Source organism: Nonomuraea sp. WAC 01424, assembly GCF_003947315.1.
GTDB classification, from domain to species: Bacteria; Actinomycetota; Actinomycetes; order Streptosporangiales; family Streptosporangiaceae; genus Nonomuraea; species Nonomuraea spiralis.
Genome location: NZ_QHHZ01000013.1, coordinates 226,388 through 280,574, shown reverse-complemented (window position 1 = coordinate 280,574; position 54,187 = coordinate 226,388). Strand labels below are relative to the sequence as shown.

Genomic DNA, 54,187 nt, shown 5'->3' with positions numbered 1-54,187 from the left:
ACGTCCACGACGTCGCGGGGGCGCACGTCGCAGTCGGCGCCCAGGACGCGCAGGTATTGGACGATCGTGTGGACGAAGCTGTCGTGGTTGTCCACGACCAGCACGCGGGTCATCTTCTTACGGTCACCTCGTCAAGCGTCACCGCGGGCTCCAGGAGCGGGAACACGGCATACCAGAGTACGACCCCCGCGACCACGACCAGCAGGGCGGCCGCCAGCAGCTTGGCGCGGGTGTCGCCGGGCAGCTTGCGCCAGATCCAGCCGTACATGTCATTCCTTACGCAGCTCGGTCTTCTTGAGCACGCCGTACACGATGAGGCGTTGGGCGGCGGAGTATTCGGGGTGGCAGGTGGAGAGCGTGATGTAGGCGCGGATGGGACGGATGTCGGGTTTGCCGGGCACAGGGGCCAGTACGTCCACCTCGGTGGGTTCCACGACGTCCTGTGAGGTCACACGGTAGGTGTAGCGGGCCTCGCGGGCGTCGACGACGATCTCGTCGCCGCGTTCGAGCTCGTCGAGCTCCTTGAAGGGGGCCGCGTACGTGGTCCGGTGGCCGGAGACCACGAAGTTGCCGATCTGGCCGGGCATGGCGCTGTCGGGGTAGTGTCCCGGGCCCTTCTTCAGGTGCTCGGCGTCCACGCCCTCGACGATGGCGTAGTGGTAGTCGCGGCCGAGTCTGGGGATGCTCAGCAGGGCGACGGCCTTGCCCAGCTCGATCCTGTCGACACGGCCGCGGTCGCGCTCCGCCTTGTCGGCGGCCAGCTCGCGCTGGAGCAGCAGTTGCTGGCTCTTGGTGTAGGCGCCGGTGCCCCAGAGCAGGTACGCGCAGAACAACATGAGGACCAGGCCTGCGGTGATGCTCAGCTCCCCCACAGCCCGGAGAGTGGACCGCATGTCGTCAGCGTATTCATGACATCTCCCGACGTGGGGGATCGCCATGTCGTGCGCGTGGCGACTATCCTGGGGCACGCTTCAACTACGCTTAACGAAGAGCCTGTGGACGATCCGGAAGCCCAGGCCCTCAGCAGGAGTTACCCAGTGCCCAAGTCCAAGGCTCGCAAGAAGGCGGTTTACACGCCGCCGCAGAAGTCCCAGCAGGTCAAGGTCAGCCCGCGCTGGCTGGCGCCCACCATGGTGGTGTCCTGGATCATCGGCATCCTGTGGATCGCGATTTACTACGTCGCTCCGCAGGCGCCCTTCTTCAGCGACCTCCAGAACTGGAACCTGCTGATCGGGTTTGTTTTCATCATCTTCGGTGTGGTTCTTTCCACCCGCTGGCGTTAGTTTTTTCCACAGTCTTTTCCACAGCCTGGGGAAGTCAGATGGCGCTCAGGATCGCCGAGGTCCGAGCCATCACGAGCACGGCTAGCACGGCCAGCGCTCCCGCGACCGCCAGCACCTGCCACAGGGTCCTGTTGTTCTTGGGGGCGTAGGCCAGCGCTCCCGCCAGCAGCGAGCCGGTGATCAGGCCGCCGATGTGCCCGGTCCAGCTGATGCCGGGGAACACGAAGGTGATCACCAGGTTGATCACGATGAGCATGGCGATGCCGCGTACGTCCATGTTGAGCTTGCGGCCCACCACGAAGACGGCGCCGAACAGGCCGAAGATGGCTCCGGACGCGCCCACCGTCGGCTGGCCGAGCGGGTCGAGCCACAGGCTGAGCGTGCTGCCGCCGACCGCGCTGACGAGGTAGATGGCCGCGAAGCGCACGTGGCCGAAGGCGCGTTCGAGGTAGGGGCCGATGACGTAGAGGGCCCAGCAGTTGAACAGGATGTGGAAGACGCCGGCGTGCACGAACGCCGAGCTGACCAGCCGGTAGTAGTCGCCGAAGACCGCCACTCCGGCCGGCCACATCTGCAGGGCGCCGGTGACGGAGGGCGCGAGGTATTGGGCGCCGAAGACCAGGACGTTGAGGGCCAGGATCGCCCACGTCACGTAGGGCGTGCTGACGACGGCGCCGCCGAAGGTGGAGCGGGCCTGACGGAAGCCCTGGTTGCCCTGTGCGACGCATTCGGGGCACTGGAAGCCCACGGCGGCGTCGCGCATGCAGTCGGGGCAGATGGGACGGTCACAACGCTGGCAGCGGACCCAGGTCTCCCTGCCGGGATGCCGGTAGCACGTGGGGACCGCCTCGGCGGGCTGCTCGGGCTGCGAGGGCGGGCTGGGCGGCTGGCTGGTCATGCCCAGAGCCTATGACGTACCGGACACCGCCGCGTGCCGTCGATCAGGGGCTTGAGGGCCCCAGGGGGCGGGACCCGAGGGTGGCCCGCCCCGACCGGGATCCGCTCAGCCCTGTACGCGGTCGATGGTGACCGACTCCAGGACGACGTCCTCGACCGGCCTGTCACGCCGGTCCGTCTGGGTCTTGGCGATGGCGTCGATGATCTCCTGGCCCTCGACGACCTCACCGAAGATCGTGTGCTTGCCGTTGAGGTGCGGCGTGGGCACGACCGTGATGAAGAACTGCGAGCCGTTGGTGCCCTTGCCGAACCGGACGCCCGCGTTGGCCATGGCCAGCAGGTAGGGCCGGTTGAAGTAGAGGTCCGGGTGGATCTCGTCGTCGAACTCGTAGCCGGGGCCGCCGATGCCCTGACCGAGCGGGTCGCCGCCCTGGATCATGAAGCCGGAGATGACCCGGTGGAAGATGGTGCCGTCGTAGTAACGGTCGGTGCTCTTCGCACCCGTTTCCGGATGCGTCCACTCACGGGTGCCTTCGGCGAGCTCGACGAAGTTCCGTACGGTTTTCGGCGCCTGGTTCGGGAAGAGTTCCACCTTGATAGCGCCGCGATTGGTCTTCAGATTAGCGATCAGCTTCTCAGCCACGAGACAGCTGCCCCCCTCTATGTACAGGGTTGTTTTGTGATGTTTTGAGGACAATGGCCGTTCGGCCTCCGGAGCCATCCTCCCACGGACCGCCATGATTGAGCCGCCTTGTCCAGGGAAGGTCAGGCTCGGGGCCCCAACGACAGGGGAGGTTGTCGTGTCCCTGACACTGAGAAGACGCCGCGTGACAATAGAGGTACCTGTCACGTGGATGGGCCGAATGAAGGCCCAGGCCGTCAAGACCGGCCATCGTATGGCGCCAATGGCGGACCAGGCCAAGGTGGCCACCGCCCAGCGCATCGAAGACGCCCGCTATTGGGCGGCGCCGCGGCTCGACGCCGCTGCGCACGGGTTCGAGGATCAGGTCGCCCCCAAGGTCAGCAGGATGCTGTCCTCGGCGGCCAGGAGAATCGACCCGAAACCGTCACGGTCACGGCAGTGGCCGATGATGCTGTTGCTGACCGGTCTTGCGGTCGGCGCGATCGGCTACATGGCCTATCGCCGCAACGCCCAGCAGTGGACCGAGCACATGAAGGACTCTGCCTCCGATGCATCACGCTGGGTCAGCGAGAAGGCGGACAGGACCGCACAGTCGGCGGACCGCATGGCGGGCAACGTACAGAACAAGTCGGACCAGTCATCCCGCAACATGCCCTGATCCGGCCGGGAAGCGCGCCCTCGCGGAAGCGGGGGCGCGCTTCGCGTTCCCGGCCGGACATTGACGGCTTACCAAGCGCTTGCTACAAACCCGAGCATGGCGCTGTCACCGCTCGACGATCACCCCGTGCACCAGGCCGCCCAGGTCATGCGGCACGTCGCCACCTCCGACCGCAACTTCTACGACCGCTACTACTTCAACTGCCACCCCGGCACCGACGAGCTCATGCTGATCGTCGGCCTCGGCCAGTACCCCAACCTCGGCGTCACCGACGCCTTCGCCTGCGTACGCCACGGCGACCTGCACCGCGTCGTACGGGCCTCCCGCGAGCTGGGCGCCGACCGGATGAACACCGAGATCGGCCCGTTCCGCGTCGAGGTGGTCGAAGGGCTCAAGCGGCTCCGCGTGATCCTGGAGCCGAACGAGCATGGCCTGTCCTTCGAGCTCGACTGGGAGGGCACGATCCCGGCGACCCTCGAACCCCGTCACTTCCTGCGCTCGCAGGAGCGCGTCCTGTTCGACTCGGTACGGCTGGCCCAGACCGGCCGCTGGTCGGGCAGCATCACGGTCGGCGACCAGGTGTTCCCGGTCACCCCCGACCGCTGGCTCGGCACCAGAGATCGTTCGTGGGGCATCCGCCCGGTCGGCGAGCCCGAGCCGCCCGGCATCCAGGCCAACAACCCCGGGACGTTCTACTGGCTGTACGCGCCGATGAGGTTCGACGACCACGCCATCCTGTGCATCGTCCAGGAGGACGACCGGGGGCGGCGCCTGCTGGAGGAGGCCGTCCGCGTCTGGTCGGACGGGCGGGCGGAGGAATGGCTCGGCCGGCCCGACTATCGCCCGGTCTACGCCCCGGGCACCCGTGACGTCGTGGAGGCCGTGATCGGGTTCTCGCCGCCGGGCGGCAAGCCGTTCGAGGTGCGCTGCACGCCGCTGCTGCCGGTCCATCTGATGGTCGGCACCGGGTACGGGCTGGAGCCGGACTGGAAGCACGGCATGTACCAGGGCCCGGGGCCGGTCGTGCAGGGGGTGACGTACCGGCTGCCCGACGACGCCGCCAGGATGTGGGGCCTGGTGGACGCCGTCGGCCGCTTCGAGTACGACGGGCTCGTCGGCCACGGCCTGTACGAGTACTGGGCGCTCGGCCCCCACCCGTCGTTCCCCGCGTAGTCCTACTCTGCGGACTACTCCGCGGGCTTCTCCGCCACGCAGACGATGTTGACGACCTTGCCGAGGTCCTCGATCTTCGTGGCGTTCGGCGGCAGCTCGGTCGCGGGCTGCGCGGGAACCACCTGAAGGGCCTCGCCCTGCTGGAGGGCCGCGTCCGGGGTCGTGGGCGCGGGCTCGCCGTCGGGGACGGTCGTGGCCGGCGTCGTGAGCGCGGCCTCGGTGGAGGGGGCGATCTCGACCGTCCGGCTCGGCTCGCCCTTGAGGGCCGGCACCCCGCCGTCCAGGTCCACCCGCTCGCCCGGAGCGAGGAACACCCGCACGCTCACGCTCTCGGCGAGCTTGACCTCCTTGCCGTCCGGCGTCTTGCAGGTCGCCGCGGTCGTGACGGCGACGGCGTCGGTGGCGCCATCGGGAGCAGGGGTTCCGTCGGCCATGGCGGAGCCGCCGAGGCCCGCGAGTGCGAGCACCGCCACCGTGCCGAGGACCGCGAGACGTCGTTTGAACATGCATTCTCCTCAGTGGAATCTCTTCGACGCCCCGATCGTGCGCGCCCGTACCTGAAGCGACCCTGAACGCGCCCTAAATGATCTTCAGGTTGGCTTTAGGTTCGCTCAGGCACTCTGGACGTCGTGCGAGTGTTGCTGGTGGAGGACGAGGAGCGGCTGGCCGACCTGATCAAGGGCGGCCTGGCGGGCGAGGGCTTCGCCGTGGACGTGGCCCATGACGGGCGCGACGGCCTGTGGATGGCGACCGAGAACAGCTACGACGTGATCGTCCTGGACGTGATGTTGCCCAGAATGAACGGCTACACGGTCTGCTCCCGGCTGCGCGAGGCCGGCGACTGGACGCCGATCATGATGCTCACCGCCAAGGACGGCGTCTACGACGAGGCCGAGTCGCTCGACAACGGCGCCGACGACTACCTGGCCAAGCCGTTCTCGTACGTGGTGCTGCTGGCCAGGCTGCGTGCCCTGGTCCGGCGCGGCGGGACCGAGCGGCCGGTGTCGATCACGGTCGGCGACCTGGTGATCGACCCGGCGGGGCTGCGCTGCCGCAGGGGCGAGGTCGGGATCGGGCTGACGCCGAAGGAGTTCGCGGTGCTGCACGCGCTCGCCCGCCGGGCCGGGGAGGTGGTCTCCAAGGGCGAGCTGCTGGCCCAGGCATGGGACTTCTCCTACGACGGCGACCCGAACATCGTCGAGGTCTACATCAGCGCCCTGCGCCGGAAGATCGACCTGCCGTTCGGCAGGACGACGCTGGTGACCGTCCGGGGGGCGGGCTACCGGTTGGAGGGGGCATGAGGGCGCTGCCGGCCGGGTTGTCGTCGGTGCGGCTGCGGGCCACGCTCGCGGCGACGCTGGTGGTGGCCCTGGCGCTCGGCGTCGCCGTCCTGGTGCTGGTCGTGGCGTTGCGCGGCACGCTGGAGGGCAACGCGGGCGCGGAGGCGGCCAGGCGCGCCGAGGCCGCGGCGCCGTACGCGGAGACGGTGCGGGTCGTGGAGGCGGCGCCCAAGGGGACCGTGCCGAGCGAGAAGTCCACGAGCGCGGCCCGCCTCACCGAGGCGGCCACGGTCAAGCTGGACGACCTGTCCGTGGTCCGGCTCGGCGACCCCGACCTCGTGCTGGCCACCCGTGCCACCGATTCGACCGCCCTGTGGGCGCGGCCGGCGGACTACGCCGTCGCCGGCCTTCAGGTGACCACGCCGACCGGCCCGGCCACGCTCTGGTCGCGGGTCTCGCTGGACGGTGTGGAGCAGGCCGTACGGGCCCTGTACGGTCTCCTGCTGCCCGGTGTGCCCGCCTTGCTCCTTGTGGTGGCTGGAATGACCTGGTTCTCCGTGGGCCGCGCGCTGGCCCCCGTGGCCGCGATCAGGGCCAAGGTGGCCGACATCACGGCCCGCGACCTGCACCAGCGGGTCCCCGTACCGGGCTCGAAGGACGAGATCGCGGCGCTGGCCGTCACCGTGAACGGCACCCTCGACCGTCTGGAGACGGCCGTGGGCCGGCACAAGCGGTTCGTCGCCGACGCCGCGCACGAGCTGCGCAGCCCCATCGCCACCCTGCGCGCCCGGCTGGAGCTGGCCGAGCAGAGCGAGCTCACCCGCGAGGCGCTGGCCGACGTCGAACGCCTGCAGTCGCTGGCCGCCGACCTGCTCATGCTGGCCAAGCTGGACGCCGGCGAGCCGCTGCGCACCGACGAGCTCGACCTCGGCCAGGTGGCGGCCGAGGAGTCCCTGCGCGCCAGGCGGCGGCCCGACGTGCGGGTGGAGCTGGACATCGAGCCCGACGTGGTGATGAACGGCTCGCGCGCCCACCTCGACCGGCTGGTGACCAACCTGGCCGACAACGCGGTACGGCACGCCGCCTCGACCGTGTGCGTACGGGTGCGCGCCGAGGAGGGCGAAGCCGTGCTCGAAGTGCGGGACGACGGCCCCGGGATCCCGCCGGAGCAGCGTGAGGCCGTCTTCGGCCGCTTCACCAGGCTGGACGAGGCCAGGGCGAGGGACGCCGGCGGCGCGGGGCTCGGCCTGCCCATCGCCAGGGACATCGCCCACCTGCACGACGGGACGCTCACGTACACGGAGGCCGGTTTCGTGGCCAGATTTCCCCTGCGGATCACCTGAACCGCGGGCCACCCTCGCACGTGTGGATGGTTGAAGGAGGCAACCATGCTCACACGCCGTGCATTGATCACCCGAGGTGGCGCCGCAGGGGCGGCCGTGCTCTTCCTCTGGCCGAAGGCAGCCGAGGCGGAGACGGAGGCGGCCGGTCCCCTACTGGCCAGTACGAAGAGCATTCCCGTAGGCGGCGGCCGGATCGTCAAGGGCAAGTACGTGATCACCCAGCCGAAGAAGGGCGTCTACCGGTGTTTCAGCGCCAAGTGCACCCACCAGGGCTGCACTGTGGCGAGCGTGAGCCGTGGCACGATCAACTGCCCGTGCCACGGCAGCAGGTTCAGCGCCTCGACCGGCGCCGTGGTGAACGGCCCCGCCAAGCTGCCGCTCGCCCGCAAAAAGATCAAGGTGACGAAGGGGACGATCAGCCTGGCGTGACCGGCAGGACGTAGTTCGTGCTGCGCTGGAGGATCTCGAAGCCGGAGCGGGCGTAGACGCTGACGGCTCCTGTGGGGTTGTCGGCGTCGACACCCAGCCCGGTGGTGTCGAACCCCTGGGCCCGGAAGGCGGCGAGGGCGTGCGCGATCAGCGCGCTCGCCACGCCCTTGCCGCGCCACTCCCTGAGCGTGCCGATGATCTGGATCCAGGCGCGGCGTTCGCCCGACTGCTCGTTGTAGCCCTCGAAGGTGTGGGTGATGAGCACGCCCACCGCCCGGTCCTCGTACAGGGCCAGGTACGACGAGCCGGGCAGGAAGTTGCGGGAGCCGACGATGTAGTCCCGCCAGCTCTCGGGCGTGTGCGGGACGCTGCCCCAGTGGTCGAGGAACGACTCGTTGCGTACGTTGCGGGCGCCTTCGTCCAGGTCGGGCGACCAGGGCACGATGGACACGCCGGGAGGCGGCGTGAAGGCCGGCAGGTCGCCCGACAGCGGGCGGCCCATCTCGGCGAACCAGCGGCCGGCGGTGAACCCCGTCCCCTCGGCCAGCGCCTTGAGGCCCTGGTTGCTGTCGGGGGCGTTCAGATGGATCTCCAGCGGGACGCCGGGGAACACCTTCTCGCTCAGCGGCGGCGCCGTGGCGAGGCTCCAGTCGATGAGCCGGCGGCCGAGCCCGCGCCTGCGGTGGGCCGGGTGCACGCCGCCCCACAACCGCATGACATGGGACTCGGTGGCCGACTGCCGGACCGGCAGGTAGCCGAAGGCGACGATCCGGCCGCCCTCCCTGGCCGCGAGCGTGCCCGCGGCCAGGTCGATCAGGTGGTGGCCGAGCTGCTCCCTGACGTCGTCGAGGTCGTGCACCTCGCCGGTGTGGTCCTCGGCCTCGATCGCGGCCAGGAGGTCGGTGAGCGCCTCCGCGTCGTCAGGGGTCAGCGGTTCCCACGCCAGGCTCATGGCCAGCAGCCTAGGCCAGCCTGGCGAAACACCCCAATTCTTTTCCTATGGCGGCGATCCGCTCGGCGAACGCCTCCCGCGTCCGCCGCCCGAACCCGATGAAGAGCCGGTTGGCCAGGGCCACGCCCCAGCGTCCCCACTCGGCCACGTCGTAGACGCGGTGCTCCACGCGGGAGCCCTCGGGGTGCGGGAGCACGGTCCATTCGCCCCGGTACCACCAGCCGCCCTGGTAGGCGACGGTGTGCCCGCTCTTCTCGACGGTCATCGGATGGCCGGGCGGCGAGCCCACGAGGGCCTGCCACACCTGCTCGACCGGGGCGCCGACCACCCCGGCCACCTCGGTGATCAGCCGCTTCCTCACGGCTTGCTCACCCGGCTGTTCTGGAAGGAGGCGAACCGCCAGCCTTCCGGCGTGCGCAGCGCGGTCAGCGAGATGACGGACGTCCTGCTCGGGTCGGGCACGCCGTCGACCGACGACGTGCCGCCCGCGATCACCAGCGCGACGTCGTCGGTCAGCGGCCTGACGATCGGCTCGGGGCCGCCCTCCGCCAGCTTGACGGAGGTCCTGAACAGCGCGCGGTGGGTCTCCTCGATGGCCTGCCTGCCCTTCAGGTGCAGGCCGAAGAACGTGATGTAGTCGGCGTCTTCGGTGAACAGACCGGCGTAGCCGGCGGAGTCGCCGGCGTTCCAGGTCTGCGTCATCCGCTCCAGCAGACGCGTGATCTCCTCGGACATGGCACAGCTCCCTTCGTCGCGGCGCCTATCCTTGGGAGTTACGGGTCCGGGCAGGGCAGGCGCCGTGTTCGGATGTCCGGCCGCCGGGGTGTTGGCGCATCCCGGCGGCCCTTCTCTCACCTCTCGGCCGTGCTGGTCCAGGTCAGTTCGCCCTGGTCGAGCCGGTCGAGAAGCTTCCTGATCCAGGCGAGCTCGGCGGTGTGCAACGCCTGCTCGCACTCGACCTCCAGCATGAGGATCTCGGGCAGGCCGCTGTCGTTCATGGCCTTGATGTGACCCTCCATCCCGGCGAGCACCCCTTCGAGGGTGGCGGCGCGGGCGCGTAGCGCGCGCTGCGCCTCGGGCAGCGGCAGGCAGCCGATCAGCGAGATGGCGGCCACGAAGACGCGCCGGTCGGGATCGGGCTGCTCCAGCAGCCGCCGGAGCCGGGTGACCAGCTCCTCGCGGCCCTCGTCGGTGATCTCGTAGACCGTGCGCTCGGGCCGGCGGCCCTCGCGGTCGGTCTTGGCGGGGACGATCAGCTCGTCCGCGGCCAGCCGCTCGACCGCGTGGTAGAGGCTGCGCGGCAGGCCGGTGATGTAGTCCTTGTGCGTGTCGATGATGAAGCGGTGGAGCTCGTAGGGGTGGCTCGGGTGCACCGTGAGCAGGGCGAGCACGGTCAGGTCGACCAGCCCCTTGCGTTGCGCCATGTTGCCACCCTCCATATTGCAACTTGCAATATAGCCTACCCGTCGAGCTGAAGGAAGGCGCGCTCGATCGCCTGCCTCGACACCTCCTCCGGGTACGGGAACCGCCTGATCGAGTCGCGCAACCCCTCCACGTGGGCCTTAGCGGCCAGATCGGCAACCAGGGCGAGCTCGGCCTGCTGGTTCCGGACGAAGGCCCGGTCGACCACGGCGCCGTGCCCCGGCACGAACACCTGCTCGGGCAGCGCGGCGAGCATCGCGGCCGTCGTGGCCGGCCAGTCGAGCGGGTAGGAGTCGCTGAACGCCGGTGGCGCGCCCTCCTCGACCAGGTCGCCGGCGAACACCACGCCGGCGTCCGGCACGTGCAGGACGATGTCGTTGCTGCTGTGCCCGAGCCCGAAATGCCGTAAGTGCACGATGCGCCCACCGATGTCCAGGCTGGCGGAGGTGGTGAAGGTGTGGTCGGGCGGGGCGATCGTGACCTCCTCGATCTCCGCGCGGCGGTCGGACAGGCGTTCCATGACGTTCGCGCGGTGCTGACCGCCGTAGAGGTCGATCTCCTCGGCGCACCGGACGTGGCTCCAGATCTCGCCGGGGCGGAAGAGCGCGTTGCCGAAGTAGTGGTCGAAATGCGAATGACTGTTCACGACCGTCCATGGGTGGCCGGTGATCGTACGGATCGCGTCGATCAGGTCGGCCGCCTCCCGGTGGGAGCTGCGGGTGTCGAGCACCAGGCAGTGCCCGTCGCCCACGATCAGGCCCGTGTTCATGTCGAAGGACTCATGGCGACGTACGTAAACCCGGTCGCCGACCTCCTGCCACCGCTCGTTCATGGGAACGAACCCTACTTTTCGGGCTTCCCGCCGGTCATCCCTGCAGGTAGGCCAGCACGGCCAGGACCCTGCGGTGGCCGTCGGCCTCCGGCGGCAGGTCGAGCTTGGTGAAGATGCCGGCGATGTGCTTGGCCACGGCGGCCTCGGTGACGACCAGCTCCCTGGCGATCGAGGCGTTCGAACGTCCTCCGGCGATCAGGCCCAGCACCTCCTGCTCGCGCGGGGTGAGCCTGGCCAGCGGGTCGCGCCGCCGCCGCAGGAGCTGGCGGACCACCTCGGGGTCCACGACCGTGCCGCCCGCGGCCACCCGGTCGAGCGCGTCGACGAACTCGCGTACGTCGCCGATGCGGTCCTTCAGCAGGTAGCCGACGCCCGCGCCGTCGCCGGACTCCAGCAGCTCGGCCGCGTACGTCTGCTCGACGTACTGGCTGAGCACGAGCACGGCCAGCTCCGGGAAACGGCGGCGCAGGTCGAGCGCGGCGCGCAGGCCCTCGTCGGTGAAGTGCGGCGGCATCCGCACGTCGGTCACCACGGCCTCCGGCCGGTGCTCGGCGACCGCGGCGACCAGTGCGTCCGCGTCGCCGACCGAGGCCGCGACGGTGTGGCCGAAACGTTCGAGCAGCCCGGCCAGCCCCTCGCGCAGCAACACGGCATCCTCAGCGATCACGACGCGCACGGGATCTCCACTCGTACCAGGGTCGGCCCGCCCGGCGGGCTGGACAACGACAATCTTCCCCCGACCACGGCCAGCCTGTCGGCCAGGCCGGTCAGCCCGGTCCCCTTGGCCGGGTCGGCGCCGCCCGCGCCGTCGTCGCGCACCTCGACGGCCAGCGTGCCGGCCGCCGTACGGGCGGTGACCGCCGCCCTGGTGGCGCCGCTGTGCCTGGCCACGTTCGCCAGCGCCTCGCTGACCACGTAGTACGCGGTGACCTCGACGGGGCCGGGCAGCCGGCCCAGTTCGTCGGCGTCCACGTCGACGGGCACCGGGGAACGTCCGGCCACGTCGCGGATCGCCGCGCCCAGCCCCCGGTCGGTGAGCACCTGCGAGTGCACACCCCGGATCAGCTCGCGCAGCTCGGCCAGCGCCTGCCTGGCCTCGTCGTGGGCCACGCCGAGCATCCGGGCCAGCGGGGAGTCCTCGGGCACGTCCAGCCTGGCGATGCCGAGCGTCATCGACAGCGCGACCAGCCGCTGCTGAGCGCCGTCGTGCAGGTCCCGCTCGATCCTGCGGCGCTCCATCTCGAACGCGTCCACCAGGCGCGCCCGCGACCGCATGACCTCGCTCAGCTCGGACCCGGCCGGCGCGAGCACCGCCCTGACCATCGCGCCCCGCGCCCCGCCCCACGCCGTGACCGTGTACGCCGCCACCGGCAGCAGCAGCACCCCCGCCACGCCGGCCGCCACCCCGACGACCGGGATGACCTGCGGCTGGACCACGGGCGACAGGATCAGCAACACCGGCCCCGCGACCGTGAACCCCAGCATGACCAGGTCGATCCACCACATCGCGAACACCGTCATGACCGCGACCCCGGCCTCGCGCCTGCGCCGGTCAGGCACCACCGGCAGGGGCGCGCTGTCCACCAGCCGCAGCCGCCGGCGTTCGAGCCAGGCGAGCGGCGGCACGACCAGCACCAGCAGCACCGGTACGAGCAGCAGGCCCACCGGCGGCCCGGCAAGCATGACCACCGTGACCCCCAGGCCGACGGCCGCCCCGGGCACCACGCTGACCAGCAGGTACGCCGCGCACCGCCACGGCCAGGCCGACCGGAGGAAGGCAGGCGGCCGCTGCGTGAGCGCTTCGAGCGCGGTCCTGTTTCCCACCTCGTGACCGTATCGAGGACGGGGAACGGCACGCAGTAGTGCAGGGTCTACCGTCGGCGGCTCAGCCCGCCATCAGCGGCTCGGCGGCCGTACGCAGCTCCGCGCTGAACGGCGTGGGCCGGAAGGTCTGCGGGTCGAGGTTGACGTTCACGCGGTAGCCCTCGGCGTACACGATCGAACGGTCCCGCGACAACACACGGAATCCGTAGACCCCGCTGGTACGGCCCATCCGGTCCATCCAGAAGTCCACCAGCACCTCACCCGCGCCCATGACCGGCGCATTGTACGTGATCTTGAATTCGCGTACGGCCAGGTAGAGATCCTTGAACCGGGAGACCGCCGGGTCGAAGCTCCACCCCTGCTCGGCCCAGTAGGCGGAGATCGCGCGCTCGACGAGCAGGGCGTAACGCGAGTTGTGCAGCAGGCCCATCGCGTCGAGGTCGTCGAAGTGCACCTGGACGGGTCGGGTTTGGGTCACGCGAGCTCCTTCAATCGGTCATGGACGGCACGGCGGGCCCGTTCGTAGGCGGCATCGCCCCGGCCGAGCAGGCGGGTGTGGGTGACCACGGCCTCGCCCAGGGCGTCGATCTCGTAGGCGAGCTGCGCCGGGTCGGTCTCGGGAGGCAGCTCGCCCAGCTCGACCGCCTCGCGAACCAGCCGTTCGATGAACCCGAGCCAGTCGGCCATCGCCCTGACCACCCGTTCCCGCACCGGGCCCGGACGGTCGTCGAACTCGACCTGGACGGTGAAGAAGAAGCAGCCGCCGGGGAGCACGCCGTTCTCGTAGAAACGCAGGCGGGCCTCGTGCAGGGCCAGGATGCGGGCCACGCCCCGCGGGGCCTGGAGGGCGGGTTTGACGATCTCGTCCGACCACTGGCGGACGGCCCGTTCGACGGTGTCGAGCTGAAGTTGCTCCTTGTCGCGCCAGTGGGCGAAGAAGCCTGCCTTGCTGACCCCGGCGGCCTCGGCCAGCCTGCCCAGGGTCAGCCCGTCGAGGCCGTGCACCGAGGCCAGTGACACGGCCTGTTCGAGGATCGCCTCACGGCTGCGCCGGCCGCGCGCCCGGCGACCGTCTTCCTTCACGTCGGCCATGCCGCCAGCATACATTAACGACCGATCGTTCATATTGGTGGCCCGGGCTCTGCCGGTCAGCTTCTGCCGTAACGGACCGCGACCTCGTCGAACATCCTGACCGCCGCCGCCGTGTCCACGTCCGCGAGCGGCCGGCCGAGCTGCGGGTCCTGGCCGCCGAGGCCCGACTCCCGCTCGACGATCCGGGCGACCTGGTACATCAGGTCCACGACCCGGCTCGCCGCGTCGCCGTGCCACCAGTACGGGACGCTGATCCCCCAGGCGCCCTCCCAATGGTTCACGGTGATGCCGGTGCCCTCGTGTTCGAGGTCCCAGTTGGGCGGGTCCTCGAAGATCTTCACGTCACCGAGGAGGTCGCGGGCCTGGGTGACGACGTTGTTCCAGGCCGCCAGGTCCGGCGGGCGCGGCTCGTCGCCATCGGGGCCGAAGTAGAGGTCGTAGCTCATGGTGGACGAAGGTAGTGCCGATCCCCACCGAACCTGCGCGAAATACGCCGAACAACCACAACCAGCGCAAGCACCACTCGATCCTCACCGCCGGCCGCCTCCCGGCGGACGTCGTCGACGAGTCGGGCTCATATTCTCCGGGCACGCTCACGGAACTCCAGTCCCTCGAACGTTCCCGACGTACGCCAGCGGTCGATATAGGAGAAGTACGCCGTCGCGCCCTGTGGATGGCCGATGTTGAGACGGCCCTTCATTCCCGGGTCGCGGCCCTCGTTGTTGTAGTAGCCGGGTGTGCAGTCGGCGGAGGCGCCCAGGATGCCGCCCGGCCCGGACAGCAGCAGCTCGATCCAGGCGTTCTCGGCCTCCTCGGTCACCTCGATCTCGTCGAAGCCGTGGTCGAGGGCGTGCCGGATGGTCATGGCGATCGTCCGGCCGGCCTCCGTCAGGTTGTGCGGGATGTTGGAGATGAGGTTCGCGCCCTGGGCGGGCTGGACGATGAAGGCGTTCGGGAAACCGTGCACGTGGATGCCGTGCAGGGTGCGCATGCCCTCCGCCCAGCGGTCGGTCAGCCGGACGCCGTCGCGGCCGGTCAGCTCGTAGCCGGCGCGGCGGGTGTAGTCGGTGGTGACCTCGAAACCCGAGGCGTAGATGACGCAGTCGACCTCGTACTCGACGCCGGCGACCACCACGCCGCGCTCGGTCACGCGCTCCACGCCCTTGCCGTCGGTGTCGACGAGACGGGTGCCGGGCACGTTGAACGCCTGAAGGTACTCGTCGTGGAAGCAGGGACGCTTGCAGAGCTGGCCGTACCAGGCCTTGAGCTTCGCGGCGGTCTCGGGGTCGTGGACGATCGTGTCCACGCGGGCCCGGATCTCCTCCATCTTCTCGAAGTCGCAGTCCTCGTACGCCCGCGCCATCTTCTCCGGGGTCAGGTCCTCGGGCGGGAGCGCCGCGATGCGGGCGCGGACCCGGCGGGCGATGTCGGTCCAGCCGTCCATCACCAGGTCCTCGCCGGTCAGGCCGCCGGTCTGGTTGCCGGTGAAGTTCTCCAGCCAGCGTTGCTGCCAGCCCGGGGTCGCGATCCCGGCGAACCAGGCGGGGTCGGTGGGCCGGTTGTCGCGTACGTCCACGGACGAGGGGGTGCGCTGGAACACGTACAGCTCGGCGCAGGCGCGGGCCAGGTGCGGCACGCACTGCACGGCCGTCGCGCCGGTGCCGATGACGGCGACGCGCTTGCCGGCCAGCCGGTCCATGGGCGCGCCCGAGGGGTCGCCACCGGTGTAGTCGTAGTCCCATCGGCTGGTGTGGAACGAATGCCCGCGGAAGTCGTCGATGCCCGGGATGCCGGGGAGTTTGGGTACGTGCAGCGGGCCGATCCCCATGACCACGAACTGGGCGGTGAACGCGTCCCCGCGGTTCGTACGGACGGTCCAGCGCGACCGGGAGGCGTCCCATTCCAGGTCCTGGACCTCGGTGTGGAAGAGGGCGTCGTCGTACAGGCCGTAGTGCTTGCCGATGCGGCGGCAGTGTTCGAGGATCTCGGGGGCGTGCGCGTACTTCTCGGTCGGCATGTGGCCGGTCTCCTCCAGGAGCGGCATGTACACGAACGACGCGGTGTCGCACTGGGCTCCCGGGTAGCGGTTCCAGTACCAGGTGCCGCCGAAGTCGCCGCCCTTCTCGACGATGCGCACGTCGTCGATGCCCGCCTCCTTGAGCCGGGCGCCGGTGACGAGCCCGGCGAACCCGCCGCCGACGAAGGCGACCGTCACGTGGTCGGTCTTCGGGGCGCGTTCCGTCCTCGGTGTGTACGGGTCGTCGAGGTAGTGGGCGAAGCGGCCGGTGAGGCGGACGTACTGGTCGTTGCCGTCAGGTCGGAGCCGTTTGTCGCGCTCTTCGAGGTATTTGCGGCGGAGGGCTTCTTTGTCCATGCGTCCTCCGGGGACGACGAGGTACCGAATTCCAGAATGTCATTCGCGAATCTCGTTCGACAAGGGCCGCGGGAGGCGGGCCCGTACCCGGGCGAGGACGGACGGGCCAGGCTCGACCTGTGCCCGCACCTCGTCCGGCGCGACTTCGGCTCAGCGGCTCCCTACGGGCGCAGCGCCCTGAGCGCGCTCTCCCAGACGTAGGTGTCGTTGCCGTCGCCCGTGCTCGGGTCGTGCGGCTCGAACTGCCCGGGGCCGAGCAGGACGTGCACGCCCTCCGCGCGCAGTTCCGCGACACTGCGCAGGAAGGGCGCGCGGGCGGCGAGCGCGCTGTTGACGAAGGGCAGGACGACCACGGGGATGCCGAGCCCCGGAGCCTCGGCCAGCAGGCCCAGCGCGTAGGTGTCGGCGATGCCCCCGGCGAACTTGTTGATCGTGTTGTACGTCGCCGGCGCCACGATGATCGCGTCGGCCCTGGGCGGCCTGGGCTCGTGCGGCTTGCGGTAACGGCTGCGGACCGGGCGTCCCGTCCGGCGTTCCAGCTCGGGCACGTCGATGAAGTCGAGCGCCGACGGCGTGGCGACCACCTGGACGGTCCACCCCTCGTCCTGGGCCGGGCCGACGAGCCGGCCCACGTCGCCGGCCGGACCGGCCGCGCACACGATGACGTAGAGGCTCCTGCCGGGGGTGGTCACGCGGCTCGCCGCCGTGTGGGTGTCTTCACGGTTGAGATCGTAGAGCGCCCGCCGGGGCTTCGACGTCCCGTACGCGGGCGGCGACCTCGTGGGTCAGGTGGCGGGCCAGCACCTCCAGGGCGGCGACGACCTCGCCGACCACGCCGGGGTCCGGGTCCGCGAGTGCCGCGCCGAGCGCGTCGTCGATGGTGGCGGCCCGGACCTCGGCGACCCGGGCGGAGGGCGTCGCGGCTGGACGGATGAGCCGCCGCCGCCGGTCGGCCGGATCGGACGCGCCCTCGACCGACCCGGTCGACTCCAGCCGGGCGACGGCCGTGGACACCTGGCTCTGCGGCAGGCCGGTCCGCGCCGCTACCTCGCTGACCGTCGTGCCGGGATGGGCGACCACGTCGCCGAGGACGACGAGCACCGTACGGACCGAGCCCCGCGCGCCGTCCCCCTTGGGCTGGGGCATCGCCTGCTCGCCGATCTTCATGAGGGTCCGGCCGAGCAGGAAGAGTTCGACTCCGTTCATGGGCCCAGAATACATCTAACTTGATACATCTAATTCGATGGATTATGGTCTGGAGGCGAGATCACGTCCAACCGAGGAGACTCCGCCATGACCGTCCTTTCCGTCCCGGGTGCCAACCTCCACTACCAGGTCGAGGGCAGCGGGCCCGTCCTGCTGCTGTCCCAGAGCGGCGAGGGCGACGCCGACCGCACCGTCGACCTCGTGCCGCTCCTGGCCGACACGTTCACGGTCGTCACCTACGACCGGCGCGGCCTGTCACGCAGCGTCCTCGACCCGGCCGCGCCGCCCGTCACCATGGCCGACCACGCCGACGACGTGGCCCGGCTGCTCGCCGAGGTGGCCGACGGGCCCGCGCTGATGGCCGGGTTCAGCATGGGCGCGGCGATCGGCCTCCAGGTCGCCGCAAGTCATCCCGGCGTGCTCGGCACGCTGATCGCGCACGAGCCCGTCATGCCGAACCTGCTGCCCGACGCCGGCCGCGCCGACCACGTGGCCGAGCTGACGGCCATCCAGCAGGCGTACGCGGCCGGCGGGCTGACGGCGGCCCTCCCCGCGATCACCCGGCACCTCGGCATCGACCCGGCCCACGACGAGACCGAGGACGGGCTCACCCCGCAACCGCTGACGGCCCGGCGGCAGGCCAACTTCGGGTACTTCATCGGGACGGAGTTCACGGCGGTCACGAAGGATGCCCTCGACCCGGCGCGGCTGGTGCACACCGGGACGCGGGTGATCCCGGCGATCGGCCGTACGACCCGACCGTCCGTGCACACCTACCGCTGCGCGCTCGCGCTGGCCGAGCTGCTCGGAGTCGAGCCGGTCACGCTTCCGGGCGGCCACAACGGCAACACCGCCTTCCCCCACGCGACCGCCCGGATCCTCAAGACGCTGCTCACCACCCCCGAAGCCCTCGGCGAACAGGCCTCGGACCTCTGACGGGTAGCCGGGATGGTCAGCGGCAGGTACGGAGCATGTTCGCGAGGGCCACGCGCTCGCTTCGCGTGACGGACAGGCGGTAGTGGTGTTTCACGGTGATCCACGAGGTCGCGTAGCGGCACCAGTAGGCGCGGCGGCGCGGGCGCCAGCTCTGCGGCCCCTGCCCGCCCTTGGCGATGTTGGCGGAATGGCTGACGGTGACCAGCTCAGGACGGGTGAGGTCGTTGGCGAAGGCCCGCCGTCGCGCCTGGCTCCACCTCTTGGCGCCGGAACGCCAGGCGTAGGCCAGCGGTACGACGTGGTCGACGTCCACCAGGCGCTCGCTCTTCAGTCGTTTCCCGTCGTACGGGCTGTACCAGACGCCCTTGACCGGGTGGCAGGCGGCGTTCCTGCGTACCCGCCGGCCGTCGCGGGCCAGGACCGTCTCCCGTACGTCGCACCTTCCCTTGTGGCGTCCCCACTTCGGCTGGAACCGGCGATGGCTGTAGCCGCGCAGCGATAAGGGCCTGGCGACGCGGAGTTGCGCCAGCATGCGGCGGGCCCGTGCCGCGGCGGCGTCGGCCTCGGCCCGCGTACGGACGCGGGCCTGCGCGGACGCCGGCTGCGGGGCGGCGATGACAGCGGCGATCGGGATGACCAGGAACGCGAGGACGGCCAGCAGGACGGCCCGTCTCAGGAAGATCATGCTTTACCCCATACCCACCCGCGGCGGACGTGCTCCAAGTGGATGGCCAGCCCGCCGCAAGCGGGGGTGCGTACCTTCCAGACCATGAGAAAGAGCCTTCCCCTCCTCGCCCTTCTGACGGCCGCCGCCGTGTTGCCCGCGGCCGCGCCCGCCTCGGCCTCCTCCAGCGGACAGGCCAGGACCCTCTCCTTCCGCGGCATGACCCTGACGATCCCCGCCGACTGGCAGGTACGCCGCGAGGGTGACCACGTCGTGGTGGTGACCGGGTTGTTGTGCAAGAAGGCCGAGCCGTTCGCCCCCGACTGCGAGAGCTTCTGGATCTTCGGGCCGAAGGAGTACACGAACGTGCCCGTCGGGGGCGGTTCCGTCACGTACACGGGGAAGCAGCAGTTCCATCCGTTCAGCGGCGTGATCCCCTGCCCGTTCAACTCCAACCAGAGCTGGTATCCCGGTGAGAAGGCGTCCTACCGGGGGCTGCGGCCGGTGGGCGCCGGGCACAAGGCCCAGTACACCACCTGGCCGAACAGGTGCGTGACGAACAACACCGGCCGTACGACGGCGAAGTGGACCCAGCGCGAGTGGTTCCTGCCGCAGTCCAAAATCCTGGTGGTGGACGTCTGGAACACGTACGGGCTGCCGGGGGTGCTCAAGCGGGCCCGCTGGACGTGACGAACCCCCATCAGGCCGACGACGAGGACGGCGTCCAGCCGCGGGAGCTGGGGGCCTACTTCGTGCTCCGCGAGGCCGTCAGCCTCCTCGAACACCAGGTGGAACAGCAACTACGCGCCGACGGCGGCCTCAGCCCCGTGCAGTTCCAGCTCCTGGCCCGCCGCCAGCACGCCCCCGGCCCCCTGACCATGACCCAGCTGGCCGACGGCGTCGTCTACAGCCGCAGCGGCCTGACCTACCAGGCCGCCCAGCTGGAGAAGGCCGGGCTCGTCACGCGCGGCGCCACCCCGCACGACGAACGCGCCACCCTGGTCACCATCACCGACGAGGGCCGGGCCGTGCTGGACCGCGTCCTGCCCGGCCACGTGCGGCTCTCCCGCCGCCTGCTGTTCGATCCCCTGTCCGACGCGGACGTCCACCGACTCGGCGACATCATGACCCGTGTACGCGACCACATGCGCACCCGTCCGCCCCGCTCCGCCGCCCCGCGCGGACACGGGCCCAAGCCCGCCGCCCCGGAATCGTGACGCGCTTGGTCATCGGCGACGGGTACGCGGCGTACGAGGGGCCGTCGACCGACAACTCCCTCCACCGTCACGCCGCCTTCCAGGTGACCGCCGCCGTGGAGGGCGAGGTGGTCGTCCTCGACGAGCACGGGACGGCTCACCGCGGTGCGGCCCTGATCATCCCGCCCATGATGCGGCACCGCATGCCGGGGGCGCCGGTCGTACGCATCTGGTTCGTCGAACCGCAGTGCTCGTTCGCGTCCGGACTGCGCGAGCGCTGCGGCGCCGGGATCACCCCGGCCGCCGACCTGCGCGGCCTGCGCGAGGAGGACGTACGCCCCGCCGGGCCACCGCAGTCGTCGGGCGCGCCCAGCCCGCGCCTGAGGGCGGCGATGGAGGCGCTGGCGGCCGGCGGGAACCTCCCGATCAGCCGCGCGGCCGAGGCCGCCGGTCTGTCCCCCCAGCGCCTGCGTGCCCTGGCCAGGCTGCACCTCGGCATGCCGCTCGCCCGGTGGCGCATCTGGCGGCGGCTCACGCACGCGGCCCACGCGCTGGCCGAGGGCCGGTCGATCGCCGAGGCGGCGCTCGACGACGGCTTCGCCGACCAGGCCCACTTCCACCGGCAGTTGCGCGACATGCTGGGACTCACGCCCGGCACCGTCCTGCCGCTGCTGCGCGCGTCAGCCGCAAGTGGCGTCGAAGACGCGTAAGCCGCGGGCGGCGACGTAGAGCGTCAGCTGCGGGTGGCGACGTAGATGGAGATCGAGCCGGTCACCGTCCCCACGACCTCCGCCTCGCGTACGTCGCCGAACCCCGCCTCGGTGATCAGCTCGGGCAGGACGCCGTCGGCGTTGGGCTGGGTGTCCCGCACCCCGTCGGCCAGTTGCACGGTACGGAACGCCAGCCGCATCGCCGCGGTCCGCTGGAGGCCGTAGTCGGCGATCACCAGCCTGCCGCCGGGCCGCAGCACGTCGTGCGTCGAGGCGAGGATCGCGCGTTTCACCGGGAGCGGACACTGGTGGAGCACCAGGCTCGACACCACCGTGTCGGCCGAGCCCGCCCCCAGCAGTCCGGCCAGCTCGTCCCCCATGCCACGCCGCCATTGGGGTGCCGTTCCCCCTGTCCCGCCCGTTCCGCCCGTTCCGCTCTTGCGTCGGGCCAGGGCCAGTGTCTCCGGGTCGGGGTCGACGCCGATGATCCGCGCCCGTGGTTCGAGCCGGTGGAGCAACATCGCCTGCGAGCCGGTGCCGCAGCCGACGTCCACGATCGTGTCGTCGGGCCGCGGCGCGACGTGCATGGCCACCAGGCTGCGCCACAGCCGCTCGCGCGTCAGGGCGACCACGGAGTCGTACAGGCGGGTGAGACCGAGGCGGCCGAGGGCTGGGGTGAAGGTCTGCTGAGACATGAGCGCAGTCTCGGCCGCGCGCCACTTCCCGGTCTTGAACAAAACGCTCGAACGGCGACCGCCGCGGCTATTCACACCCCTTGGTCGCGGTCTCGATTCCTCGGAGCCCGTATTCCGTCAGGAGCCTCAGGCCTTTCTGCCTGCATCCGTAGTCGAACACCTGACTGACCCCCGGCATACCCGCCAGCCGGGTACGCGAAGAACCCCACCGTACGCCGGGCCGCATCCGCAGCCGATAGGACTCCGGCATGTCCGACTCTCTGACGGCCTCGACCAGCGCCGGATTTGCCGCGTACATCTCGGCGAAGTTCCGGTAGGCCGTCTTCTGGTCCTCGAACTCGTACGATTCGAGCCCCGGAATGCGCTCGACGAAGGCCACGATCGCCTTCTTCTCCTTTGCGGTGGCGGCCGCCTTGTTCGCCTTGCCCCGCCCATGCCGGCATCCAGGATCGGCCGCATCCCGCATGCAGAGAAGCACCGAGACCTCCACCAGCTGGAACGGAGACGCCGCCTCGACGTGCTGCTTCGCCTGGTCGACGACCAGCGCCACCCCCGGCCGCGAACGCGCCGACGTCGCGATGCGCCGACGATCGGCCGCCTCCGTCACCCGTACCCGGAACGACTCCGGCAGGTCCTTGGCCCGCACCTTCTCCTTGCCGGCGAACTCCCGCCGCAATGCCTGGTACGACGCTTCCCGGCTCACGAACCGCACCTCGGTGACCCCGGGCATCGCCCTGAGAAACGTCTCGACGTCCCGCCGCTGTTTCGCGGTCGCGTACCGCTTGCCACAATCGGCGGCGGACGGCGTACACAGGAAGACCGCGATTTCCCGGTCGTTCCCGGGAACAGGTTCCGCCCCGGCCGGCACGACCTGCGCCGCCATTCCGGAGAATGCCACGACGGCCGCGACCGCCACCCGCCATAACCAGCGCTTCACCGAACTCCTCATTCTGCGATCAGGCTTCCGGGAACGCGACACCGCTTCCCGGAATTGCATGATCGCATCAACCCCGAGGACGTGAGCTCTCCGAAGCTGGTGGTACCGTAAGCGTTATGCGGATGATCCACTCATTTCTCGGCTGGTGGCGCCCCTGACAGGGCGGCACTGCTCATCCGCGCAGACCTGAACCAAGCGGCCGCCCAGTCCCGGGCGGCCCGTCGGTGTCACGGTGCCTCGGCCGACCCAGGACGTGAGGCGGCTCCCGACCTGAGGGAGCTCCACCGATGCCACGACGACTCACGGGCTTCACCCCGTCCGGCGACCTGCACCTCGGCAACTACTTCGGCGCCATAGCCCCGATCATCGCCCAGCAGTCCACCACGGACACCGTCGTCTTCATCTCCGACCTGCACGCGCTCACCCTGGACCACGACCCGGCCCTCGTCCGGCAGCGGACCCTGGAGTTCGCCACCCTGCTGCTCGCGGCCGGTACGGACCCCGAGTCCTGTCTGTTCCTCGTCCAGTCGCACGTGCCCGAGCACACCGAACTGCACTACCTGCTGGAATGCACCACCGGCTACGGCGAGGCCCAGCGGATGATCCAGTTCAAGGAGAAGTCCAGCCGCCAGCAGCAGGTACGCATGTCCCTGCTGACCTACCCGATCCTCATGGCCGCCGACATCCTCCTGTACGACACCGACGAGGTCCCGGTCGGCGAGGACCAGCGCCAGCACGTGGAGCTCGCCAGAACCGTCGCCCAGCGGTTCAACACCCGATATGCACCCGTTTTCACCGTGCCCACGACGGTCAACCCGCCGGTGGCCGCCCGGCTCATGGACCTGACCTCCCCCACCGACAAGATGAGCAAGTCGGCCGCCTCACCCGGCGGCGCCCTGCGCCTGCTCGACGCCCCGGACGTACTCCGCCGCAAGGTCATGCGCGCGGTCACCGACGCGGACAACACGGTGGCGTACGAACCGGACCGCAAACCCGGCGTCTCCAACCTTCTGGCCATCCTGGCCGCCTGCACCCACGGCGACCCGAAGGAACTGGCCACCCGGTTCAACCGCTACGGCGAGCTCAAGGAGGCCGTGGCCGACGCGGTCGTGACCACCCTGACGCCCGTCCGCGACCGCTACCTGCGCCTGTCGGAAGACCCCGGCCACGTCCAGAAGGCCCTGCGCGCCGGCGCCGAACGAGCCCGCGACCTGGCCACCGCCAAGATCCGCCGGGCCAAGGAGGCCATCGGCCTGCTACCCGTCTGACTGCGACACCCCGAACCGCCCGACCGCCTCTGAACCCGCCCAGAGGCGGTCCCCACCCGCGGATCCCGTGACGCCTTCCACCCGGGACCTCCTCGCCCTGCCGCGCACCCTTCGACGTACGGGGGCGGCCCGCGGGTCGTAGCCGGACCATCGAACCAGGGCGATGGCGAGACCGACGACGACCGTGACCACACCAGAGGCGAAGGCCAGGAGCGCCACGAGGCTCTCGCCGTCCGGATCCCCGATACCGGGAGGATCTCCGTCGATCCAGCCCATCGTGGCCCATGCCAGCGCGGCGACGATCACACCGAACACGCTCGTGACCGCCCCCAGCACGAAGCCGGGAGGACGGGACCACAAGCCCAGGGCGGCGAGCACCAGGCCGGCCACCAGCCCGACAGGGACGGCGATGAACTGGCCCACCTCCAGCAGGATCAGGGCACTGAGCCGCGCCTGCTCGAGATCCTCGCCGCGTCGCAGCCACATGAGCGGCATCACCACGCCGCTGAGAAGGCCGATCGCCAGTAACCGGAGCATCGCCACGTACAGCATGATCCTGGATCGCCGTCCGGCACGCACCTGCGATCGCGGGGGTGGTTCCGTTCGTCTGGGCTGTTCGTCCGGGCTGTTCGTCCGGGCTGTTCGTCTGGGCTGTTCGTCCGGGCTGTTCGTCCGGGCTGTTCGTCTGGGCTATTCGTCGAGCGTGAGGTCGGCCAGCTGGCCGCGGGCGGTGACGCCGAGCTTGGGGAACGCCTTGTACAGGTGCTGGCCCACGGTGCGCGGGCTCAGGAACAGGTGCGCGGCGATGTCCCGGTTCGACAACCCCGTGGCGGCGAGCTGCACGATCTGCCGTTCCTGCGGGGTGAGCCGCACGAATCGGTCGGCGCCGGTGCGGCGCGGCGCGCTCCAGCCCGTGGCGCCCAGTTCAGTACGCGCCCGCTCGGCCCACGGCTCGGCGCCGAGGCGTTCGAAGACCTCCAGCGCGGCCCGCAACTGCTCCTGGGCCTCGCCGGTGTGGCGGGCCCTGCGCAGCCACTCCCCGTACAGGAGTTCGGTACGCGCGCGGTCGAAGGGACGTTCGTGGGCGGCCAGCGCGGCGCGGAAGTGCGCGCCGGGGTCGTCGGAGCCCTCCAGCAGGGCGCGGCATCGGGCGACCAGGGCGTCGGCCCAGCGCTGATCCAGCATCGCCGCCCAAGCCTCCAGCCGGGCGAACGGCTCCGCCGCACGGGCGATCCTGCCGCTGCGCAGCGCGGCCTCGACCAGGTCGGGGACGTGATGCATGGCCTCGATCCGGTTGCGGGACCGGCCGTAGACGAGCGCCTCCAGGCTGAGCAGGGCCTGCTCGGAGCGTCCTTGGCCGAGGTCCAGCAGGGCGAGCGCGCCCGGGTGCGCCGTGGCCGGGTCGAGCGCCTCGCCCCGGACCGCCGCGTACTGGTCCAGCAGCCCGGCGGCCTGGCGCGCCCACGCGGGCTGGCTGGTGTCACCGGCGATGGCCACGGCCTCGCTGGCCAGGCCGCGTGCCTCGGCGTGGCGGCCGCGCGCGTACTCGACCCGGGAGAGGAACGTCAGCGCCTGCGGCAACAGGCCGACCATGCCCTCGGCCCGGATCGTGGCGGTCGCCGCGGAGGCCAGCATGTGGGTACGGGCGTCGTACTCGGCCAGGCCCAGCCCGCCGGTCAGCAGCAGCCCGCGACGGTCGGCCTTCGCCAGCGCACGGGCCGACTCCACCACCTCGGCCAGGGGCGGAAGCCCGTCAGCCGGCCGCCCGAGCGCCATGGCGATGAACCAGCGCGACAGCTGGTGAACCGGGACGACCTCGTCGCCGGGCGGCACCTGGAGCGCGTCGAGCTGTTCGGCGGTGCGCCAGGCCATGTCGCGATCCCCGTCGAACCAGATCATGGACGCGGCGTCGAGCAGAAGCCAGGCGGCCGAGCGCGGGTCGACGGCCCGCAGATGGTCGACGCCCGCCGACAACATCGCGTGCGCTCCGGTGAGAAGTCCCTCGCCGTAGTCGGAGCAGGCGCGTACCCAGATCAATCGGGAGGTCAGCTCCGTGTCGGGATTGCCGGCGCCCTCGGCCAGGTCCCTGGCCCGGTCGAAGCAGCCGCTGAACTCGGTGGCCTCGGCGGCCAGCGTGAGCCTGCGCGCCCGGTCCGCGACCTCTGGACTCAGCGCGGCGGCGCGCTCGTAGGCCGCCGCGGCGGCGGCGTACCCGCTGCGGGAGTGGGCGCGGGCGGCGGCCCATCGGCCCGCCCCCGCGAGGAGCCGATGTAGCCGGACGCCGGCGAATTCCTCTTCTTCAGCGTCGCGACGCCGACGGCCGCCAGCCACATCGCGGCGATGCCGTTGAACATCGCGACCGCGCCCCAGCCGTTGGAGGCGTAGAACTCCGACGAGTTGAAGCCGAAGAACATCGACGGCACTCCGGCCAGGTGCAGTGCGGCGATGGCGAACGACGACCCGCCGACCCACCGGGGAAGCGCGCGGGTGCGCAGCACCGCGTACCCGAAGGCGACACCGAAGACCACCAGCATCAGGTGGCTGATGGAACCGTAGAGCAGGTAGGTGGGTACGGTGCGGGTCGGGTCGATCAACTCGGTGGCCTTGATGGCACTGCTGCCTTCGAACCCCTTGGCGACCATGTCGACGATCGTCCATGCCACGCCGGCGGTACCGGCGACCGCGCCGAACCACTCGTACCGGGCGTCGGCCCGCGTGATCAGAGACCGGACCCCGGCCATGAAGACCAGGAACAGCGTGAGCGCGAAGAAGTTGAAGAGCGTACGGGTGAGGATCAGCCAGTCCGGCATGAGGGCGCCGGTCTCGACACCGCAGGCCGGGGGGTCACACGCAGGGACCACGAAGTAGAGGGGAAGTTCGGCCATCGCGAAGACGGCGCCGAGGATCGCGGCCCAGCCGATCCAGCGGCGGGCCACGGCCGGGAGGTGAATCTGTGTCGGTAATGAAGTGTTCATGGCATGCACAGTATCAACAACTGTGCAAGGCGTCTACTATTTAAGGGAGATCTTCGAGAGGATGCCGGCCATGACCCCACGCAAGAGCTCCGGACGCGACCTCACGCGAGATCGCGAGATCGCGTCCGATCGCGCGCACATCGATGACGCCGACCTCGAAGCGCTGCCGCCGGGCCTGGCCGCGGCCTGGGGCGTCGTCGACACCGGGGGGCGGCGCGGTCCGAAGCCGGCGCACAGCGTCGAGAAGATCATCGCGGTCGCGACGGAACTGGCCGACGAGGAAGGCATCGCCGCCGCCTCGCTGCCGAAGGTGGCGGCCCGAATCGGCGTGACCACCAACGCGCTGTACCGCTACGTCAGCTCCAAGGACGAACTCATCGTGCTCCTGGCCGACCGCGCCTGGGGCGACCCGCCCGCGCTGCCCGACGACGATTGGCGAGAGGCGGCCGCGCTGTGGTCACGCCAGCTGTTCGAACGTTTCCTCTCCCGTCCATGGCTGCTGGACGTACCGACGACCGTCTCCCTGACTCCGCACAACGCGGCCTGGCTGGATGCTCTGATCACCGCACTCGGGTCGACCGGCATGGAGGCGCAGCAGATGCTGAACTGCGCGTACCTCCTGGACAGCCACGCCCGCTACGGCGCCAACCTGCGGCGCAACACTCCGACACCCGCCGCGTTGCGCCGCGCGAACCCTGATCAGCAACGAGCGGTACGCGCGGTCCGCGTGTTCCTGGACAGCCAACTCCGTTCCCGCAACCTGAACGCCGTCGCGGACGCCATGGAGGACCCGATGTTCCTTTCCGACGAAACCCCGCTCGACGGCTTCGAATTCGGCCTCGCAAGAATCCTCGACGGCATCGAGGCGCACGTTCAGCAGTGAGGACGTCCCAACAGCCGGCCCATCACACGGAAGGTCGCCGACGCGGAAAGCCCCATCACCCCGCGTCGGCCCAGCCGCCTGTCTCGGCTTCCTTCCGTTCTTGATCACTTCCGATACGCTCCGGCCGTGGAAATCCGTTCAGGGTTCGTAAAGGTCATCGTCGGCCTGGCGGTGACAGCTCTCCTGCTGGGCGGGCTCGGGTACATGACCCTGAGAACATTCTCCGGCCCAGAAGGCACTTCCGAAGAAGAGGACCTGATCCCGCTGCTGGCAGCGCAGAGGATTCTCACCGCCTATCCGCAAAAGGCCGTGGCCCGCGACGGCTACAGCGGGTGCTTCCAAGACGACCCGTTCCCCTACGCAGGCAGGTTCTACGAGTTCCCCGGCCCCAAGGAGGAGTACACCACCTTCTACGAGACCGCGGCCAAGACGGACGGATGGCGGCCGGTCATCACCGAAGAGCCCTCGACGAACACCTGCTACACCAAAAGATCGAGGAGGCCACAGCCTTCCTCCTGGTCGAAGCGCACCGCGTCGACGGCGTCGAGGGATACGGCATCAACATCTCCGCCTCCTACAGTGGTGTCCCCGAGGACGGCGGGATCCTGTGCTGAAACCGCCTCACAAGAAGTGAATTGCCAATCCTCAGCCCCGCCCCAAGATGTGAGGGCGTGGAGTGGTCAGCGGTGACGAATGGCCGCTTCAATTCGAAGAGTCAACCCGACCAGAACCACGAGCATGAACACTCCGAGAACCTGCCACGGAGGCTCACCCTCTGCGATAAACAGAGCTCCCCCGCAAAGAGCCAGGCCCAGCAGCAGAATAAGGGTGCCACACAGACGAACAGTGTCAATCTTGTCCGCCTCGGTGGGTGGGGTTGTATGGAGCACCGTTCATCTCCTCCCTGCCGCGGTCATGGCGAGAGCATCCCACGCTGATCCACGATCCGGAAGGTACGCAGGCGTTCGCTCAAGCTGCTCCACTCCGTTCCCGATTGGGCTATCGGGAAGGCGATGAAGCAAGACGAGGTTCGACAGGAACATCCTCGAACTTGCGCGCCGTACCCGAGGAACGTGCCGGCCGGCAATCCCAAGCGCTCATCGTGGCGCCCGGTGTCCCGTCACCGGCGGAGACCCGGCCCCCAGGCCGCACGCCCGGACGGCAGGCGGGCGGAGGGCCGGAAGTACGGCGACGCGCCGCGCCCCGTTCGATCCCTGCGAGATCAATTCGGCGGCCCGGACGGGGGCGGGTCTCCGGTCGTGCTCGGCGCCTATGTCTCGCTTCGGCTCTCCGCTCATGGTGGGACGTTCTTCCTGTGCACCCGGCGGGCGAGCCGCCCTCCCATCGTCGTGCCTCTGGGGTCAGGAAGTGGGGCGACCGCGTTCGACGGCGGTTGGGTCGGAGGTCGCGGTGGGGTCGGCGGCTGGGCGATCGTAGACGCCGACCGACCACCCGCCCGGCTGCTCGCCGACCTCCGCCGAGAGACGTTCGAGCACGTCCGGGCGGGGAAGCGAGGCCCTGGCCGCCTGCTCGTCACACGTATCCGTCGTCTTCGTGAACGCCCGGCAGCGGCCGAGTTCTTCGGCGACCTTGGCGACGGGGGCGTCCGGGGGGAAGACCCATACCTGGATCGTCTGCCGGCCCTTGAGCCATTTGGCGGGCGCCGACAACCGGTCCTGGTGGCCTCCCATGCCGGCTCCGCACCGCCCGGACGTACCGCCCGATTCACCGCCCTTGAGCGAGATCCGGACGACGACCCAGGCTCGGGGATCAGCGCAAACCACCTTGTAACCGGTGGAGACGCTTGTCGGTGTGAACGTCACGGTCCGGCGGCCGCCTGTCGTACCGAAGCGCTGGGAGTGGATGAGGGGAAGCGTGAACCTCTCGGCACCCCGCACCACGAGAAACTTCTCGGGCAGTTCCGGCGGCGTCTCGATCCGCGCCGAACTGGGCGGCTGGGCCACCGCGGCCTGATCGGTCCGGTCGGGGCCCGTCAGCATGACGGCAGCGGCGGTGGCGACGGCCAGCACCCCGACGTTCAGCGAACGTCGGGCCCGCCGTATCCGGCGGCCTCGACGGAGGATCGCGTCGAGGTGGGGGACCGGTTCCCTACCGGTCGCGTCGTGGGCGTACGTGTCCAAGAGCGTGCGCAGGTTGCTCTCCGTGTGCCTCATCGCTGGAGCTCCTCCAGGTTCATGGTGCGGATGTCCGGATCGACGCGCAGACGGGTCAGGGCCCTGCCGAGCTGGCTCTTGACCGCGCCCAGCGAGCAGCCGAGGATGTCGGCGATCTGGGTGAGCGTCCGTCCCTCGAAGTAGTGCAGGACGATCACCGCCCGCTGGCGTGGCGACAGGGTGGCGATGGCTTTCCACAGCGCCGCCTGGTCCTCCACGGCGGCGGCGTGATCCTGCGGGACGGCCGTCTCGGGCAGGGTTTCGACCGGGACCTCACCGCGCCACAACCGGCGCCACCAGGTGGCGTGGGTGTTGACGATGATGCGGTAGACGTACGGATCGGGGTTGCCTTCGATCCGTCGCCAGGCCACCCAGGCCTTGGCCAGCGCTGTCTGCACCAGGTCCTCGGCCGCGCCCCAGTCCCGGGTTAGGAGGTACGCCATCCGGCACAGCCGTAGATGGCGATGCGCCACGTACTTGGCGAACCCGTCGTTCATCAGTCATCTCCGTCTCGTCGTCTCCGGCGATGACTACAACCTGGGAGGCACGTACGGATGACAGGTGTTCGTACTGAAGTCCAGCCAGGCCCGACGGGTTCCTGCGCAGCGACGATGCCGTCGTCCCATCACCTGGACCGTTCTGGCTCCACGAACTTTGACGACACCGGCAGGTCCGCCGCCTAATTTCCGATCGTCGTCTTCAGCTTCACCGCCGAGAGCCTACGGCTCCGGGAGAGACGGCAAAATAAGGCCCTGGCGGCGCTGCGCACATGCTCGTACTCGCCTGCGCACATCAAGAAGTACGCCGACAACCGACGAAACGAGTCTGTTCAACAATGGCGGGTCGGGGTTCAGCTCTTCGCGGATTCAGCTTCGCTGGGCGGACGAAGCTGTCGAGGTTCGGCACGGTGTAGAGCGGGCCTCGCCTTCTAGGTTGTTGCCCAAGCGATGCAGCAAGCTCGTCGCTCCCGGGAAGCACGCCTGGCCAGAGCGCCGATCCAGCCTTGTTTCTGACTACAGCACACGTCCGACAGAGTCCGATATTCACGTTCGTGACGGATATAATCCTTAGAGCCCAGAATAAATCGCCTGTTACGCAATTGCAAAAGAAATGATCGACACGCTATAGTGCTCCGTCTCAGCCGGCGATGGACCACGATAGAGACAATCGATGTCATTGCGCGCTCTGCTCATTGCAGTCATTCTGCTCGCGTCCGGTATCGCGGTGGTGCAGACACTGAACCTGTCGACCACTGTCAGGGCTGTGCTGTCTGTAGCCGCGGCCCTGCTTGCCGCAATGACACTTTTCCTGCTGGTCAAGAACTTCAGGAAAAACCGTATCGGTCGAACTGATACAGATGCTGCCTCATCCGGCAGCGCCGAGGCGGCACAGTCCGCAGTGGGAGCCGTTAACAGTTCCGGGCTGACCCTCGGAGTTGTCGCCATTGGAGTTGCAAGTTTCGCCGCAACGAACGTGCTCGGCCCCATCATCAACCGGTACTTCCCAGAATCGGCGTCTATGTGGACGACCTTCTTGACAGCAGTGCTCTCGACATTGAGTACCAATGGCCGATCATGAGTGACTGCGACGTCCGTACGGCGGTGGCTATGCAAGCGGGTGGGCGCTCCCTTGGAAGCTATTCATTCACCTTCCGCGAAGATCCGAGGGTGACAGTGGCAAGCGCCGGCGGGATGGCATGGGACGCGGGTGGTATCGTCCTGAGTTTTTCTGCGAAAAAGAACCGCAATGTCGTCGTCCACAGCATATCTCCGATTATTTTGGGGATCGAGGACAGGCCGCGTGTCGCATGGGTCTTGCAAAAGACCAAGGGATGCGGCGGCGGTGATGATTCCCCTTACCTCCTCCTCAACCTCAAGCATTCGAAGTTGCTGATCGTCAAGGGCAAGAATAAGTTTGACAGTTCGGCAGCAAGCGGACCCAAGATTCGGGATTTCCCAGTCAGCACGGAGAAGCCGATCACCGTTCCCCTTGTCGTGGAGGCGTGCTCGGGGCTATATCGATGGATGCTTAAGGTTGAATATTCGGTGGATGGAGTACGGAAGGAGCAAACCATCGGCTCCGAGAAGAAGCCTTTGCTTGCTGCAGGCGGCATCGCCGGAGTCCCGATCTACGACATCGTCCCGGCGAAGTCAGGCGTCGGGCGGACTGTAGAAGCTACTGGCAAGACCACTGGCAGGAACTGCGGCAGGTAAACATGGATGAACACTTTGGTTTTCCCGCAAAAAGCATGGTTTGCTTTCTGAGGCATCTGCTCGCAACCATTGCTTTATGCGGGCCACTCGTCGCAGGGTGCGCGTCCTCCCCTTACGGAGACGCTCCCGTACGAGACAGCTGGAGATACGTGCCGACTGAGAAAATGAATGTCGAAGGAGGTGCGTTCTTTCCGGACTCAATCGAGCAATCAGGAGATATGCTCATTGCCGTCGGAGACACGCAATCCTCGGACGTGGTCACTCTCAGATCCTGGTACTCCAAGAACGGATTCGACTGGCGCATCGGCAATCTTCACGTTACACGGAAGGCCCCAATATCCCAACTCAAAGCAACGCTCATTCACCGGGGGAGCGGTTTTTTGCTGCTCGGCCTCGCTGCACGAGACAGCGGATTGGATCACGCATTTGCGCTTCAGTCGAGCGACGGAGTCAACTGGACAGAGTTTCCGCCTGTCCCAAGCAGGCACTATCTCATGGCGCCTTATGTAGCCTCAGCAGAGGAAGGTGTCCTGGCCATGAATGACGACATCTGGCTCTCACGAGTTGGATCGACGCGTTGGGAAGCAGTCCCGAATCCCTTCACGAAGTGCGGGCCACAGAATCTGTTCGGCGACGCTTTCGGCACCTCTGCTGTGGCAACCTGCAAGAATAAACCTACAGCGAAGACCCGAATCAGCCTCCTGTCGATACAAGGAGCACTCCCACCACGTTTGGTGACGATACCGGAGCTTGTCGTGGTTTCAGGCATGACGACGATCAACTCCCAGGTGTTGTTGGCGGGCTACAAGCCAGCGGAAGATCAGGGAATCATCGACATGCCCGGGGAGTCCGAAGAGGAGGATTCTCATAGTGAGAAAATAGAAGCCGTCTGCTATCTCACGAAAGACGAGGGGCGAACCTGGGCCGAGTTGCGCCCTCTTCCAGTGCCCAAAGGGAGCTTGGCCGAACCGGGAAGCGCTTTTACGGTTGGAGCTAATTATCTGGTCACCGGATCGATCGGAGACTTGGCACGAAACGTCGAGCACCCAGCGGTCTGGGTGAAGTCATTTTCTTCCGACGACTGGCAACTGCACCGCCTACCTCCACTGGAGACCGACCAATGGTCCTTCGGGACGATCGCACAGATCGACGGTAAGATCATTATCTCTACTCATCTGAATTATCAGTCCACGATAGCCGGCTTCTACATCAACTCCTAAAATGATATACCACCTTAAGATTGACAAGGCTACCCAAGGCCGCGCTGCTGCACACCCATCCTCTGACGATATCCATATCTCCTGAATCCGCCACGAGCGCCTAACAGAATAGTCTCTGGCGTTGTTTGATCTCTCGCCATACTGAGCCTTTTTCATCTGGCAGCCGCGCAGCTCATGGCAAATGGGTGAACTGGCGAAAAAAGGCGCTAATGATCAAACCTCAAGGGATTGTCGCGATCGCCCGGCGAGGCTTGCCGCTGCCGCCAGTGGACACCCCGGATACCGGCCAGGTGTCTGCTGCCATCCGCATCCGCCACCGATGCACGTAATCCCAGAGGCCGGCCTGCGTCCGCGGCATGTCCAGCCATTCCTGCGCCGCGCGCTTGAACTCGCGCAGGGCGAGGCCCTCGCTTTCGGGCCCGTAGTCGACGGGCCAGCCGTCGAGGATGTCGTCGATGTCCATCCAGATGCAGTAGATGCTGCCCGCCGGCCACAGGTCCTCCCCATGGGGCGATTCCAAACAGTGGTACGTCACGTCATAGACAAAGTCACCCGCCCGTCTCACGTCGTCACTGGCGAGCATGCAGTGCATGAGTGGATCCAGCTCTGCCGCGAGTCCGGCGAGCAGGTCCAGGTCTACGTGCTGGGGGTCGGTCATGGCTCCAACATCGCAGGCGAGTGCTTAACTGCTTGTGGCCAGCTTGGCCGGGACCCAGGTGATCACTGGACTCATCGGTTCACCTGTCATGGGCTGCGACTTCAGGATGCAAAGGGCTCAGTGAGCGTGAGACTAGCGTGGGTGGCCAAGCCTAGGCCTTGGGAGATCAGTGACGAGCTATGGGCGGTGGTTGAGCCGTTGCGGCCTCAGCGTTAACACCGTTTCCGCCATCCCCGACGTAACCGGTTGGGCAGTCGGCTCGTGCAGAACCTCCGCCGGGTGGCGGGCTACGACGACCAGTACTTCGCCACGGCGGAGCCGCAGAAGCGGCTGGCCCCGCATCTCCACCTGGCGCCGCGCTGGTGGCCAGACCTCTAGAGCGCCCCGATGGACGAACGACCTTGACCCCGTGGCCCAGGTCTGCTCAGCTTGTCCCGGACCGATGGCGGGCGGGACGATCAGGCTTCCACCTCAGCCACCTGCGGACAAGACACTCGATGCGCCGATCACCCGGAGCCGGAGGCACTGTTTAGTTGGGTGATGCAGCGGGAGGGTTGGCGGCATGGATGTGCGGCGATCTTTTTGGTATCAGCTCGGGTCTGCGTGCACCTTCATCTTCTGTGGGTGGAGCGGGGCTGGTGTGGTGTTCGGGCTCTCCGGGTTTCGCGGGCCCATGCCGGATGCTTGGCTGACAGGGATGTGGGTGTTTCTGTCGCTGAGCATTCTGCTCAAGCTTGTTGCCGGAGTCGTATACCTGGCACGGAAGCGAACTAGCCAGGATGTGAAGGACGCCCCAGTCGTTGAGTGACCGATCGCCGGGATACCTGGACTGGCTCACTGGCTAGAGAAGCGTGTGCGGCAGCTCGACCAGTCGATTGTGGCGCCAGACGGTTCAGCCATGGGTAACGGTGACGCGTTGGCTGGCTGCGGAGACATCGATGCGGGGCACACAGCGGCGCGACGCGCCGCCGTATGACGCCGGAACCGTCAAGGTAGAACGGCAGCTCATCCAGAGGGACTCACCTTCACCGACGCCAAGTCAGCGGCAGGCAAGCGAACCGTCGCCATCCCGGGCCTGATCACCGACGAACTCAAGGTCCAAAGGTTCGTACTTGCAAAGGCTGAGCCGACGGTTTTACAGCGCGTGCCCGTTCCGATCGAGAGATCGACCCCTGTCTGCGGCATGACGATGCTTCACCACCGCCGACTCCGTGATCATTGCACGCTTATTACACAGGGCCACGCTGAGGCAGAACCGTCAGGCGACGGTGTCACCCTTCGTTGCGTCTACTGCTGGCGGGCCGGCGGTCTTTCCTATGAGCAGAGCAAAGAGCAGGGCCGTAAGCATGAAGCCGGTAACTGCAGGGACCGCTATGAAGAGGGAGAGCGAGAGATTCTCATCGGACACCCAGGGGTCGTAATCCGGCTGGATGTAGGCGACCCCCAGCATGGCGAAGGGCGCCATCAGCCCAACGATCGGCCACGCAGGCAGGCGAGCCAGCAGGGCGGCCACCATGCTGAGCGGGAACGGTGCCAGCGCGAACGCCATCGCCAGCTTGAGCTCGGAATCCGAATCACGGGCCGGCCACTGGAGGAGGAGCAGCAGTAAGAACGCCACCGCTGCCCCTGCCAAGGCGGACCTCAAGAGAAGACGCACAACGTGATTGTCGATGATCAGGGACCACCAGGTCGATATCGAGGTAACTGCTCTGCTGAACTTCGACGATCAGTATGGGCTGGCCCTGCTGCCGTCCTTCTGATCAGGCATTCTGGAGCATGTGACTACGCCGCAACTTCCCCACTCGCTGCCACACTTCTTCGACTGCGGCTGCCCGGACATCTACTTCTGCCCAGCGTCCGACGAGGTCGAGTGCCCTCGCCACAGCGGTTTCTCCACTTGCTGCGACAACATAGGCGCTCACATCCCCTTGCGGACGCACACGCCTCCCACCTGACGTTGTCTCCTTCACCGAGGGGAACGACATCCGGACTGGTCGGCGGACATATCTCAGTTGAGGGAACTGCCAGGCTCCAATCAAGTCATGCCGTCCGGCCCGGCCAATGTCGAGGACCAGGCCGCCCTGGACAGGTCAGGCACAAGCCATGCACGTTCCGGCAGGTCATCCCTGAGTCACCGGGCATCCTGGACCCGCGCCAGCGGGCCCTACAAGCGTGACACTGAGATCATCCCGTCTGCCATCGCCCCACCCGAAAGGGAAGCGGGCCAGGGCCACGGGTCAAGGGTGGAGCGCCCCACCGGACGAACGTCCCTTGACCAGCGAATCGCCGACGCCCTGAGCGCTCGCGTCGAGGCCGAGAAGGCGAAGATCACCAAGGGCTAATGGCACGTTAATGGCACGAACGCCGCTTCTCGCGATCGGGTAAGCGACGCTTTGGCTGGTGGAGCCTAGGAGATTCGAACTCCTGACATCCTGCCTGCAAACGGGAGCCAGTCACGACGTAGAGGGCTCCTCGCCCTGTTGAAGAGGCAGTTACGGGCCGGTGACGTGTGGGCAAGTAAGGCGGCATTGCTGTACTCCGCTGCGGTACAGCCACCAGCACCACTTTCGCGAGAGCCCTGATCCCTTCGATGTGAACTTCGATGGACGCACCGACTCTGATCAACGGATGCCGGACCGGACGGTACCGTACGGACCTGGGAGGCGCGGCTGCTGCGTGACCTGCCTGGCACGCCGCCTTGGCGCGAGGAGGTCGAGGTCGTCGGAGACTGGTGAAGCTGACCCCGGCTCGGCGCGCCGAGCCGGGCGAGGGTGTCGGCCTGGATGCCGCCGTTCAGGCGTCATGACGGATCGGGTCAGGCATGCCCACCGGCGCGTGCGTGTGCGTCGAGGAGGTGCGCGACCGCTTCGGTCACCTGTACGGCGAACGGGATGTGCAGCCATTCGTCCGGCACGTGCGCGTTCGAGTCCGCACCGAGCGCGCCCGTGACGACGAACTGCGCCTGCGGATACCGCCTGCCGAGCATCTCCATGAAGGGGATCCCGCCGCCGATGCCCATGTTCTGGCACGGCTTCCCGAACACGCGGTCACCGACCTGCCGCAACGCCGAGGCCAGCCATGGGGCCGGCGTCGGCGCGTGCCAGCCGTTCAGGACCATGAAGTCGCCGACCTCGACGTGCGCCCCGTACGGCACATCGGTCGTGAGGATCTTCTCCAGCGCGGCCCGCGCCGCCTCGGCGTCGGCCGAGGGCGGCAGGCGGAAGCTCAACCGGAAAGAGGTCCAGGGCCGCAGCACGGCGCCCGCCACCGCGGGGTCCGGGAGCCCGCCGGCCCCGGTCACGGACAGGGTCGGCCGCCAGGTGTTGTTGAGGACGAGCTCGACGTCGTCGTCGGAGGCTCGCCTCATTTCCGGCAGCAGCGGCAACCGGGGCACAGCGACCTCCGGATGGAGCGCGACGAGCTCCGCCGCCTCGGCGCGCCGTTCCTCCGGGATGGGCACCACCATCTCGGCCACCTTGACCTCACCGGTCTCCGAGTCCTCCACCCGATCGAGCAGCCGGCGCATGACACGGAACGAGCTCGGCACGATGCCGCTCCCGAGCCCGGAGTGGATGCCCGTCTCGAGGACGCGCACCGTGACGGTCGCCTGCACCGCGCCGCGCAGGCTGGAGGTCAGCCACAGCCGCTCGTAGTCTCCGCCGCCCGCGTCCAGGCAGACCACCAGCGACACCTCGCCGAGCCGGTCGGCGAGATGCTCCAGGTACGCGGGCAGGTCCGGGCTGCCGGACTCCTCGCCAGTCTCCAGCAGCAGGACCGCCCGGGCGTGTTCGCCGCCTACCCCGCGTACGGCCTCCAGCGCGGTCGTGGCGGCGTAGCCCGAGTATCCGTCGTCGGCGGCACCGCGGCCGTAGAGCCGGTCGTCGCGGATCACCGCCTGCCACGGGCCCAGGCCCTCCGACCAGTCACCCAGCGGCGGCTGCTTGTCGAGGTGCCCGTACAGCAGGACGGTCCCGGTCGCCGCCGCGCCCGGCGTCGCGGGCACGTCCACGAACAGGAGCGGGGCGCGGCCGTCGAGCTGCACGACGTCGCATCGCGCGTCGGGCAGGCCCCGCGACGCCACCCAGTCCCGCACGTGCTCGACGGCGGCCAGCAGATGACCGTGCTCCTCCCAGGCGGCGTCGTAGGCGGACGAAACGGCCGGAATCTCGATCAACCCGGAGAGGCTGGGCAGCACGTCCGTCGCCCAGGCCTCACTGATCGATTCGCGAAGTTTCTGATGGTCCATGCGGTAATACTGGCGCAACCGCCGCGCCTCTCACGCACGGCGAGCGCGACGGCCCAGCCACAAGCTGTCGGCCCCGTACGCCATGATCGGCCGTCGCCCACCGGGAGCAGGCCGGACAGGACCTCCCCCTTGGCGAACAACTCGATCATTTGGAACGTATGGCGCAACAGGCTCAATCACCAAGGCCGTTCCTCTTTGGGACGGCCCTAGCCAGCTTGGGATGGCGCCTATCTCAACGGATCGCAACTTCGCCGTTACTCACAGCTCATAAGGTCGGCGTCATGGCAGACGTCGTCATTTGGGCGAAGCCCTTCGAGCCACAGAATCACAACCCAGACGCAAAGGGGCGCAAGGGCCTATGTGATTGGCATGAGATGACTTTGAGGCGGGGTCCGTGTCCGCACAGGCCGTCCGCAGGCGTGAAGATCAGGTACGAGGCGGCGGACCGCGAGTTCACGCACTCGGCATGCATCGAGGCACTCAATGAGATCTCGCAGCGCTACGGCTTCCCAATCCCCCAGCAGGAGAGCGAGCGCATGGAGAACAGCTGATGCCGTAGCTGTACTTGGCAGCTGTACAAGATCGAAAAGGCCACTTCCCGATCACAGGTAGTGGCCTTTGACCTGGAGTGGAGCCAAGGAGATTCGAACTCCTGACATCCTGCTTGCAAAGGCGAATACCGATCTTGCTGGACCTGCGAAGACGCAGCTCACGGCACTGATCGCGTTCTCCGTGACTTCCCGCTGTTCCCCCTGGTTTCCCGCCCTATCGGGCACACGACGGGCACGGCTTGAGAGCCCCACGCGGACGCGCACACCTTCGCCCGCCTGATCATCCCGTCTGCCGTCGATAAGCACTATTTGAGTGGTTCGGCGTGTGCCCTACATCGGTTGATGGCATCGTGGGCCCATGGGGAAGGATCTTGTCCGGGGCGCTGGTGTTGGGCTGGTGGTAGGCCTCGGGCTCGGGTATCCGGTGTCGCGGTTGTACGAGGAGGACATAGAGACGTACACGGTCATGCCCTTGGTGGCTGTGGGCGTATTGCTGGTCGTTCCCGTCGGATGGCTGCTTGCCAGAATGCTGAGGATTGCGCATCCGATCCGCAGCGCGTTGCTTGCGCCCTTGTTGTTGTTGGTGTTGAAGAACGCGGTGGATCTGGCCGTGCCGAGCCCCCGTCCCCATCTGGCCTTGCTCGGATTCACCGTCCTGGCCATGGCGAGTTATGCGAGCGCCGCCGGATTGGCGAGTACGGCGTCGCTGATACCCCAGGTCATCGCGGCCGTGGTCGTGTGCGCGTGCGTGATCACGACGACGACGATCCATCAACAACGAACGGAGGCTCGGAAACAGCAACTCCGCAAAGACTTGATCGCCTCTTACAACGAGTCCCTTCCCCTGGCGGTGCCTGACGTAGTCCCGGGACGCACACTGGTCAACGTATGGACCATCGCCGACGACGTCCTGGCGCTCGACTACGCCAAGGACCGACAGAGTGAGCCCGACGTATTCGTCCGTATCAGCAGCAGCGGGGATCCACGCAAGGCGTGTACGGCGTGGGAAAGGGGCTCTGAGTCCTGCGAGCGGCTGGCGGCGGATCGATGGCTGTCCAAGAAGGAGGCGAACGGCAGAATGGTGCTGTTCGCCAGGGTCGGGCGCCAGCTTGTTGAGGTCGACTCAACCACTCTGAGTCTCAACGAGACCCTTGCCGCAGGGAGCAAGCTGCGTGCGATCAGCGCGGAGTACCTCGTCGACTTCGAGCCTCCGCAGAGATGATCGTCAGTCAGCCGTCATACGCTAAGTCACCGGTCATGGCGGAAGATCGTATGCCGAGCGCCGTAGCCGAAGGAAGCAGGCGGCGGCGCGTCCATGGTTGGTGCGTTCGGTCGGTACGGCGCGGCAGGTGTGCGGCGGCCGGCCCGGTGTCCCGCCGCCGTCCGGGACCGGCCCCCAGGCCGCATGCCCGGCCGGCGGGCGGCAGAGGGCCGGGTACGGCGGCGCGGCGCGCCGCCGCTTGATCGAGGAGCGACGCATCGCGTTCGTCCACCTCGGGCGCAACGTCCGCATCCCAGAGGCGGCCCTTGAGGCGTTCATCTCGGCGGGACTCGTCGAGCCGGTCACCGCGCGGCGTAGGAGCGCTGCGTGATGGCCGACGCCCCGGAGGAGAAGCCTCGCCGTTCGAGCAAGAGGAAGCCCGCCAAGCGGCGGTTCGGGCGCGTGCGGAAGCTGACTTCCGGTCGCTTCCAGGCCCGCTACCAGGATCCGGACGGGATCGATCGGCCGGCACCGCAGACGTTCGCCACCAAGACCGACGCGGAAGTCTGGCTCACCAGGACCGAGGCCCAGATCCTCGACGACGAGTGGATCAACCCGGACGCCGGGAAGATTTCTTTCGGCAAGTACGCGGCCAACTGGATCAGGGAACGACCCAAGCTGCGCCCGCGCACGATCAAGCTGTACGGCTACCTGTTCCGCACGCACCTCAAGCCCACCTTCGGGGACAAGCCGCTCAGCGACATCAAGGAGCCACATGTCCGGCTATGGCGGAAGAAACTGCTCGACAACGGCGTCAGCGAGGTCACGCTCGCCAAGGCGTACCAACTACTGAAGGCCATCCTGTCCACAGCTGTGGACGACCAGGTCGTCAAGCGCAACCATGCCGGATCAAGGGCGCAGGCCAGGAGAAATCACCTGAACGACCGGTGCTCACGGTCGCCCAGGTGTACCGGATCGTCGAGGTGATCGAGCCCCGCTACCGCGCCCTGGTGCTCCTCGGCACCTTCGCCAGCCTGCGATGGGCGAGCTGACCGGCCTCCAGCGGCGCGACCTTGACCTCGACACCGGAACTGTCAAGATCGAACGGCAGCTCATCCAGATCACCGGCAAGGGACTCACCTTCACCGACCACAAATCAGCAGCGGGCAAGCGAACCGTCGCCATCCCGGACCTGATCATCGACGAACTCAAGGCCCACGTGAAGGACTTCGCCGTGGACGGAGATGACGGCCTGATCTTCGTCGGCCCCGACAACGGCCCGCTCCGCAACACCAACTTCAAGCGCCGCGTCTGGACCAGGGCCCTCCAGGACGCCGACCTACCAAAGATTCACTTCCACGACCTGAGGCACACCGGCAACACCCTCGCTGCCAGCGCCGGCGCCTTGATCCGGGAGCTGATGGCCCGCATGGGCCACTCCAGCACCCGAGCCGCCCTGATCTACCAGCACTCCACGACGAACGGCAACGCGAAGTAGCACGCAAGCTCGACGAGCTGGCAAGGGGCGCCCTCGACACATCGGGCACGCAACGGGCACGACCCCAGAACAAGGCCCGCTAAAGATCAAAAACCCAGGCCAATGACCTGGGCTTTTGTATGAGTGGAGCCTAGGAGATTCGAACTCCTGACATCCTGCTTGCAAAACGGCCTGATCATCAGGGACAACGGCCTCGACCTGCGTGGAAGGCGATCCGCGAGTGACCGTGACTGACCGCTGATGGCCGCACCTAATGGCCCGCTAATGGCCCGACGATCACGATGTGGTCAGGGCGGAGAGCCGTAAGAACCGCCAAAGTCCCATGCACGCCGCGCGACTGGACGACCTGATCTCCAGGGCCCCGGCGGCAGCCCGAGAGGTGGGAGGCCTGCGCTGGTGCGCTGTCAGCGAGGTGACGCCCCCACCCCGGATTGATCGCCTCACGCCCCGTTTGCCGCCCTTTCCTGGAAGGATCTGGGCCAGCCGAACGCACAACGATGTTCTTCGGAAAAGGGGTGTCCGCATGGAGCCGCTGAGGCAGGGTGATCCGCGACGGGTGGGGGACTATCGGCTGGAGGGGCGGCTGGGGGGTGGCGGGATGGGGCAGGTGTTCCTGGGACGTTCTCGTGGCGGCCGCCCTGTCGCGGTCAAGGTGGTGCGGCCCGAACTGGCCAACGATGCCGGATTTCGGCGTCGGTTCGTGATCGAAGTGGAGGCGGCCCGACGGGTCGGCGGGTTCTACACCGCCCAGGTCATCGACGCCGACACCGACGCCGACACGCCATGGCTGGTCACCGCCTACATCCCCGGCCCGTCCCTGTACCAGGCCGTTGGGAGGCACGGCCCGCTGCCCGCGGAGGCGATCACCGTGCTGGGAGCGGGACTGGCCGAGGGGCTCAGCGCGATCCACGCCTGCGGCCTGGTGCACCGCGACCTCAAACCTTCCAACGTGATCCTCGCCGCCGACGGGCCCCGCGTCATCGACTTCGGCATCGCCCGCGCACTAGACGCCACCTCCCACACCTTCTCCCGCGCCGTGGTTGGCACCCCGTCGTTCATGTCCCCGGAACAGGCGCGCGGCCTCGAGGTCGGCCAACCCAGCGACGTGTTCTCCCTCGGACTTGTACTGGTGTTCGCCGCCACCGGCCGCAGCCCGTTCGGCACAGGCCCGGCCGAAGCGATCGTCTACCGCATCGTCCACGACGAACCCGACCTAACCGGCCTGTCCGCCCACCTGGCGGACCTGGTGAGGCGATGCCTGGCCAAGGACCCCAGCGACCGCATCCGCGTGGCCGACCTCCTCGATGAGCTCACCACCCCCACCCAGACAACCACCCAATGGCTCCCGCCGCCGATCGCGACGATGATTACCGAACGCCTAGTGCAGACCCCGACGACTCCGGTGTCCGACGCCATGGCGGCCGGGTACGCAGTGCCAGCGGCCAGCACCGGCACACCGGGTCTGCCGGTCTCGCCCGGCGGCCCTGGCCAAGTCGTCGGCGCCGAGACACGCGCCGCTGCCCAGCAACTGATCGCAAAAGGCCAGCTGATCCAAGCAATCAAGCTCGTGCGGGAGCGGACCGGTCTCGGCCTCAAGGAGGCCAAGGACTACTGCGACGCACTTCCGATCTCGCCCGGCGGCCCTGGCCAAGTCGTCGGCGCCGAGACACGCGCCGCTGCCCAGCAACTGATCGCAAAAGGCCAGCTGATCCAAGCAATCAAGCTCGTGCGGGAGCGGACCGGTCTCGGCCTCAAGGAGGCCAAGGACTACTGCGACGCACTGCGGGACGGCAGGCCCTGACGCGAGCAGGTTCACGCCGTCCTGGCCGGCCTCCGCCTTTCGAGCAAGGACGCCGCCGCGGCCGCCGACGCGCGGTGTGGAATCAAAAGTGATGAGCAGCCGAGCTAGGTTGTCCACGCGAAACGATTGATGTCACGCAAACACCCCGCTCGTGATCGCCTGGAGCAGGGCGCGTCGATCTCGACGGTTGCCAAGGCGTACCGGTTCCTACGGGCCGTCTTGATGACGGCGGCAGAAGAGGACAAATTGATCAGCCTTAACCCGTGCCGGATCAAGGGTGCCGACAACGAACACACGCCCGAGCGTCCCGTGATCACGGTGTCTCAGGTGTTCGAACTCGCCGACCGCATGGCGGACAGGCGGTTTCGAGCGCTCATCCTTCTGGCCACGTTCGCAAGCCTGCGGTGGGGCGAGGTGATCGCACTTCGACGGCATGACCTCGACCTGGCGGCGCGCACAGTCCGAGTCCGGGAACAGCTCGTCGAGTTGGACGGCGGCGAGATGCGCCTGTGCCCGGTCAAGTCCAAGGCCGGCCGCCGGACTATCGGCATCCCCGCCGCGATCGTCCCCACCCTCACCGAACATCTTGCGTCCTACGTAGGTCCCGATGAGGACGCCTTCGTGTTCCTCGGGAAGAACAGCGGGTTCCTGCGCGGGGGTAACTTCCGGCGTGCCGCGAAGTGGGCAGACGCACTCAAGGAGATGGGGCTCATGGGCCTGCACTTCCACGATCTTCGCCACACGGGCAACACGCTGGCCGCACAGTCAGGGGCGAGCCTGGCCGACCTCAAAGCCCGGATGGGCCACGACAGTGATCGGGCCGCGCTCATCTACCAGCACGCGACCAAGGACGCCGACCAACGGATCGCCGACGCTCTCAGCGCGCGAGTGGAGGTGGATATGAGAGATCGCCGCCCTAGCGGCTAATGGCCCGTTAATGGCCCGAACACCCCGTCACAAGATCAGTGGCGGGGTGTTTTCCCTGGTGGAGCCTAGGAGATTCGAACTCCTGACATCCTGCTTGCAAAGCAGGCGCTCTGCCAACTGAGCTAAGGCCCCTTCGACGAAGATAGCTTACCGGGCCGAGGAAGCCACCTGCGTCGTACCGAGGTCGTCGCTCAGGACCAAGCCTGGGACGTCCGCTATCGAGTCCAGGATGTGCGTGGCTCCGCCCTTGAGCAAGCGCTCCCTGCTGTGCACCCCCGTCATCAGGCCGGCCACCACGGACGCTCCGGCCCGGCGTCCGCAGAGCATGTCGCTCTCCGAGTCGCCGATGACCGCCACGTGGCGTACGTCCTCCACGCCGAGTCGGAGCACGGCGTGGAGGACCATGTCCGGCCAGGGACGGCCGCGGCCGCCGGCGTCCTCGGGGGAGATGGCGAGGTCGACCTTGTCGTGCCAGCCGAGGACGCCGAGCACGCGGCTCAACGTCGTACGGCTGAAACCGGTGATCAGGGCGAGCTTGATCCCGGTGCCGCGGAGTTTGTCGAGGACCTCCAGGACTCCGGGCATGGGCACCAGACCGGCACGTTCCAGCGCACCCTCGTAGGAGCGCTCGAACGTCAGGTTCGCCGCCTGGGCCTGGGCCTCGTTACCGGGGAAGATCCCCCGGAAGACATCGATCTTGGGGCAGCCCCGGGACCGGTGCACGTGAACCATGGCACGCGCGTACGCTCCGGTCCCGGGCACTATGCCCTGGGTGGCGATCGCCTCGGCGAAGGCGCGCTCGACCATGGCGATGTCACCGACTGTGGTGCCTGCCAGGTCCAGGCACGCCAGCTTGATGGGGACGACGTCACTCATCGCCTCGCCGGTCGGTTAGTTCTCGCTGCCGGTCGCCTCGGTCCAGAGATCGAGCTCGGCGCGGTCGGCCTGCACCTTACGCCAGATCAGCAACCCCCCAAGGGCGATCAGCGCCAGAACGAGCAGCTTCTTCACGGTGTGACCCCACTTCTTCGACGGCCTCACCTGCCGGGGTGAGACCCAACGGTTGACATGCAGCCTAGCAAGGGATGGCTGTGCTTCTTGTGTTCGCACGAACCAGATGTGCGGCTTGTGCGTAGAACGAGCTTTCAGCCCGGCCTGGATCACCCCTTTGACCCCGGCTTATACCCACCCCGTCCCGGGCAACCTGCCAATCACTTCGGACAACATCCCGATCATGCCAAATATCCCGTCACCTCGCGCACCGAGGTACCCCAGAGAGGGGATGGTCACGTTCCCGCCCACCCTGGGGACACCACCGGGGGGTATGGGAGAAGGGGGTGGTCGCGGTCAATACCGGGGGCGACACCGCCGGGGGGGAGCGATGGGGCGGATGCCGGCGCTGGTGGCCGGTGTCGGCATTTATGCCGGCCTGCATCCCAGTGGACGAGGTCGGCCCTGGCTGGCGCGGATACGGAGGAACGCGAATACGGAGAAGGCAGAGCTGGTCTCTGGCGGAGTCAGCGGGCCGAGCAGGTCAGCTTCGTGCTCGCCACCAGATCCGCTTCGTGCCCGGCCTGGCCGTCATGACGGCCAGGCCATCTCGAAGGGCCAGCTGCTCACGGATGGGATCCAGACAATGCTCCTCGCGTCCCGGCCCTCGCGTCCCGGTCCCTAGTTCTGGTCCCGGGTTCTGGTCATCGGGTTCCGGTCATCGGGTCGCGTCCCTTGGGGCGCGTTTCTCGGCGCCGTGAGGGTGGCCGGGGCCCGCGCAGAGATCGCGTTCGCCCTCCCGTGCAGGTCCGCCGTTCAGAGGGAGGCGGAGGTGCGGAAGCGGGTCGACGTACGGGAGAGAGGGCGGGCGTCCGGGGAGGGTGATGTGAATCTCACAACTCGGGCTTGCATACCCTAGGGGGGTAGGGTGTTAGACTCTGGGGCAGAGAGTGGAACGAGGGACAAGGGAGATTGACATGAGCACCGCCACCTACACCGTCAAGGGCATGACCTGCGGCCACTGCGTCAGCTCGGTCAAGGAGGAGGTCGGCGGCGTCGCGGGTGTCACCGGCGTCGACGTCGACCTGGCCAGCGGCCTTCTGACGGTGACCAGCGACAACGAGGTCGACGCCACCCAGATCGCCGCCGAGCTCGAGGAGGCCGGGTACGAGGTGGCGAACCAGTGAACACGGCGGCCAAGCTCGGCTCCTACGTCCTGGGGCTCGCCGTCGTCTTCGGCGGAGCCCTGGGCGTGGGCCGAGCGGTCGGCCCGGTGGGCCAGGAGCCGCCGAAGGAGAGCCACGCGGCCATGGCCGAGGGCCAGGAGCACGGCGACGGGCAGGACACGCCGGAGCAGACGTCCGACAAGACCGGCAGTACCAGCACTACCAGTGAGACCAGCAATACCAGCGAGATCAGTGATACCCCTGGGGGGCTACAAGTGTCGCAGAACGGATACACCCTCAACCCGTTGACCCCGATCGAGACCGGCAAGACCACCGACTTCCGTTTCACAGTAACCGGGCCGAGCGGCCGTCCGGTGACCGACTACCAGGTCGAGCACGACAAGAAGCTGCACTTCATCGTGGTCTCCCGTGACCTGACGACCTTCCTGCACGTGCACCCGGAGATGACGCCCGACGGCATCTGGTCGGTCGGGCTGACGCTGCCGGAGGCGGGGGCGTACCGGGCATTTGCCGACTTCGCGCCGACGGGCGGCGAGAAGCTGACGCTCGGCGCCGACCTGCAGGCCGCGGGCGACTACCGGCCGAAGCCGCTGCCCGAGGCGAGCCGGGCCTCGAAGGTCGGCGACTACACTGTGAGCCTCGACGGAGAGCTGGTCCCGGGGCAGGCGAGCAAGCTCACCCTCACGGTGAGCAAGGACGGCGAGCCGGTCACCGACCTGCAGCCCTACCTGGGCGCGTTCGGTCACCTGGTCGCCCTTCGCGCCGGCGACCTGGCCTACCTGCACGTACACCCGGAGCAGAGCGACAAGGCCGGGCCGCAGATCACCTTCTACGCCGAGGTGCCGAGCGTCGGCGACTACCGGCTGTTCCTCGACTTCAAGCACGGGGACGAGGTCCGTACGGCGGACTTCACCGTGCGCGCCGCCCAGGGCGGCGCGACCACCGCGGAGCCGTCGGCCCCGCACGGCCACTGAGCCACTGAGACACCAAAACGCCGAAGACACCAGAACGCCGAGAACACCGAAACCCTAAGACGCCGAACCCCCAAGACGCTGAGACGATGAGAAAGGAGAGGTGATGTCTTCCCTCACCGAGGAGAAAGCTGTCGAACTCACGATCGGCGGCATGACGTGCGCGTCCTGCGCCAACCGCATCGAGCGCAAGCTGAACAAGCTTGAGGGCGTGACCGCGACGGTCAACTACGCGACGGAGAAGGCGAAGGTCACCTTTCCGGACGGGCTGGACCCGCAGGCGCTGATCAGCGAGGTGGAGAAGGCCGGGTACAGCGCCGCGCTCCCCGTCGCCAAGGAGCAGGAGGGGCAGGGGGAGCAGGCCGAGCCCGCCGACGAGCTGCGTCCGCTGCGCGACCGGCTGATCGCCTCGGTCGCGCTGAGCGTGCCGGTGATCGCGATGGCGATGGTCCCGGCGCTGCAGTTCACGAACTGGCAGTGGTTGTCGCTGGTGCTGGCCGCCCCGGTCGTGGTGTATGCGGGCTGGCCCTTCCACAAGGCCGCGTGGACGAACCTGCGCCACGGCGCCGCCACCATGGACACCCTGATCTCCATCGGCACGCTGGCCGCGCTCGGCTGGTCCCTGTGGGCGCTGTTCTTCGGCACGGCGGGCACGCCGGGCATGACGCACCCGTTCGAGCTGACCATCGAGCGCACCGACGGCTCGGGCAACATCTACCTGGAGGCCGCGGCGGGGGTGACGGCGTTCATCCTGGCCGGGCGGTACTTCGAGTCGCGTTCCAAGCGGCGGGCGGGAGCCGCGCTGCGGGCCCTGATGGAGCTGGGCGCCAAGGACGTCGAGCTGGCCGACGGGCGTCGGGTGCCGGTCGAGCAGCTCAAGGCGGGCGACACGTTCATCGTGCGGCCGGGTGAGAAGGTCGCCACGGACGGCGTGATCGAGGAGGGCACCTCCGCGGTGGACGCCTCGATGCTGACCGGGGAGTCCGTGCCGGTGGAGGTAGGGCCGGGCGACGCGGTGACCGGCGCGACCGTGAACGCGGGCGGCCGGCTGGTCGTCCGGGCCACGCGGGTGGGCTCGGACACGCAGCTCGCGCAGATGGCCAAGCTGGTGGAGGAGGCCCAGACGGGCAAGGCCGAGGTGCAGCGGCTGGCCGACCGCATCTCGGGCGTCTTCGTCCCGATCGTGATCGCGCTGGCGCTGGGCACACTGGGCTTCTGGCTCGGCACGGGGAACGGCGCGGGGGCCGCGTTCACCGCCGCGGTGGCGGTGCTGATCATCGCCTGCCCGTGCGCGCTCGGCCTGGCCACGCCCACGGCGCTGCTGGTCGGTACGGGCCGGGGAGCCCAGCTCGGCATCCTGATCAAGGGTCCGGAGGTGCTGGAGTCCACGCGCCGCATCGACACCATCGTCCTGGACAAGACCGGCACGGTCACCGAGGGACGCATGACGCTGGCCGGCGTGCACCTGGCCGAGGGGGAGAGCCGCGAGGAGGTGCTGCGGCTGGCCGGGGCCATCGAGCACGCCTCCGAGCACCCGATCGCCCAGGCCGTCGCCAGGGCGGCGAAGTCCGACGCGACGGTGGAGGACTTCGCCAACATCGAGGGCCTCGGCGTGCAGGGCATCGTGGACGGGCACGCGGTCCTCGTCGGCCGCCCGAGGCTGCTGGCCGAGTGGTCGCAGCACCTGCCCGCCGGCCTGGCGGCCACCCTTGAGGAGGAGCAGGCCAAGGGCCGTACGGTGGTCGCGGTCGGCTGGGACGGCAAGGCCAGGGCGCTGCTGGTGGTGTCCGACGTGGTCAAGGAGACGAGCGCGGAGGCCATCCGCAGGCTGCGTACGCTCGGTCTGACCCCGGTCCTGCTGACCGGCGACAACGAGGCCGTCGCCCGCCAGGTCGCGGACGAGGTCGGCATCGACGAGGTGATCGCCGAGGTGCTGCCCGCGGACAAGGTGGACGTGGTCAAGCGGCTGCAGTCCGAGGGCAAGGTCGTGGCCATGGTCGGCGACGGCGTCAACGACGCGGCCGCGCTCGCCCAGGCGGACCTGGGGCTGGCGATGGGCACCGGCACGGATGCCGCGATCGAGGCGTCGGACCTGACCCTGGTCAGGGGCGACCTGCTGGTGGCGGCCGACGCGATCAGGCTCTCCCGCAGGACGCTCGGCACGATCAAGGGCAACCTGTTCTGGGCCTTCGCCTACAACGTGGCCGCTCTCCCGCTGGCCGCGCTCGGCCTGCTCAACCCGATGATCGCGGGGGCGGCGATGGCCTTCTCCAGCGTGTTCGTGGTCAGCAACAGCCTGCGGCTACGCCGCTTCAAGTGATCGTTCGGCCCATCTGACGGCCGGTGCCATGGCGGCGCCGGCCGTCATGAACGTCAGGCCGAGCAGCAGCCAGCCCACGGCGCCGCCGTCGAGCACGAGCGTGGTCAGCACCACCGGGCCGAGCATCCTCGCGACGGCCGTGCCGGTGCCGAAGAAGCCCTGGTACTGGCCCTGCCTGTCGTCGGGGGCCAGCCCGAAGCCGATCTCCCAGGCGCCCGCGGCCAGCAACATCTCCCCCGCGACCTGTAGACAGCCCGCCGCGATCAGGAAGATCCAGCCGTACGGGCTGAGGGCGAACACCGCGCAGGCGGCGAGCATCACGAGACCCGCCTTCCGGACGGCCGAGGAGGCGTCCCGCAGGTCGCGTACCCGGCGGGCGACGCGGACCTGGAAGAGCAGCACGCTGCCGGTGTTGAGCACGAGCAGCACGGAGATCATCCACGTGGGCGCGGACGTGCGTTGCGCGATCCACAGCGGCACCACGAGGCTGAGCAGCGGCATGTAGAAGAGCATGACCGCGTTGATCAGCGTGACCAGCGCGTACGGCCGGTCCCTGAGCACGGCCAGCAGGGGGCCCGGCGCGGCGGGCGCGGGCCGTACGGCGGGCAGCGTGAGCAGCACCAGCGCGGCGATCAGGAAGCTCAGGGCGTCGAGCACGAACACCGCGACGTATCCGGCGCGTGTGCCGACGGTCAGCGCGACGCCGCCCAGCGCGGCCCCGACGGCCAGGCCGCCGTTGAGCGTGGACTGCAGCACGGCCCGGACGACCGTACGGCGGGCCGGTTCGATCAGCCCGGCCAGCAGCGCCTGGCGGGCCGCCGACAGGCCGGTCTGCGCCGTGCCGTACAGGCAGGCGACCAGCACGAACAGCGCGTACGAGCGGACGAACACGAACGAGGCGGCCGCCAGCGCGGTGGTGAGCGCGAGCAGCACCGCCACGCCGCGCGGCCCGCGCCGGTCGGCCAGGTGGCCGAGCGGGACCCCGGCCACCTCGGCGACGGCCCAGCCCAGCGTGAGGCCGAGGCCGATCTCGGTGGCCGACAGGCCCACGACATTCGCGAAGTAGAGCGCCGAGGTGACCAGATAGGCGCCGTCGCCGACGGCGTTGGCGAGCTGCGCGGCGGCGAGGACGCGCTGGCTCCTGACGCCCTGCGGGACGCGCTCAGCTTTCACGCTTTGTAGGACTCTGGGGTCATCCGGGTGGCGACGCCCATCCGGTTCCAGGCGTTGATGGTGGCCACGGCCACGACCAGCGCGGCCAGTTGCGGCTCGTCGAAGTGCGCGGCGGCCCCTGCCCAGACCTCGTCGGTGACGTCGTCGGTGGACAGCCGGGTGGCGGCCTCGGTGAAGGCCAGGGCGGCGCGTTCCTGGTCGGTGAAGAAGGGGGCCTCGCGCCAGACGGCGACGGCGTGCAGCCTGGCGTCGCTCTCCCCCGCCTGCTTGGCGTCGGAGCTGTGCATGTCCACGCAGTAGACGCAGCCGTTGATCTGGCTGGCGCGCAGCCGGACGAGTTCGAGGAGGGGCTTGGGGAGCGTGCTGTGGGCCACGAACCTGTCCAGGCCGCCCATCGCCTTGTACGCCTCGCCGGCCAGCGTTCCAAGTTCCATACGTTCGGTCATGCACCCATTTTGTCCGCCCTTTTGTCCCGATATAAGCTCCAATTTCCGGCAAGTTGATTGGGCCAAGTTGGACGTTCACATCAGCCTCGAAGGCCGCGGTGACCTGGCCGCACAGGTCTACCGCCAACTGCTCGACGCCATACTCGACGGCCGGCTGCGGTCGGGCGAGCGGCTGCCGCCGACGCGGGAACTGGCCCGCCGGCTGGAGATCTCCAGGAACACGGTGGCGATCGCCTACGACCGGCTGGTGGCCGACGGCTTCCTGATCGGCAGGGCGGGGGCGGGCACGTTCGTGTCGGCCGAGCCGGTACGCGGCCGGGCCGCGCCCAAGGGGGTGGTCAGGCCGCGGGCGTTCTGGCGGGAGCTCGGCACGGCCGCAAACGTGGCGCCCGCCCGGTACGACTTCCGCGTCGGCGTACCGGACGCGCGGCTGTTCCCGATGGAGACGTGGCGCAGGCTGGTGGCGAGGGAGCTGCGGGTCGGCCTGGCGACGTACGACGACCCGTCAGGCTATGAACCCCTACGTGACGCTATTTCGCGTCATATCGGGATCAGCCGGTCTGTCCATGCCGGGCCGGACGACGTACTGATCACCAACGGCGCGCAGCAGGCCCTCGACCTCGTCGGCCGCGTCCTGATCGAGCCCGGCACGACCGTCGCCGTCGAGGAGCCCGGCTATCCGCCCGCCCGCCGGCTGTTCCGCTCGCTCGGCGCCCGCGTCGTCGGCGTGCCCGTGGACGCCGAAGGCCTGGACGTCTCGGCCATCCCCCGCGCGGCGAGCCTCGTCTACGTCACGCCCTCGCACCAGTTCCCGCTGGGCACGCCCATGTCGCTGGCCCGCCGCGCCGCCCTGCTCGCCTGGGCGGAACGCCGCGCCGCCGTGGTGATCGAGGACGACTACGACAGCGAGTTCCGCTTCGGCGAACGTCCGCTCGAACCCCTGCAGAGCCTCGACCGCGCGGGCCGCGTGATCTACGTGGGCTCGTTCTCCAAGACCCTGCTCCCGATGCTCAGGCTGGGCTTCCTCGTCGCCCCCGCCTCGCTCGGCCCGGCCCTGCGCGCGGCCAGGCAGCTCTCCGACTGGCACGGCGACGTGCCCACGCAGGCCGCCCTGGCCCGCTTCATCGACGAGGGCCTGCTGGCCCGGCACATCAGGAAGGCGACCCGCGAGTACGCCGCCCGGCACGCCCTGATCGCCGAGACGCTGGCCGGGGAGGACCGCCTGCGCCTGATCCCGTCCGCCGCGGGCCTGCACGTGTGCGCCCTCTTCGCGCCGGGCGTGTCCGTACGTCGGGCGCCGGACCTGGCCGTCGAGCAGCTCGACGCCTATTGCGGCGAGACCCCGGCACAACCCGGCCTGGTCCTGGGCTACGGCGCCATCGGGCCGCACGACCTCCGCCCCGGCCTGCGCCTGCTCACCGACTCGCTGAAGCCAGGCTCACTGAAGCCGGCCTCACTGGAGACAGCCTCACTGAAGCCGGCCTAGAAGTGCCGGCGGCTCCAGAACCGCCGCGCCCGCTCCCCCGACAACTCCGGATCGTCCGGCGGCGAGGGTTGCTGCACGATGACGACCGTCGTCTTGGCGTGGCGGGCGCAGTACATGCTGGTGGAGGGCAGCAGGATCCGGCTGAGCATCCCGCGCCTGCCCCGCCCGAGCACCAGCAGGTCACCCTCCCGCGCCAGATCGACGAGGTGGTAGCCGGGATCGCCGACCTTGCTGACGCTCGCCACGCGCAGATCGTCGGGCACGCCCCCTGCGACGTCCTCGAACACGCCCGCGATCACCTCCGCGCAGCGGCTCTCCTCGCCCTGCCGGATCGCGTGCTGCACGGGCAGCGCCTCGGGGAAGGGATGGACGGGCGCACGACTGACGTGAACGGCCACCAGAGCCATCCGGTGCAGCCTGGCCGCGCCGATGGCCCAGGCGAGTGCCCAGCGCGAGGCCGGGGACTCGTCCACCCCCACGATCAGCCTCACACCGCCAGGCAGATCCTGTTCCACGGTGCCTCCTGGAAATGAAGTACGACCATAGTGCGCCAACCGGCGAGTTAGCGGGAGGTGGCACTTTGCGAACTCTGGAGTCCCCCGCGAGCCCGGGCGTAGCATGCGGGGGTGGAACGAGGGTGGGTGCAACCCCGTCCCGCCCTCGACCGGCGGCTCGACGGGGCGCTTACGCACAGGCTCACCACGCTCGTGGCCTCTACAGGCTACGGGAAGTCGATCGCGCTCGCCGGTTGGAGCCACGCCGTCGGCGCGGTGCTGCACCTGCTCGGGCCCGCCGACCGCGACCTGCCGACGCTGGCGGGATCGGTGGCGTCGGCGCTGGCCGAGGCCGTGCCGGGGCTGCCCGCCGACCTGCTGGCCGCGGCCGGGGCGCCGCTCGGCCCCGACGCCGACGAGCTGTCCAGGGCCGCCGCGCTGGCGGGCGCGCTGGCCGAGTCGCTGGCCCGGCGGCTGGCCAGAGGGCTGGCGCTGATCTTCGACGGCGTCGACGCGATCGCCGGTGCGCCGGGCTCGGTGCGTTACGTGGAGACGCTGGTTCGCGCCTCGCCCCGCCATCTGCACCTGGTCACCGCCTCGCGGGCGCCGCTGCCGTTCCCGACGGCCCGGCTGCGCCAGGACCACGAGGTGCTCGACCTCGACGCCACCGACCTGGCGCTCACCCCCGCCGAGACCGCCGCCTGGGCCCGCGAGCGGCTGGGCGAGCAGGGCGCGGGCATCGCCTCCAGGCTGCACGAGGCGTGCGCGGGCTGGCCCGCCGCCGTCCAGGCCGCGCTCGACACGCTGGCCAGGGAGGAGCCGGCGAGCTGGCCGCGCACCGCGGCGAGCCTGACCGCCGGGTCGGCCACGCTCGAACACCTGACGCTCGCCGCGTTCAAGGACCTGCCGCAGGGCATGCGCGAGCTGCTGCGCGCGGCGACCGTCCTGCCGGTGCTGAC

Annotated in this window: 63 protein-coding genes and 1 tRNA gene (2 of these 64 cut by a window edge); 28 read left to right on the top strand and 36 right to left on the bottom strand. The window is 68.7% G+C overall.

Going from position 1 to position 54,187, the window contains the following annotated elements; translation table 11 throughout:
- The 3 genes in view from DMB42_RS33710 to DMB42_RS33705 are tightly spaced (at most 1 nt apart) and all read right to left on the bottom strand, a layout consistent with a single transcriptional unit that may run on beyond the window.
- Window positions 1-113 carry the start of an aminodeoxychorismate/anthranilate synthase component II gene (locus DMB42_RS33710; RefSeq protein ID WP_125640976.1) on the bottom strand. Its footprint begins 460 nt before the window's first position, so only the first 113 of its 573 coding nucleotides appear in the window; it begins with the start codon at window positions 111-113; its stop codon lies off the left edge, out of view.
- On the bottom strand, window positions 110-268 hold the full coding sequence (locus DMB42_RS53545; protein ID WP_185844994.1) for a hypothetical protein: 159 nt from the start codon (window positions 266-268) through the stop codon (window positions 110-112). The genes DMB42_RS33710 and DMB42_RS53545 overlap by 4 nt, the downstream gene beginning before the upstream one ends.
- A gap of 1 nt (window position 269) precedes the next feature.
- Window positions 270-893, bottom strand: coding sequence for a class E sortase (locus tag DMB42_RS33705; RefSeq protein WP_125640974.1), 624 nt, complete (start codon window positions 891-893; stop codon window positions 270-272).
- Window positions 894-1,037: 144 nt separating this feature from the next.
- Here DMB42_RS33705 and DMB42_RS33700 point away from each other — a divergent pair, with 144 nt between their 5' ends.
- Window positions 1,038-1,283, top strand: a complete 246-nt coding sequence (locus tag DMB42_RS33700; protein ID WP_125640971.1) for a cell division protein CrgA — start codon at window positions 1,038-1,040, stop codon at window positions 1,281-1,283.
- Window positions 1,284-1,317: 34 nt separating this feature from the next.
- Here DMB42_RS33700 and DMB42_RS33695 read toward each other — a convergent pair whose 3' ends face one another.
- Together DMB42_RS33695 and DMB42_RS33690 are read right to left on the bottom strand one after the other, a co-directional pair.
- Window positions 1,318-2,181 carry a rhomboid family intramembrane serine protease gene (locus DMB42_RS33695; RefSeq protein WP_125640968.1) on the bottom strand — a complete coding sequence of 288 codons (864 nt, stop codon included), beginning with the start codon at window positions 2,179-2,181 and terminating at the stop codon, window positions 1,318-1,320.
- A gap of 105 nt (window positions 2,182-2,286) precedes the next feature.
- On the bottom strand, window positions 2,287-2,811 hold the full coding sequence (locus DMB42_RS33690; RefSeq protein ID WP_221762481.1) for a peptidylprolyl isomerase: 525 nt from the start codon (window positions 2,809-2,811) through the stop codon (window positions 2,287-2,289).
- Between the two features lie 232 nt (window positions 2,812-3,043).
- On the opposite strand from DMB42_RS33690, the gene DMB42_RS33685 reads away from it, so the two are divergent.
- Both DMB42_RS33685 and DMB42_RS33680 read left to right on the top strand, forming a co-directional pair.
- Window positions 3,044-3,481: a hypothetical protein gene (locus tag DMB42_RS33685; protein WP_125640962.1), complete on the top strand. Its 438-nt coding sequence runs from the start codon at window positions 3,044-3,046 to the stop codon at window positions 3,479-3,481.
- A gap of 96 nt (window positions 3,482-3,577) precedes the next feature.
- Complete coding sequence (locus DMB42_RS33680) at window positions 3,578-4,654, top strand: hypothetical protein (RefSeq protein WP_125640959.1); 1,077 nt, start codon at window positions 3,578-3,580, stop codon at window positions 4,652-4,654.
- A gap of 14 nt (window positions 4,655-4,668) precedes the next feature.
- Here DMB42_RS33680 and DMB42_RS33675 read toward each other — a convergent pair whose 3' ends face one another.
- Window positions 4,669-5,160 carry a hypothetical protein gene (locus DMB42_RS33675; RefSeq protein WP_125640957.1) on the bottom strand — a complete coding sequence of 164 codons (492 nt, stop codon included), beginning with the start codon at window positions 5,158-5,160 and terminating at the stop codon, window positions 4,669-4,671.
- Window positions 5,161-5,283: 123 nt separating this feature from the next.
- Here DMB42_RS33675 and DMB42_RS33670 point away from each other — a divergent pair, with 123 nt between their 5' ends.
- From DMB42_RS33670 to DMB42_RS33660, 3 genes are read left to right on the top strand one after another with little or no spacing between them, the layout of a single operon-like run.
- Window positions 5,284-5,955, top strand: coding sequence for a response regulator transcription factor (locus DMB42_RS33670; RefSeq protein ID WP_125640954.1), 672 nt, complete (start codon window positions 5,284-5,286; stop codon window positions 5,953-5,955).
- On the top strand, window positions 5,952-7,277 hold the full coding sequence (locus DMB42_RS33665) for a cell wall metabolism sensor histidine kinase WalK (RefSeq protein WP_221762474.1): 1,326 nt from the start codon (window positions 5,952-5,954) through the stop codon (window positions 7,275-7,277). The genes DMB42_RS33670 and DMB42_RS33665 overlap by 4 nt, the downstream gene beginning before the upstream one ends.
- 45 nt (window positions 7,278-7,322) lie before the next feature.
- Window positions 7,323-7,706, top strand: a complete 384-nt coding sequence (locus tag DMB42_RS33660) for a Rieske (2Fe-2S) protein (protein ID WP_125640952.1) — start codon at window positions 7,323-7,325, stop codon at window positions 7,704-7,706.
- On the opposite strand, the gene DMB42_RS33655 is transcribed toward DMB42_RS33660, so the two are convergent.
- The 13 genes from DMB42_RS33655 to DMB42_RS33595 all read right to left on the bottom strand — a co-directional run bounded on the left by DMB42_RS33655 (window position 7,693) and on the right by DMB42_RS33595 (window position 17,408).
- Entirely contained in the window at window positions 7,693-8,658 is a 966-nt protein-coding gene (locus DMB42_RS33655; RefSeq protein ID WP_125640950.1) for a GNAT family N-acetyltransferase, read from the bottom strand. The genes DMB42_RS33660 and DMB42_RS33655 overlap by 14 nt on opposite strands.
- 10 nt (window positions 8,659-8,668) lie before the next feature.
- Complete coding sequence (locus DMB42_RS33650; RefSeq protein ID WP_125640948.1) at window positions 8,669-9,019, bottom strand: hypothetical protein; 351 nt, start codon at window positions 9,017-9,019, stop codon at window positions 8,669-8,671.
- Window positions 9,016-9,393 (bottom strand): SgcJ/EcaC family oxidoreductase, encoded by a 378-nt coding sequence (locus tag DMB42_RS33645; RefSeq protein ID WP_125640946.1) that lies wholly within the window; start codon window positions 9,391-9,393, stop codon window positions 9,016-9,018. The genes DMB42_RS33650 and DMB42_RS33645 overlap by 4 nt, the downstream gene beginning before the upstream one ends.
- Window positions 9,394-9,509: 116 nt before the next feature.
- Complete coding sequence (locus tag DMB42_RS33640) at window positions 9,510-10,082, bottom strand: PadR family transcriptional regulator (protein WP_125640944.1); 573 nt, start codon at window positions 10,080-10,082, stop codon at window positions 9,510-9,512.
- Between the two features lie 35 nt (window positions 10,083-10,117).
- On the bottom strand, window positions 10,118-10,912 hold the full coding sequence (locus DMB42_RS33635; protein WP_125640942.1) for an MBL fold metallo-hydrolase: 795 nt from the start codon (window positions 10,910-10,912) through the stop codon (window positions 10,118-10,120).
- Window positions 10,913-10,946: 34 nt separating this feature from the next.
- On the bottom strand, window positions 10,947-11,588 hold the full coding sequence (locus DMB42_RS33630; RefSeq protein ID WP_221762473.1) for a response regulator transcription factor: 642 nt from the start codon (window positions 11,586-11,588) through the stop codon (window positions 10,947-10,949).
- On the bottom strand, window positions 11,576-12,736 hold the full coding sequence (locus DMB42_RS33625) for a sensor histidine kinase (protein WP_125640938.1): 1,161 nt from the start codon (window positions 12,734-12,736) through the stop codon (window positions 11,576-11,578). Before DMB42_RS33625 ends, DMB42_RS33630 begins: the two co-directional genes overlap by 13 nt.
- A gap of 61 nt (window positions 12,737-12,797) precedes the next feature.
- A complete protein-coding gene (locus DMB42_RS33620; protein WP_229823891.1) occupies window positions 12,798-13,214 on the bottom strand; it encodes a thioesterase family protein in 417 nt (138 codons plus the stop codon).
- Window positions 13,211-13,828, bottom strand: a complete 618-nt coding sequence (locus DMB42_RS33615) for a TetR/AcrR family transcriptional regulator (RefSeq protein WP_185844993.1) — start codon at window positions 13,826-13,828, stop codon at window positions 13,211-13,213. Before DMB42_RS33615 ends, DMB42_RS33620 begins: the two co-directional genes overlap by 4 nt.
- Window positions 13,829-13,884: 56 nt before the next feature.
- Entirely contained in the window at window positions 13,885-14,274 is a 390-nt protein-coding gene (locus tag DMB42_RS33610; protein WP_125640936.1) for a hypothetical protein, read from the bottom strand.
- Between the two features lie 128 nt (window positions 14,275-14,402).
- Complete coding sequence (locus DMB42_RS33605) at window positions 14,403-16,202, bottom strand: NAD(P)/FAD-dependent oxidoreductase (RefSeq protein ID WP_125640934.1); 1,800 nt, start codon at window positions 16,200-16,202, stop codon at window positions 14,403-14,405.
- A 161-nt stretch (window positions 16,203-16,363) separates the two neighbouring features.
- Window positions 16,364-16,894 (bottom strand): flavoprotein, encoded by a 531-nt coding sequence (locus tag DMB42_RS33600; RefSeq protein WP_125640932.1) that lies wholly within the window; start codon window positions 16,892-16,894, stop codon window positions 16,364-16,366.
- A gap of 25 nt (window positions 16,895-16,919) precedes the next feature.
- Window positions 16,920-17,408 carry a MarR family winged helix-turn-helix transcriptional regulator gene (locus DMB42_RS33595; RefSeq protein WP_125640930.1) on the bottom strand — a complete coding sequence of 163 codons (489 nt, stop codon included), beginning with the start codon at window positions 17,406-17,408 and terminating at the stop codon, window positions 16,920-16,922.
- A gap of 87 nt (window positions 17,409-17,495) precedes the next feature.
- Between DMB42_RS33595 and DMB42_RS33590 the strand changes: the two genes are divergently transcribed.
- Window positions 17,496-18,344 carry an alpha/beta fold hydrolase gene (locus DMB42_RS33590; protein WP_125640927.1) on the top strand — a complete coding sequence of 283 codons (849 nt, stop codon included), beginning with the start codon at window positions 17,496-17,498 and terminating at the stop codon, window positions 18,342-18,344.
- 16 nt (window positions 18,345-18,360) lie between these two features.
- Here the strand turns inward: DMB42_RS33590 and DMB42_RS33585 are convergent, their stop codons facing one another.
- A complete protein-coding gene (locus DMB42_RS33585; protein WP_125640925.1) occupies window positions 18,361-19,029 on the bottom strand; it encodes an HNH endonuclease family protein in 669 nt (222 codons plus the stop codon).
- An 84-nt stretch (window positions 19,030-19,113) separates the two neighbouring features.
- Here DMB42_RS33585 and DMB42_RS33580 point away from each other — a divergent pair, with 84 nt between their 5' ends.
- The 3 genes from DMB42_RS33580 to DMB42_RS33570 are packed head-to-tail and all read left to right on the top strand — an operon-like array spanning window position 19,114 to window position 20,914.
- Complete coding sequence (locus DMB42_RS33580) at window positions 19,114-19,698, top strand: hypothetical protein (RefSeq protein ID WP_125640923.1); 585 nt, start codon at window positions 19,114-19,116, stop codon at window positions 19,696-19,698.
- A complete protein-coding gene (locus DMB42_RS33575; protein WP_125640920.1) occupies window positions 19,695-20,225 on the top strand; it encodes a MarR family winged helix-turn-helix transcriptional regulator in 531 nt (176 codons plus the stop codon). Before DMB42_RS33580 ends, DMB42_RS33575 begins: the two co-directional genes overlap by 4 nt.
- Window positions 20,222-20,914, top strand: coding sequence for an AraC family transcriptional regulator (locus DMB42_RS33570; protein WP_221762472.1), 693 nt, complete (start codon window positions 20,222-20,224; stop codon window positions 20,912-20,914). The genes DMB42_RS33575 and DMB42_RS33570 overlap by 4 nt, the downstream gene beginning before the upstream one ends.
- 23 nt (window positions 20,915-20,937) lie before the next feature.
- Here DMB42_RS33570 and DMB42_RS33565 read toward each other — a convergent pair whose 3' ends face one another.
- Both DMB42_RS33565 and DMB42_RS33560 read right to left on the bottom strand, forming a co-directional pair.
- On the bottom strand, window positions 20,938-21,609 hold the full coding sequence (locus DMB42_RS33565) for a class I SAM-dependent methyltransferase (protein WP_125640918.1): 672 nt from the start codon (window positions 21,607-21,609) through the stop codon (window positions 20,938-20,940).
- A 67-nt stretch (window positions 21,610-21,676) separates the two neighbouring features.
- Window positions 21,677-22,546 carry a permease-like cell division protein FtsX gene (locus DMB42_RS33560; protein ID WP_125640915.1) on the bottom strand — a complete coding sequence of 290 codons (870 nt, stop codon included), beginning with the start codon at window positions 22,544-22,546 and terminating at the stop codon, window positions 21,677-21,679.
- A 287-nt stretch (window positions 22,547-22,833) separates the two neighbouring features.
- On the opposite strand from DMB42_RS33560, the gene trpS reads away from it, so the two are divergent.
- A complete protein-coding gene (trpS, locus tag DMB42_RS33555) occupies window positions 22,834-23,814 on the top strand; it encodes a tryptophan--tRNA ligase (RefSeq protein ID WP_125640912.1) in 981 nt (326 codons plus the stop codon).
- Here the strand turns inward: trpS and DMB42_RS33550 are convergent.
- The 3 genes from DMB42_RS33550 to DMB42_RS55335 all read right to left on the bottom strand — a co-directional run bounded on the left by DMB42_RS33550 (window position 23,803) and on the right by DMB42_RS55335 (window position 26,789).
- Window positions 23,803-24,351, bottom strand: coding sequence for a hypothetical protein (locus DMB42_RS33550; protein ID WP_125640909.1), 549 nt, complete (start codon window positions 24,349-24,351; stop codon window positions 23,803-23,805). The genes trpS and DMB42_RS33550 overlap by 12 nt on opposite strands.
- A gap of 153 nt (window positions 24,352-24,504) precedes the next feature.
- On the bottom strand, window positions 24,505-24,999 hold the full coding sequence (locus tag DMB42_RS55340; protein WP_260478117.1) for a LuxR family transcriptional regulator: 495 nt from the start codon (window positions 24,997-24,999) through the stop codon (window positions 24,505-24,507).
- Between the two features lie 983 nt (window positions 25,000-25,982).
- Window positions 25,983-26,789 (bottom strand): hypothetical protein, encoded by an 807-nt coding sequence (locus tag DMB42_RS55335; protein ID WP_260478100.1) that lies wholly within the window; start codon window positions 26,787-26,789, stop codon window positions 25,983-25,985.
- A 70-nt stretch (window positions 26,790-26,859) separates the two neighbouring features.
- Here DMB42_RS55335 and DMB42_RS33540 point away from each other — a divergent pair, with 70 nt between their 5' ends.
- Together DMB42_RS33540 and DMB42_RS33535 are read left to right on the top strand one after the other, a co-directional pair.
- The gene (locus DMB42_RS33540) at window positions 26,860-27,672 is read left to right on the top strand and encodes a TetR/AcrR family transcriptional regulator (protein ID WP_185844991.1); all 813 of its coding nucleotides are present in this window, start codon (window positions 26,860-26,862) and stop codon (window positions 27,670-27,672) included.
- A gap of 126 nt (window positions 27,673-27,798) precedes the next feature.
- On the top strand, window positions 27,799-28,362 hold the full coding sequence (locus tag DMB42_RS33535; protein WP_125640900.1) for a hypothetical protein: 564 nt from the start codon (window positions 27,799-27,801) through the stop codon (window positions 28,360-28,362).
- 671 nt (window positions 28,363-29,033) lie between these two features.
- Here DMB42_RS33535 and DMB42_RS33530 read toward each other — a convergent pair.
- Complete coding sequence (locus DMB42_RS33530) at window positions 29,034-29,846, bottom strand: hypothetical protein (protein WP_125640897.1); 813 nt, start codon at window positions 29,844-29,846, stop codon at window positions 29,034-29,036.
- Complete coding sequence (locus tag DMB42_RS33525) at window positions 29,843-30,343, bottom strand: SigE family RNA polymerase sigma factor (RefSeq protein ID WP_125640895.1); 501 nt, start codon at window positions 30,341-30,343, stop codon at window positions 29,843-29,845. The genes DMB42_RS33530 and DMB42_RS33525 overlap by 4 nt, the downstream gene beginning before the upstream one ends.
- A gap of 673 nt (window positions 30,344-31,016) precedes the next feature.
- Here DMB42_RS33525 and DMB42_RS33520 point away from each other — a divergent pair.
- The 3 genes from DMB42_RS33520 to DMB42_RS33510 all read left to right on the top strand — a co-directional run bounded on the left by DMB42_RS33520 (window position 31,017) and on the right by DMB42_RS33510 (window position 33,279).
- On the top strand, window positions 31,017-31,424 hold the full coding sequence (locus DMB42_RS33520) for a hypothetical protein (protein WP_125640892.1): 408 nt from the start codon (window positions 31,017-31,019) through the stop codon (window positions 31,422-31,424).
- Entirely contained in the window at window positions 31,367-32,059 is a 693-nt protein-coding gene (locus DMB42_RS33515; RefSeq protein ID WP_185844990.1) for a hypothetical protein, read from the top strand. Before DMB42_RS33520 ends, DMB42_RS33515 begins: the two co-directional genes overlap by 58 nt.
- A 149-nt stretch (window positions 32,060-32,208) precedes the next feature.
- Complete coding sequence (locus tag DMB42_RS33510) at window positions 32,209-33,279, top strand: hypothetical protein (protein WP_125640886.1); 1,071 nt, start codon at window positions 32,209-32,211, stop codon at window positions 33,277-33,279.
- A gap of 220 nt (window positions 33,280-33,499) precedes the next feature.
- Here DMB42_RS33510 and DMB42_RS33505 read toward each other — a convergent pair whose 3' ends face one another.
- The 3 genes from DMB42_RS33505 to DMB42_RS33495 form a co-directional block, all read right to left on the bottom strand.
- Window positions 33,500-33,937, bottom strand: a complete 438-nt coding sequence (locus tag DMB42_RS33505) for a hypothetical protein (RefSeq protein ID WP_125640883.1) — start codon at window positions 33,935-33,937, stop codon at window positions 33,500-33,502.
- Window positions 33,938-35,195: 1,258 nt separating this feature from the next.
- Window positions 35,196-35,555 carry a hypothetical protein gene (locus DMB42_RS33500; RefSeq protein ID WP_125640880.1) on the bottom strand — a complete coding sequence of 120 codons (360 nt, stop codon included), beginning with the start codon at window positions 35,553-35,555 and terminating at the stop codon, window positions 35,196-35,198.
- A 1,197-nt stretch (window positions 35,556-36,752) separates the two neighbouring features.
- Window positions 36,753-38,183 (bottom strand): M20/M25/M40 family metallo-hydrolase, encoded by a 1,431-nt coding sequence (locus DMB42_RS33495; protein ID WP_125640877.1) that lies wholly within the window; start codon window positions 38,181-38,183, stop codon window positions 36,753-36,755.
- Window positions 38,184-38,602: 419 nt separating this feature from the next.
- Between DMB42_RS33495 and DMB42_RS55330 the strand changes: the two genes are divergently transcribed.
- The 7 genes from DMB42_RS55330 to DMB42_RS33470 all read left to right on the top strand — a co-directional run bounded on the left by DMB42_RS55330 (window position 38,603) and on the right by DMB42_RS33470 (window position 44,161).
- Window positions 38,603-38,734, top strand: a complete 132-nt coding sequence (locus DMB42_RS55330) for a hypothetical protein (RefSeq protein WP_260478099.1) — start codon at window positions 38,603-38,605, stop codon at window positions 38,732-38,734.
- A 358-nt stretch (window positions 38,735-39,092) separates the two neighbouring features.
- A complete protein-coding gene (locus DMB42_RS33490; RefSeq protein ID WP_125640874.1) occupies window positions 39,093-39,956 on the top strand; it encodes a hypothetical protein in 864 nt (287 codons plus the stop codon).
- A gap of 100 nt (window positions 39,957-40,056) precedes the next feature.
- Window positions 40,057-40,326, top strand: coding sequence for a hypothetical protein (locus tag DMB42_RS55325; RefSeq protein WP_260478098.1), 270 nt, complete (start codon window positions 40,057-40,059; stop codon window positions 40,324-40,326).
- Window positions 40,326-40,922 carry an N-terminal phage integrase SAM-like domain-containing protein gene (locus DMB42_RS54400; RefSeq protein ID WP_260478116.1) on the top strand — a complete coding sequence of 199 codons (597 nt, stop codon included), beginning with the start codon at window positions 40,326-40,328 and terminating at the stop codon, window positions 40,920-40,922. Before DMB42_RS55325 ends, DMB42_RS54400 begins: the two co-directional genes overlap by 1 nt.
- A gap of 52 nt (window positions 40,923-40,974) precedes the next feature.
- Window positions 40,975-41,433, top strand: coding sequence for a site-specific integrase (locus DMB42_RS54395; protein ID WP_221762470.1), 459 nt, complete (start codon window positions 40,975-40,977; stop codon window positions 41,431-41,433).
- Between the two features lie 523 nt (window positions 41,434-41,956).
- Window positions 41,957-43,234, top strand: a complete 1,278-nt coding sequence (locus DMB42_RS33475; protein ID WP_125640871.1) for a ribosomal protein L7/L12 — start codon at window positions 41,957-41,959, stop codon at window positions 43,232-43,234.
- 129 nt (window positions 43,235-43,363) lie between these two features.
- Entirely contained in the window at window positions 43,364-44,161 is a 798-nt protein-coding gene (locus tag DMB42_RS33470; RefSeq protein WP_125640868.1) for a site-specific integrase, read from the top strand.
- 56 nt (window positions 44,162-44,217) lie between these two features.
- Here DMB42_RS33470 and DMB42_RS33465 read toward each other — a convergent pair.
- From DMB42_RS33465 to DMB42_RS54390, 3 genes are all read right to left on the bottom strand, one after another.
- Window positions 44,218-44,293, bottom strand: a tRNA-Ala gene (locus DMB42_RS33465).
- A gap of 15 nt (window positions 44,294-44,308) precedes the next feature.
- The gene (locus DMB42_RS33460) at window positions 44,309-45,037 is read right to left on the bottom strand and encodes an HAD-IA family hydrolase (protein ID WP_125640865.1); all 729 of its coding nucleotides are present in this window, start codon (window positions 45,035-45,037) and stop codon (window positions 44,309-44,311) included.
- A 15-nt stretch (window positions 45,038-45,052) separates the two neighbouring features.
- On the bottom strand, window positions 45,053-45,172 hold the full coding sequence (locus tag DMB42_RS54390; protein WP_020542320.1) for a DLW-39 family protein: 120 nt from the start codon (window positions 45,170-45,172) through the stop codon (window positions 45,053-45,055).
- Between the two features lie 956 nt (window positions 45,173-46,128).
- Between DMB42_RS54390 and DMB42_RS33455 the strand changes: the two genes are divergently transcribed.
- The 3 genes from DMB42_RS33455 to DMB42_RS33445 all read left to right on the top strand — a co-directional run bounded on the left by DMB42_RS33455 (window position 46,129) and on the right by DMB42_RS33445 (window position 49,629).
- Complete coding sequence (locus tag DMB42_RS33455) at window positions 46,129-46,338, top strand: heavy-metal-associated domain-containing protein (RefSeq protein ID WP_125640862.1); 210 nt, start codon at window positions 46,129-46,131, stop codon at window positions 46,336-46,338.
- Window positions 46,335-47,312: a hypothetical protein gene (locus DMB42_RS33450; protein ID WP_125640859.1), complete on the top strand. Its 978-nt coding sequence runs from the start codon at window positions 46,335-46,337 to the stop codon at window positions 47,310-47,312. The genes DMB42_RS33455 and DMB42_RS33450 overlap by 4 nt, the downstream gene beginning before the upstream one ends.
- 103 nt (window positions 47,313-47,415) lie before the next feature.
- Complete coding sequence (locus DMB42_RS33445; RefSeq protein ID WP_125640856.1) at window positions 47,416-49,629, top strand: cation-translocating P-type ATPase; 2,214 nt, start codon at window positions 47,416-47,418, stop codon at window positions 49,627-49,629.
- On the opposite strand, the gene DMB42_RS33440 is transcribed toward DMB42_RS33445, so the two are convergent.
- Window positions 49,612-50,802: an MFS transporter gene (locus tag DMB42_RS33440; RefSeq protein ID WP_125640854.1), complete on the bottom strand. Its 1,191-nt coding sequence runs from the start codon at window positions 50,800-50,802 to the stop codon at window positions 49,612-49,614. The genes DMB42_RS33445 and DMB42_RS33440 overlap by 18 nt on opposite strands.
- Window positions 50,799-51,248 carry a carboxymuconolactone decarboxylase family protein gene (locus DMB42_RS33435; RefSeq protein WP_125640851.1) on the bottom strand — a complete coding sequence of 150 codons (450 nt, stop codon included), beginning with the start codon at window positions 51,246-51,248 and terminating at the stop codon, window positions 50,799-50,801. The genes DMB42_RS33440 and DMB42_RS33435 overlap by 4 nt, the downstream gene beginning before the upstream one ends.
- 67 nt (window positions 51,249-51,315) lie before the next feature.
- Here DMB42_RS33435 and DMB42_RS33430 point away from each other — a divergent pair, with 67 nt between their 5' ends.
- Window positions 51,316-52,734, top strand: a complete 1,419-nt coding sequence (locus DMB42_RS33430; RefSeq protein ID WP_125640848.1) for a PLP-dependent aminotransferase family protein — start codon at window positions 51,316-51,318, stop codon at window positions 52,732-52,734.
- Here the strand turns inward: DMB42_RS33430 and DMB42_RS33425 are convergent.
- Complete coding sequence (locus tag DMB42_RS33425) at window positions 52,731-53,249, bottom strand: universal stress protein (protein ID WP_221762469.1); 519 nt, start codon at window positions 53,247-53,249, stop codon at window positions 52,731-52,733. The two genes, DMB42_RS33430 and DMB42_RS33425, sit on opposite strands and share 4 nt — an antisense overlap.
- Before the next feature lie 111 nt (window positions 53,250-53,360).
- Between DMB42_RS33425 and DMB42_RS33420 the strand changes: the two genes are divergently transcribed.
- Window positions 53,361-54,187, top strand: partial view of a BTAD domain-containing putative transcriptional regulator gene (locus DMB42_RS33420; RefSeq protein WP_125640842.1) — the 5' end (the start) only. The gene runs 2,371 nt beyond the window's last position; the window shows 827 of its 3,198 coding nt (coding positions 1-827); its start codon is at window positions 53,361-53,363; the stop codon falls past the right edge of the window.

Excerpts from the sequence above, each read along its gene's own strand:
- DMB42_RS33585 (WP_125640925.1), bottom strand. The coding sequence starts at position 19,029 with ATGATCTTCCTGAGACGGGCCGTCCTGCTGGCCGTCCTCGCGTTCCTG.
- DMB42_RS33615 (WP_185844993.1), bottom strand. The coding sequence starts at position 13,828 with ATGGCCGACGTGAAGGAAGACGGTCGCCGGGCGCGCGGCCGGCGCAGC.
- DMB42_RS33520 (WP_125640892.1), top strand. The coding sequence starts at position 31,017 with ATGTCATTGCGCGCTCTGCTCATTGCAGTCATTCTGCTCGCGTCCGGT.
- DMB42_RS33695 (WP_125640968.1), bottom strand. The coding sequence starts at position 2,181 with ATGACCAGCCAGCCGCCCAGCCCGCCCTCGCAGCCCGAGCAGCCCGCC.
- DMB42_RS55340 (WP_260478117.1), bottom strand. The coding sequence starts at position 24,999 with ATGCTGGATCAGCGCTGGGCCGACGCCCTGGTCGCCCGATGCCGCGCC.
- DMB42_RS33635 (WP_125640942.1), bottom strand. The coding sequence starts at position 10,912 with ATGAACGAGCGGTGGCAGGAGGTCGGCGACCGGGTTTACGTACGTCGC.
- DMB42_RS54395 (WP_221762470.1), top strand. The coding sequence starts at position 40,975 with ATGGGCGAGCTGACCGGCCTCCAGCGGCGCGACCTTGACCTCGACACC.
- DMB42_RS33580 (WP_125640923.1), top strand. The coding sequence starts at position 19,114 with ATGAGAAAGAGCCTTCCCCTCCTCGCCCTTCTGACGGCCGCCGCCGTG.
- DMB42_RS33610 (WP_125640936.1), bottom strand. The coding sequence starts at position 14,274 with ATGAGCTACGACCTCTACTTCGGCCCCGATGGCGACGAGCCGCGCCCG.
- DMB42_RS33680 (WP_125640959.1), top strand. The coding sequence starts at position 3,578 with ATGGCGCTGTCACCGCTCGACGATCACCCCGTGCACCAGGCCGCCCAG.
- DMB42_RS53545 (WP_185844994.1), bottom strand. The coding sequence starts at position 268 with ATGTACGGCTGGATCTGGCGCAAGCTGCCCGGCGACACCCGCGCCAAG.
- DMB42_RS33530 (WP_125640897.1), bottom strand. The coding sequence starts at position 29,846 with ATGAGGCACACGGAGAGCAACCTGCGCACGCTCTTGGACACGTACGCC.
- DMB42_RS33675 (WP_125640957.1), bottom strand. The coding sequence starts at position 5,160 with ATGTTCAAACGACGTCTCGCGGTCCTCGGCACGGTGGCGGTGCTCGCA.
- DMB42_RS33645 (WP_125640946.1), bottom strand. The coding sequence starts at position 9,393 with ATGTCCGAGGAGATCACGCGTCTGCTGGAGCGGATGACGCAGACCTGG.
- DMB42_RS33445 (WP_125640856.1), top strand. The coding sequence starts at position 47,416 with ATGTCTTCCCTCACCGAGGAGAAAGCTGTCGAACTCACGATCGGCGGC.
- DMB42_RS33550 (WP_125640909.1), bottom strand. The coding sequence starts at position 24,351 with ATGCTCCGGTTACTGGCGATCGGCCTTCTCAGCGGCGTGGTGATGCCG.
- DMB42_RS33595 (WP_125640930.1), bottom strand. The coding sequence starts at position 17,408 with ATGAACGGAGTCGAACTCTTCCTGCTCGGCCGGACCCTCATGAAGATC.
- DMB42_RS33505 (WP_125640883.1), bottom strand. The coding sequence starts at position 33,937 with ATGACCGACCCCCAGCACGTAGACCTGGACCTGCTCGCCGGACTCGCG.
- DMB42_RS33590 (WP_125640927.1), top strand. The coding sequence starts at position 17,496 with ATGACCGTCCTTTCCGTCCCGGGTGCCAACCTCCACTACCAGGTCGAG.
- DMB42_RS54400 (WP_260478116.1), top strand. The coding sequence starts at position 40,326 with ATGGCCGACGCCCCGGAGGAGAAGCCTCGCCGTTCGAGCAAGAGGAAG.
- DMB42_RS33540 (WP_185844991.1), top strand. The coding sequence starts at position 26,860 with ATGACCCCACGCAAGAGCTCCGGACGCGACCTCACGCGAGATCGCGAG.
- DMB42_RS33490 (WP_125640874.1), top strand. The coding sequence starts at position 39,093 with ATGGGGAAGGATCTTGTCCGGGGCGCTGGTGTTGGGCTGGTGGTAGGC.
- DMB42_RS33605 (WP_125640934.1), bottom strand. The coding sequence starts at position 16,202 with ATGGACAAAGAAGCCCTCCGCCGCAAATACCTCGAAGAGCGCGACAAA.
- DMB42_RS33455 (WP_125640862.1), top strand. The coding sequence starts at position 46,129 with ATGAGCACCGCCACCTACACCGTCAAGGGCATGACCTGCGGCCACTGC.
- DMB42_RS33640 (WP_125640944.1), bottom strand. The coding sequence starts at position 10,082 with ATGGCGCAACGCAAGGGGCTGGTCGACCTGACCGTGCTCGCCCTGCTC.
- DMB42_RS33495 (WP_125640877.1), bottom strand. The coding sequence starts at position 38,183 with ATGGACCATCAGAAACTTCGCGAATCGATCAGTGAGGCCTGGGCGACG.
- DMB42_RS33460 (WP_125640865.1), bottom strand. The coding sequence starts at position 45,037 with ATGAGTGACGTCGTCCCCATCAAGCTGGCGTGCCTGGACCTGGCAGGC.
- DMB42_RS33435 (WP_125640851.1), bottom strand. The coding sequence starts at position 51,248 with ATGACCGAACGTATGGAACTTGGAACGCTGGCCGGCGAGGCGTACAAG.
- DMB42_RS33705 (WP_125640974.1), bottom strand. The coding sequence starts at position 893 with ATGCGGTCCACTCTCCGGGCTGTGGGGGAGCTGAGCATCACCGCAGGC.
- DMB42_RS33525 (WP_125640895.1), bottom strand. The coding sequence starts at position 30,343 with ATGAACGACGGGTTCGCCAAGTACGTGGCGCATCGCCATCTACGGCTG.
- DMB42_RS33475 (WP_125640871.1), top strand. The coding sequence starts at position 41,957 with ATGGAGCCGCTGAGGCAGGGTGATCCGCGACGGGTGGGGGACTATCGG.
- DMB42_RS33665 (WP_221762474.1), top strand. The coding sequence starts at position 5,952 with ATGAGGGCGCTGCCGGCCGGGTTGTCGTCGGTGCGGCTGCGGGCCACG.
- DMB42_RS33685 (WP_125640962.1), top strand. The coding sequence starts at position 3,044 with ATGAAGGCCCAGGCCGTCAAGACCGGCCATCGTATGGCGCCAATGGCG.
- DMB42_RS33470 (WP_125640868.1), top strand. The coding sequence starts at position 43,364 with ATGTCACGCAAACACCCCGCTCGTGATCGCCTGGAGCAGGGCGCGTCG.
- trpS (WP_125640912.1), top strand. The coding sequence starts at position 22,834 with ATGCCACGACGACTCACGGGCTTCACCCCGTCCGGCGACCTGCACCTC.
- DMB42_RS33655 (WP_125640950.1), bottom strand. The coding sequence starts at position 8,658 with ATGAGCCTGGCGTGGGAACCGCTGACCCCTGACGACGCGGAGGCGCTC.
- DMB42_RS33565 (WP_125640918.1), bottom strand. The coding sequence starts at position 21,609 with ATGTCTCAGCAGACCTTCACCCCAGCCCTCGGCCGCCTCGGTCTCACC.
- DMB42_RS33660 (WP_125640952.1), top strand. The coding sequence starts at position 7,323 with ATGCTCACACGCCGTGCATTGATCACCCGAGGTGGCGCCGCAGGGGCG.
- DMB42_RS55335 (WP_260478100.1), bottom strand. The coding sequence starts at position 26,789 with ATGAACACTTCATTACCGACACAGATTCACCTCCCGGCCGTGGCCCGC.